General features: G+C 52.2%; 51 protein-coding genes (2 of these 51 only partly in view). 31 read left to right on the top strand and 20 right to left on the bottom strand.

From position 1 onward, the window contains the following. A protein-coding gene (locus C7820_RS14790) for a DUF5711 family protein (RefSeq protein ID WP_116231514.1) crosses the window boundary here: on the top strand, positions 1-912 show its 3' portion. The gene continues 1,002 nt to the left of window position 1, outside the view; the window shows 912 of its 1,914 coding nt (coding positions 1,003-1,914); the start codon falls outside the window, past its left edge; the stop codon is at positions 910-912. Positions 913-931: 19 nt separating this feature from the next. After that, positions 932-1,831 (top strand): carbohydrate ABC transporter permease, encoded by a 900-nt coding sequence (locus tag C7820_RS14785; RefSeq protein WP_116231513.1) that lies wholly within the window; start codon positions 932-934, stop codon positions 1,829-1,831. 131 nt (positions 1,832-1,962) lie between these two features. Here the strand turns inward: C7820_RS14785 and C7820_RS14780 are convergent, their stop codons facing one another. The 3 genes from C7820_RS14780 to C7820_RS14770 form a co-directional block, all read right to left on the bottom strand. Further along, positions 1,963-2,439 (bottom strand): MarR family transcriptional regulator, encoded by a 477-nt coding sequence (locus C7820_RS14780; RefSeq protein ID WP_116231512.1) that lies wholly within the window; start codon positions 2,437-2,439, stop codon positions 1,963-1,965. 185 nt (positions 2,440-2,624) lie between these two features. After that, a complete protein-coding gene (locus C7820_RS14775; protein WP_116231511.1) occupies positions 2,625-3,674 on the bottom strand; it encodes a flavin-containing monooxygenase in 1,050 nt (349 codons plus the stop codon). 230 nt (positions 3,675-3,904) lie between these two features. Beyond that, a complete protein-coding gene (locus C7820_RS14770) occupies positions 3,905-6,559 on the bottom strand; it encodes a DUF4855 domain-containing protein (protein WP_181909040.1) in 2,655 nt (884 codons plus the stop codon). Positions 6,560-6,887: 328 nt separating this feature from the next. Between C7820_RS14770 and C7820_RS14765 the strand changes: the two genes are divergently transcribed. After that, a complete protein-coding gene (locus C7820_RS14765) occupies positions 6,888-7,325 on the top strand; it encodes a DUF3888 domain-containing protein (protein ID WP_258875241.1) in 438 nt (145 codons plus the stop codon). A 115-nt stretch (positions 7,326-7,440) separates the two neighbouring features. Beyond that, the gene (locus C7820_RS14760; protein ID WP_116231509.1) at positions 7,441-7,908 is read left to right on the top strand and encodes a DinB family protein; all 468 of its coding nucleotides are present in this window, start codon (positions 7,441-7,443) and stop codon (positions 7,906-7,908) included. A gap of 84 nt (positions 7,909-7,992) precedes the next feature. Here C7820_RS14760 and sigJ read toward each other — a convergent pair whose 3' ends face one another. Together sigJ and C7820_RS14750 are read right to left on the bottom strand one after the other, a co-directional pair. Next, on the bottom strand, positions 7,993-8,856 hold the full coding sequence (gene sigJ, locus C7820_RS14755; RefSeq protein WP_116231508.1) for an RNA polymerase sigma factor SigJ: 864 nt from the start codon (positions 8,854-8,856) through the stop codon (positions 7,993-7,995). Positions 8,857-8,924: 68 nt separating this feature from the next. Continuing rightward, complete coding sequence (locus C7820_RS14750; RefSeq protein WP_116231507.1) at positions 8,925-9,590, bottom strand: NAD(P)H-dependent oxidoreductase; 666 nt, start codon at positions 9,588-9,590, stop codon at positions 8,925-8,927. A gap of 226 nt (positions 9,591-9,816) precedes the next feature. On the opposite strand from C7820_RS14750, the gene C7820_RS14745 reads away from it, so the two are divergent. The 3 genes from C7820_RS14745 to C7820_RS14735 all read left to right on the top strand — a co-directional run bounded on the left by C7820_RS14745 (position 9,817) and on the right by C7820_RS14735 (position 12,461). Then, the gene (locus C7820_RS14745; RefSeq protein WP_116231797.1) at positions 9,817-10,599 is read left to right on the top strand and encodes a class I SAM-dependent methyltransferase; all 783 of its coding nucleotides are present in this window, start codon (positions 9,817-9,819) and stop codon (positions 10,597-10,599) included. 44 nt (positions 10,600-10,643) lie between these two features. Further along, the gene (locus C7820_RS14740; protein ID WP_116231506.1) at positions 10,644-11,597 is read left to right on the top strand and encodes a D-2-hydroxyacid dehydrogenase family protein; all 954 of its coding nucleotides are present in this window, start codon (positions 10,644-10,646) and stop codon (positions 11,595-11,597) included. Between the two features lie 264 nt (positions 11,598-11,861). Beyond that, complete coding sequence (locus C7820_RS14735; protein WP_116231505.1) at positions 11,862-12,461, top strand: short chain dehydrogenase; 600 nt, start codon at positions 11,862-11,864, stop codon at positions 12,459-12,461. A 205-nt stretch (positions 12,462-12,666) separates the two neighbouring features. On the opposite strand, the gene C7820_RS14730 is transcribed toward C7820_RS14735, so the two are convergent. The 4 genes from C7820_RS14730 to C7820_RS14715 all read right to left on the bottom strand — a co-directional run bounded on the left by C7820_RS14730 (position 12,667) and on the right by C7820_RS14715 (position 16,829). Next, the gene (locus C7820_RS14730; RefSeq protein WP_116231504.1) at positions 12,667-13,374 is read right to left on the bottom strand and encodes a DUF421 domain-containing protein; all 708 of its coding nucleotides are present in this window, start codon (positions 13,372-13,374) and stop codon (positions 12,667-12,669) included. Between the two features lie 268 nt (positions 13,375-13,642). Continuing rightward, positions 13,643-14,260: a hypothetical protein gene (locus C7820_RS14725; protein WP_116231503.1), complete on the bottom strand. Its 618-nt coding sequence runs from the start codon at positions 14,258-14,260 to the stop codon at positions 13,643-13,645. A 203-nt stretch (positions 14,261-14,463) separates the two neighbouring features. Continuing rightward, positions 14,464-15,486 carry a cytochrome d ubiquinol oxidase subunit II gene (locus C7820_RS14720; protein WP_089546304.1) on the bottom strand — a complete coding sequence of 341 codons (1,023 nt, stop codon included), beginning with the start codon at positions 15,484-15,486 and terminating at the stop codon, positions 14,464-14,466. Next, positions 15,483-16,829, bottom strand: coding sequence for a cytochrome ubiquinol oxidase subunit I (locus C7820_RS14715; RefSeq protein ID WP_116231502.1), 1,347 nt, complete (start codon positions 16,827-16,829; stop codon positions 15,483-15,485). The genes C7820_RS14720 and C7820_RS14715 overlap by 4 nt, the downstream gene beginning before the upstream one ends. Positions 16,830-17,025: 196 nt before the next feature. Between C7820_RS14715 and C7820_RS14710 the strand changes: the two genes are divergently transcribed. The 4 genes from C7820_RS14710 to C7820_RS14695 all read left to right on the top strand — a co-directional run bounded on the left by C7820_RS14710 (position 17,026) and on the right by C7820_RS14695 (position 22,184). After that, on the top strand, positions 17,026-17,391 hold the full coding sequence (locus C7820_RS14710; RefSeq protein WP_116231501.1) for a MerR family transcriptional regulator: 366 nt from the start codon (positions 17,026-17,028) through the stop codon (positions 17,389-17,391). Between the two features lie 109 nt (positions 17,392-17,500). After that, positions 17,501-18,436, top strand: coding sequence for an NAD(P)-dependent oxidoreductase (locus C7820_RS14705; RefSeq protein WP_116231500.1), 936 nt, complete (start codon positions 17,501-17,503; stop codon positions 18,434-18,436). Positions 18,437-18,642: 206 nt separating this feature from the next. Then, positions 18,643-21,444 carry a glycoside hydrolase family 2 TIM barrel-domain containing protein gene (locus C7820_RS14700; protein ID WP_116231499.1) on the top strand — a complete coding sequence of 934 codons (2,802 nt, stop codon included), beginning with the start codon at positions 18,643-18,645 and terminating at the stop codon, positions 21,442-21,444. A 137-nt stretch (positions 21,445-21,581) separates the two neighbouring features. Beyond that, entirely contained in the window at positions 21,582-22,184 is a 603-nt protein-coding gene (locus tag C7820_RS14695; RefSeq protein ID WP_116231498.1) for a TetR/AcrR family transcriptional regulator, read from the top strand. Between the two features lie 90 nt (positions 22,185-22,274). Here C7820_RS14695 and C7820_RS14690 read toward each other — a convergent pair whose 3' ends face one another. Both C7820_RS14690 and C7820_RS14685 read right to left on the bottom strand, forming a co-directional pair. After that, positions 22,275-23,162, bottom strand: coding sequence for an ergot alkaloid biosynthesis protein (locus C7820_RS14690; RefSeq protein ID WP_116231497.1), 888 nt, complete (start codon positions 23,160-23,162; stop codon positions 22,275-22,277). Between the two features lie 35 nt (positions 23,163-23,197). Continuing rightward, positions 23,198-23,593: a nuclear transport factor 2 family protein gene (locus C7820_RS14685; protein WP_116231496.1), complete on the bottom strand. Its 396-nt coding sequence runs from the start codon at positions 23,591-23,593 to the stop codon at positions 23,198-23,200. 282 nt (positions 23,594-23,875) lie between these two features. Between C7820_RS14685 and C7820_RS14680 the strand changes: the two genes are divergently transcribed. From C7820_RS14680 to C7820_RS14645, 8 genes are all read left to right on the top strand, one after another. Further along, positions 23,876-24,253, top strand: coding sequence for a nuclear transport factor 2 family protein (locus C7820_RS14680; RefSeq protein ID WP_089546311.1), 378 nt, complete (start codon positions 23,876-23,878; stop codon positions 24,251-24,253). A gap of 335 nt (positions 24,254-24,588) precedes the next feature. Next, positions 24,589-27,087 carry a glycosylhydrolase-like jelly roll fold domain-containing protein gene (locus tag C7820_RS14675; RefSeq protein WP_116231495.1) on the top strand — a complete coding sequence of 833 codons (2,499 nt, stop codon included), beginning with the start codon at positions 24,589-24,591 and terminating at the stop codon, positions 27,085-27,087. A 379-nt stretch (positions 27,088-27,466) separates the two neighbouring features. Further along, positions 27,467-28,960 carry a spore germination protein gene (locus tag C7820_RS14670; protein WP_258875240.1) on the top strand — a complete coding sequence of 498 codons (1,494 nt, stop codon included), beginning with the start codon at positions 27,467-27,469 and terminating at the stop codon, positions 28,958-28,960. 10 nt (positions 28,961-28,970) lie between these two features. Next, positions 28,971-30,056, top strand: coding sequence for a GerAB/ArcD/ProY family transporter (locus C7820_RS14665; protein WP_116231494.1), 1,086 nt, complete (start codon positions 28,971-28,973; stop codon positions 30,054-30,056). Beyond that, entirely contained in the window at positions 30,053-31,150 is a 1,098-nt protein-coding gene (locus C7820_RS14660) for a Ger(x)C family spore germination protein (protein ID WP_116231493.1), read from the top strand. The genes C7820_RS14665 and C7820_RS14660 overlap by 4 nt, the downstream gene beginning before the upstream one ends. Positions 31,151-31,300: 150 nt before the next feature. Continuing rightward, positions 31,301-31,735, top strand: a complete 435-nt coding sequence (locus tag C7820_RS14655) for a MarR family winged helix-turn-helix transcriptional regulator (protein ID WP_116231492.1) — start codon at positions 31,301-31,303, stop codon at positions 31,733-31,735. A 42-nt stretch (positions 31,736-31,777) separates the two neighbouring features. Next, positions 31,778-32,716 (top strand): ring-cleaving dioxygenase, encoded by a 939-nt coding sequence (locus tag C7820_RS14650; RefSeq protein ID WP_116231491.1) that lies wholly within the window; start codon positions 31,778-31,780, stop codon positions 32,714-32,716. 21 nt (positions 32,717-32,737) lie between these two features. Next, positions 32,738-33,346, top strand: a complete 609-nt coding sequence (locus C7820_RS14645) for a flavin reductase family protein (RefSeq protein WP_116231490.1) — start codon at positions 32,738-32,740, stop codon at positions 33,344-33,346. 140 nt (positions 33,347-33,486) lie between these two features. On the opposite strand, the gene C7820_RS14640 is transcribed toward C7820_RS14645, so the two are convergent. After that, positions 33,487-34,083, bottom strand: coding sequence for a GyrI-like domain-containing protein (locus tag C7820_RS14640; RefSeq protein WP_181909039.1), 597 nt, complete (start codon positions 34,081-34,083; stop codon positions 33,487-33,489). A gap of 161 nt (positions 34,084-34,244) precedes the next feature. Here C7820_RS14640 and C7820_RS14635 point away from each other — a divergent pair, with 161 nt between their 5' ends. Further along, positions 34,245-35,177, top strand: coding sequence for a helix-turn-helix transcriptional regulator (locus tag C7820_RS14635; protein ID WP_181909038.1), 933 nt, complete (start codon positions 34,245-34,247; stop codon positions 35,175-35,177). Between the two features lie 95 nt (positions 35,178-35,272). Here the strand turns inward: C7820_RS14635 and C7820_RS14630 are convergent, their stop codons facing one another. Together C7820_RS14630 and C7820_RS14625 are read right to left on the bottom strand one after the other, a co-directional pair. Further along, positions 35,273-36,268 carry an acrylyl-CoA reductase family protein gene (locus C7820_RS14630; protein WP_116231487.1) on the bottom strand — a complete coding sequence of 332 codons (996 nt, stop codon included), beginning with the start codon at positions 36,266-36,268 and terminating at the stop codon, positions 35,273-35,275. A gap of 79 nt (positions 36,269-36,347) precedes the next feature. Further along, positions 36,348-37,217, bottom strand: a complete 870-nt coding sequence (locus C7820_RS14625; RefSeq protein WP_181909037.1) for an alpha/beta fold hydrolase — start codon at positions 37,215-37,217, stop codon at positions 36,348-36,350. A 103-nt stretch (positions 37,218-37,320) separates the two neighbouring features. Here C7820_RS14625 and C7820_RS14620 point away from each other — a divergent pair, with 103 nt between their 5' ends. Further along, on the top strand, positions 37,321-38,217 hold the full coding sequence (locus C7820_RS14620) for a LysR family transcriptional regulator (RefSeq protein WP_181909036.1): 897 nt from the start codon (positions 37,321-37,323) through the stop codon (positions 38,215-38,217). A 12-nt stretch (positions 38,218-38,229) separates the two neighbouring features. On the opposite strand, the gene C7820_RS14615 is transcribed toward C7820_RS14620, so the two are convergent. The 3 genes from C7820_RS14615 to C7820_RS14605 are packed head-to-tail and all read right to left on the bottom strand — an operon-like array spanning position 38,230 to position 41,896. Further along, positions 38,230-39,366, bottom strand: coding sequence for a Ger(x)C family spore germination protein (locus C7820_RS14615; RefSeq protein ID WP_181909035.1), 1,137 nt, complete (start codon positions 39,364-39,366; stop codon positions 38,230-38,232). A gap of 8 nt (positions 39,367-39,374) precedes the next feature. Next, entirely contained in the window at positions 39,375-40,814 is a 1,440-nt protein-coding gene (locus C7820_RS14610) for a spore germination protein (RefSeq protein ID WP_116231484.1), read from the bottom strand. Then, entirely contained in the window at positions 40,811-41,896 is a 1,086-nt protein-coding gene (locus C7820_RS14605; protein ID WP_116231483.1) for a GerAB/ArcD/ProY family transporter, read from the bottom strand. Before C7820_RS14605 ends, C7820_RS14610 begins: the two co-directional genes overlap by 4 nt. 120 nt (positions 41,897-42,016) lie before the next feature. Here C7820_RS14605 and C7820_RS14600 point away from each other — a divergent pair, with 120 nt between their 5' ends. Further along, positions 42,017-42,481: a hypothetical protein gene (locus C7820_RS14600; RefSeq protein WP_116231482.1), complete on the top strand. Its 465-nt coding sequence runs from the start codon at positions 42,017-42,019 to the stop codon at positions 42,479-42,481. Between the two features lie 182 nt (positions 42,482-42,663). Here the strand turns inward: C7820_RS14600 and C7820_RS14595 are convergent, their stop codons facing one another. Continuing rightward, positions 42,664-44,949 carry a helix-turn-helix domain-containing protein gene (locus tag C7820_RS14595; RefSeq protein WP_258875265.1) on the bottom strand — a complete coding sequence of 762 codons (2,286 nt, stop codon included), beginning with the start codon at positions 44,947-44,949 and terminating at the stop codon, positions 42,664-42,666. Between the two features lie 356 nt (positions 44,950-45,305). Here C7820_RS14595 and C7820_RS14590 point away from each other — a divergent pair, with 356 nt between their 5' ends. Genes C7820_RS14590 through C7820_RS14580 form a run of 3 tightly spaced genes read left to right on the top strand, consistent with a single transcriptional unit; the run spans position 45,306 to position 48,828 of the window. Continuing rightward, positions 45,306-46,232 (top strand): ABC transporter permease, encoded by a 927-nt coding sequence (locus tag C7820_RS14590; RefSeq protein ID WP_258875264.1) that lies wholly within the window; start codon positions 45,306-45,308, stop codon positions 46,230-46,232. Positions 46,233-46,263: 31 nt separating this feature from the next. After that, positions 46,264-47,145 carry a carbohydrate ABC transporter permease gene (locus tag C7820_RS14585; RefSeq protein ID WP_116231481.1) on the top strand — a complete coding sequence of 294 codons (882 nt, stop codon included), beginning with the start codon at positions 46,264-46,266 and terminating at the stop codon, positions 47,143-47,145. A gap of 39 nt (positions 47,146-47,184) precedes the next feature. Next, a complete protein-coding gene (locus C7820_RS14580) occupies positions 47,185-48,828 on the top strand; it encodes a type 2 periplasmic-binding domain-containing protein (protein WP_258875239.1) in 1,644 nt (547 codons plus the stop codon). Positions 48,829-49,226: 398 nt separating this feature from the next. On the opposite strand, the gene C7820_RS14570 is transcribed toward C7820_RS14580, so the two are convergent. Then, positions 49,227-50,345, bottom strand: coding sequence for a DUF4179 domain-containing protein (locus tag C7820_RS14570; RefSeq protein WP_181909034.1), 1,119 nt, complete (start codon positions 50,343-50,345; stop codon positions 49,227-49,229). Beyond that, on the bottom strand, positions 50,342-50,887 hold the full coding sequence (locus C7820_RS14565; protein ID WP_251674148.1) for a sigma-70 family RNA polymerase sigma factor: 546 nt from the start codon (positions 50,885-50,887) through the stop codon (positions 50,342-50,344). Before C7820_RS14565 ends, C7820_RS14570 begins: the two co-directional genes overlap by 4 nt. 172 nt (positions 50,888-51,059) lie before the next feature. Between C7820_RS14565 and katA the strand changes: the two genes are divergently transcribed. The 6 genes from katA to C7820_RS14535 all read left to right on the top strand — a co-directional run. Continuing rightward, the gene (gene katA, locus C7820_RS14560; RefSeq protein WP_116231479.1) at positions 51,060-52,520 is read left to right on the top strand and encodes a catalase KatA; all 1,461 of its coding nucleotides are present in this window, start codon (positions 51,060-51,062) and stop codon (positions 52,518-52,520) included. 459 nt (positions 52,521-52,979) lie between these two features. Beyond that, positions 52,980-53,678, top strand: coding sequence for a response regulator transcription factor (locus C7820_RS14555; protein ID WP_116231478.1), 699 nt, complete (start codon positions 52,980-52,982; stop codon positions 53,676-53,678). A 2-nt stretch (positions 53,679-53,680) separates the two neighbouring features. Beyond that, positions 53,681-54,715 (top strand): sensor histidine kinase, encoded by a 1,035-nt coding sequence (locus C7820_RS14550; RefSeq protein ID WP_258875238.1) that lies wholly within the window; start codon positions 53,681-53,683, stop codon positions 54,713-54,715. Positions 54,716-54,911: 196 nt separating this feature from the next. Beyond that, positions 54,912-55,697, top strand: coding sequence for an ABC transporter ATP-binding protein (locus C7820_RS14545; protein WP_116231477.1), 786 nt, complete (start codon positions 54,912-54,914; stop codon positions 55,695-55,697). Beyond that, positions 55,684-57,615 (top strand): ABC transporter permease, encoded by a 1,932-nt coding sequence (locus C7820_RS14540; RefSeq protein ID WP_116231476.1) that lies wholly within the window; start codon positions 55,684-55,686, stop codon positions 57,613-57,615. Before C7820_RS14545 ends, C7820_RS14540 begins: the two co-directional genes overlap by 14 nt. A 44-nt stretch (positions 57,616-57,659) precedes the next feature. Continuing rightward, positions 57,660-57,671, top strand: the 5' portion of a protein-coding gene (locus tag C7820_RS14535; RefSeq protein ID WP_116231475.1) for a YxeA family protein. The gene runs 321 nt beyond the window's last position; 12 of the gene's 333 nt are visible here — the first part of the coding sequence; its start codon is at positions 57,660-57,662; the stop codon falls past the right edge of the window.

Below are 57,671 nucleotides of genomic sequence, written 5' to 3'. Positions count from 1 at the left end.
TTGAATTATTTGAAGAAGCGCAACCGGCTGGTTATTTTCCGCCAGATATGGAAAAGCAAATATATTTACCTGGGCTTGGCACCGACCTTTATTCTGGTGTTCGTCTTTCTCTATTACCCGGCTTTTTCGGGCTTGTTCCATTCCTTATATGACTGGCAGCCAGGGGGCAGGACCACCTTTGTCGGCTTGGCCAATTTTGAACGAATGATTCATGATCCTTATGTCATTAAGGGGATGGGCAACCTGGTCATTCTGATCATCACCGGTTTGATCAAAGCGATTATCCCTGCACTCATTACCGCTGAACTCATCTTCCATCTACGCAGTAAACGTCTGCAATACGGCTTTCGGACGGCATTTACCGCATCGATGGTTATTCCGGGTGTGGCCCTATTGTTGATTTGGCAAAACCTGTATGATCCTAACGTGGGTCTGATCAATAACGTATTAGATCTGATCGGGCTTGGTTCCTGGGCGCATGGTTGGCTTGGTGACCCCAATACCGCCTTGTGGGCTATTATTTTTATCGGGTTTCCGTTTATAGGCATCCTGCAGCTGCTGGTGTTTTATGCAGGGCTGCTGTCCATTCCGAACGAGCTGATTGAGTCCGCAAAAATCGATGGGGCCAATCTTTGGCGGATTATCCGTTCCATTCATTTGCCGCTGCTGGGCGGTCAATTCAAGTTTCTGATCATTTTAACCCTCATAGGCATTATTCAGGACTTTAACGGCATCATGATCGTTACGGGCGGCGGTCCCATGGACTCGACTTATGTACCCGCACTGCAGATGTATTATGCCGCCACCAAGTTCAACGATCTCGGATATGCCTCGGCGCTCGGTGTAAGCATGTTCCTGGTGATCCTTGCCATTACGGTTGTGAACATGAAGCTTATTAAAACAGAAGATTAAGGAAGGAGGAGAGGGATCGATGTATACCGAAACGGATACAGCCGCTGAAAGCGTCAGCCCCGTGAAAAAGCTCAGAAAAAACGAAGGCAGTCTCATCAAATATCTCAGTTTCCCCCAAATCACCATCATCGTGCTGCTGTGCGTGCTGGTCATTCTGATGCTGGTGCCCATTCTGTTCATGATCATCAGCTCCTTAAAAAGCAATGCGCAAATTCTCGGCAATTTCTGGGGGCTGCCTTCTCCGGCCAAATGGAATAATTACGGCGCTGCGTTCACCAGTATTTGGCGATATATGGTGAATTCCATCTTGTATGCGGTCGGAGCCAGTGCTTGTGTCATTCTGCTCTCTTCCATTTCAGGATATATATTCGCCAAAAAAAGCTTTCCCGGCAAAGAACTGCTGTTTATGATGATGCTGGCCATGATGATGATTCCGGGTGTGTTAACGCTGATTCCTTCGTACGTCCTGTATAATAATCTGGGACTAACGAATACACCTTGGGTGATCATTATTGCCGGTGCAGCCGGCGGGCAAATCTTCGGAACCTTCTTGTGCAGGAGTTTTATGTCCGGCATCCCCAGCGAGCTGTTTGAAGCGGCCCGGATCGATGGGGCGTCGGAGATTCGCGTGTTTTTTCAAATCGTCATCCCGTTGTCGCTGCCTATCCTGGCCACCTTGTTCATTATGCAGGCTGTTGGCGTGTACAATGATTACATTTGGCCGCTGCTTACGATCAGGGATAGCAGTCTTCAGGTGGTTGCTGTTGGCCTTACCGTCTTTACGAAACAGTTCGGCATCACCGATATGGGAACGCAGTTTTCGGCATACGCCATTTCCTCGATTCCGTTAATTTTAATTTTCTCTTTCGGCATGAAATATTACATTCAGGGCATGACGCAGGGGGCTTTGAAAATGTAGCTTGTGAGATGAATCGTTTGATCAATGCAGCGCTCTCGGTGCTGTGCTCACTTCATCGAGTTACAAAAAAAGCAGCCGGTCGGCTACCGGTTGCTTTTGACTATTTGGGGTTCGTTTGCGGGTGATACGTGTCAGCGATAGAAGTCAACCATGTCTGCAAACAGGCGCTTGATCAATTCAAGCTCGGCATCGCTGTACCTTCCCAAAAACTCGTACATTCTCTGCTTTTCCAACGCATGGAGCTCACCATGCGCAGCAAACAGCTTTTTGCCGGCAGGAGTTAACCGAAAGTACACTTCCTTTTTGTTATCGTTGAGCTGGGCTTTCCGTACCCAACCGGCTTTAAGTAACTTGCTCGCGATCTTGGAGGTGTTCCCTTTGCTCAAATTCATCTTTTCCGCGATGGAAGTGACATTGATCGGCTCCTGCTCCCCGATGCACGCAATGGTGTGCAGTTCTGTCATGTTCAAACTGAATTCGGCACCGATATGCTTCCGGATATCTTCGAGATAGGTTGCGGAGATTCGGGATTCGTATTCTTCTTTTTGCTGAAGAAACTGAATAAAAAAATCATGAATGGCGGCTTTGCTTTTATCTGCAGTATCCATGGTTCATGCTGGCTCCTTGACTCATTTTTTTCAGTATATCATAAATAGTTTCCTGAGAAATAATTACGCATACTTCTAGGCAAGGTTGACACGTCGAGGGTGGACGGTACACGGGAAGCTGATTTCAGACTCTTGTTTGCGAGCGAAAAAAAGTAGCGTTAGACCTAGAAAAGTCCCGGCGAGAATTACATTGTCTTTAAATCGTTATTTATGTATTCGGCGATACGTCTGGCATCATGCTGTACCCAACCCAAAAGAGCAGATCCTCTGCAGGACAGCCACGGAAGACCGATAAAATATAGGCCAGGAATATTAGAAATACCATTGAACTGGGTAATTTCTTGATGTTCATTAAAGAGATGATTGATTTGGATCCAGGAGAAATCCGGACGGAACCCGGTTGCCCAAATGATATTGTCAGCCTCAATATATTGATCGTCCGCAAAAAATACAGTACGTGACTCCGCGCTGGCTGCCCTCGGGAATAGCTTGATTTTCCCTTCTTTTAATCGTTGTTTTAATTGGAATCCATAGATTTGCTCAGGTTGTTGGCGTAACCATTTCCCGCGTTTGGTGTGATTTCCGGCCTGTAAGAAACCCAATTTGTCGTAATACCAAAAAATGCTCTTTCTCAATATGTACAGAGGTTTAAAATGGAGCTGGTTTGATGCGGATAAATGGACATCAAAGTCATTTGACAGTTCTACTGCAATTTGTGCACCTGAATTTCCTGCTCCCACGACCAACACGCTTCCAGGTGTAAGCTGGCCGGGATTCCGGTATGCGGAAGAATGAAGCTGAGTCGTATCATTGGAAATGGACTGGCTTATGGCTGGAACATACGGTTTATGAAAAGGCCCTGTAGCCACGATTACATTTTTGGATTGAATCGTTCCTCTGCTAGTCTCCACCTCAAATCCCCTTGGGATGGAGGTTAACGATTTGACTTCCGTATCCAACTGAATCGGAAAATCAAAGGTTAAAGCGTATTCCGATAAGTATGCGGCAACCTCATCTTTTGTAGGGAGACCATTCGGATCCCCAGGCAAATCAAGACCAGGTAAACGGCTGTAATTCCTGGGTGTGAATAATTGTAAGGAGTCGTATCTGTTGCGCCAGGAATCGCCTAAGGCTTTGGCTTTATCGATTAGCATAAATGGTATTCCTTTTTTCTTTAAGAAGTAGGCAGCAGCAAGACCTGCCTGTCCGGTACCGATGATCAAAACATCCAGCATTGAAACTCCTCCCAGTAAAATGAATGTTGATTATATAATACATGATCATTTGTTCATATGTAAATGAAATGATTGGAATCTTCGCTTAAAGCCAAGTCCAGATAAATGGAAAAGGGTGGGATTATCCCGATGCGAGGCAAGCAAGAAAGAAGACTGCCGATTCAACGGCAGTCTTTTTCTCACAAGGACTATATGGATGAAAAGAGGAGATTTATCTTATTCCAAAGTTCTTACTCCCTTGACCGCGAGAGGTTATAGATCCCAAACTCATAAAAGGAATATCCATAATCGGTGGCTCTTTCAACCCCTTGAAATTTAACGTACCTGGCTGTAACGGGGGCAAAATGGACCGTTTCTTTGCCATCATGGGCCGTAATGATGCCATCATTGTCCTGGATCACGCTGCTCCAGTTCTGCTGGTCGTTGGAGACAAGGATTTTGTAAGTTTTGGCGCGGGCTAATTCCCACTCGATCCGGACCGTATCGAATGCTTTAGCTTCGCCTAGATCGACCTGGAACCAGCTGTCATTCACGTAGTTGCTCGCCCATCTTGTCGAAGAAAACCCATCGACGGCATATTTCGGCGCCAAGGTCGAAACGGAGCCTTCGACGGAAGAGGCGGTTACGGTTTTATTTTCCGCCAGGTTACCGGCAAGATCATACACCTCTTCTTTCAGCGAAGCATAAGCCGTATCCGAAACAATACGATCCGCGTACAGTTGATCCAGCTGTGCATTGAAACCTTTGAGGAATTGATCAAACTGCGCAGCATTCTTTCCTTCAAAACGCTTCATCTGGTCCAGCTGCGCGTGCAACGAGCGGGGAGCTCCGGGCGTCGTGAACTGCTTTTGCTCCGCGAAGAGGTTCACATGAGCTTTCATGGTGTCAGCGGTAGATGCCGCCCGGATCGTGTAAGCCGTCGTTTTGGATTTGGCAGCCGCCACGGTAATGGCCAGTTGATGCTTACCAGGCATTCCCTTCAGATCAATCGGCGTTCCCGGGGCGTAGGGTTTGCCGTTGAAAGTGGCCGTAACCCTGGTCAAACCGCTGTCATCGTCTTGGACTTCCCATGTGAATGCAACTGTTTCAGTATTGGGAACAACCACATCGCCATTTAACTTTAGTCCGTTGATAAATACGTCTGCTTCAGGTGGTGTACTGTTATGAATATCGTATGTTCCGTTCAGGTATTGATACAGCCAGTCATACATGAGACGCAAGCCGGGATCTTTGCTAACCGCCAAATTATAAACCGCATTATTTCCCTGGTAATAAGCTCTGAATCCCTTTTGCATCAAGCCGGTTGCGGCGCCGCTGTTCAAGTAATCGATATAACGCTCACGGAATACGCCGTCCTGCAGCATCCGATCGTCAAATTCGACTTCGTTCGACATTCCGTACCGCTTTGCAGTATCTGCGGCATCTTCCAACCGGTCTTGATCCATGCCGCCAAAGAAATAGTTCGGTTGAAGCGCCGCGGCATCAAATCCTACGTCTTTCCACATATAGCTTTTATAAGCCAAAGAGTGGGGGATCCAGAAAAATTTCAGATTCATGTCATGGACTTTGCCGCTCACGGCTTTAATCAAGCCAGGTCCTGTTTCGCTTGTGCTGATTTGTTCTTCCAGCCAGTACATGCCGACAAGCTCCAGATTGGAATAATTCGCGGCCTGCCATCTTTGACGGACCTGATCCAGCCACCACTGAACCGCTTTTTTCCTGTTTTCGAGGGCTTTCTCTTGACCCACGACAGAGTCATTGAAGCTTAACGATTCTCCAGAGCCATCTACATCGCCAAAATCGTTTAAAGACTCCCCGGGATTCGGAATCATGAGCACAACCTTCTCTTTATAATCAGGTTGGTTCAGCTTGGCCCCGACTTCCTTGGTCGCCTCATTCAACTGCTGCATATCTCCCGCAGCTGCGAAGGTTTTGTCCAAATACCAGGTCCAGTCCCCCAGATTTGTTTGCCCAAGACCGAAATCCCGGCCGGCAGGGGAAGCAAGCCCGAGATATAATACACCGTCAAAAAGCCAGTCGGCAGGTTCCCCGTTCTGATCCACGTAACTGATGTTCGGGATGATCCGTTCCTTGGTCCAGTCCCCCAAACCATCCGCATACTGTCCGTTATACAGCAAATTCAGATTCCGGATCCCGCCCGTAGCGTCGCCCGGCTCCAAAAAATGAGGCTGCTCAGCAGGAACCTTTACCGCTCCGTCAATCTTTCCGTCCATGCCCATAATTTCAATTTCGTCAATGTATTCCCATAGGGTAGGATGCATCGTGAAAATGACTTTTACATAGCGGGCATAAGCCAGCTTGCCGTCCGCGCTTCCGCCTTGGATTCCGTCCCGGCTGCCGTCCCACGCAAACGTTTCCTGCCTTGGCGGTCCTTCTCCCCAGAGCAGTTGAGTGGCGTTATGGGAGAGAAGGCCCCAATTCTCCTTGTCGTCCGAGACATACATCGATACCGTCAAAGGTACGAGGATGGAGTTGGCAGGGTAATCCTGAAAAAAATGGGCGGTTATTTTTCCGATTGACTTTTCCTCACCCAAATCGAACACGACTTCGCGCGCTTTGCCGCGAACATGTCCCACCCAAGCCGGGTCATTCATATCCAATTGTCCATATTTCCCATCTGTAAGCTTATTTCCAGTATCAGGATGCGACGGATCCGGGGCTTCAGACCATTCATAAGGCAGTCCCAGAGCAAGATTATGGAACTTCGGCTGCATCTCATCCGGTGGTGACGCTGGATCTTCCGCCGGGGAAATTCCTTTTGCCTGTATCGTCGGAACCAGCTCGCTCGCTTGGACCGCCGGAACCAGCGACACCATCATGACCGCAGTCATTGCAACCGCAGCCCATCTTTTATACCAACTCATTAAGTCCAGCTCCTTTTCCATGGTTGAGTAGAGAAACCGCTTTCAATTTTTAATTAGCATCTTCTTCGAATCAAACTTTTTCATCACCCCCTCACTGCGAATCGATCTGTTAAACCTGGTGACACCCTTCCGCATGATTGATGGTAAATGGGGCCTTATAGGCAAGGCAAGCAACATTTTTTGATGCGTTCGCAATATTTTCATAACCCTGGAGGGAAGGGGATTTAAAGACTCGTGTATACGGTTCTGAGTTCATCGGCCGAAGTGAATAAACGGCTTTTTAGCTATAGAGAATAATCGATAACGAATCATACGAGGGGATGAAGGTTTGAAGCGAAAATTTTTAATTGTATGGATATTGCTCCTTCCGCTGGCTTTTAGTTCAGGGACAACTTGTCTTGCGAGTGCCGATTACCCGAATCAGGATTCTAGAGAGTTACAGTATCAAGACATGCTGATGTTGTTTCTATTACCATACATAGAAGAACGCCTGCCGGATATTTACGAGCCTTTATTGACGGTAACTCCAATGTTATATCCTTATATGGCGGAAGTGGTTGAGGTAAGACGCGCAAATGGATTCCGAGGGTACTCTTTCATATGCACGATAGAGGTTGTCCCTACTGTTGGTCCACACATCCCTGTAGGCAAGGACCGCTTTACCTTTGAAATATCCGTTAAAAATGTGAAGGTTATTGGAATCCAGCATTTAAAAGATCCTGACAAAGATCACTTTCCGCCAAATTATGCGGATGTATTGAGATAATCATCGCTATGTCATGCGAACTGAGCATAGAAGGAAATGGGTCCAGGCTGGCGAACTCCTCAGATAACCTGAATTTTGATAAGGAAAATTATGGTGTGAAGGGGCGTTTAAGGAAATGAAAACGATTCGCAGCATGTTCGAACAGCTGTATTGGGCCGACAAGCGTATACTGGATGCGCTGGAAGCTGGCAGGGATGGTGAATCCGAAGCCGAAGCGCTCCAGCTGCTAAGTCATACTCTGCGTGCGGAGCAGGTGTGGTTCACCCGGCTGCAGGGACAGGACAGCAACCACCTGCCGCTTTGGCCAAACGACAGTCTCGAAGACTGTAAACGCCTTGCGCAAGAGATGCGTGAAGCCTTCAGCGCATATCTCGCTGAGCTAACTGACGAACGTCTTGACGATGTAATTACCTACACCAACCAGTACGGGAGGTCGTATCGGACATCCGTTCAAGACATTTTGACTCATCTTGCGCTGCATGGCCAGTATCACAGGGGGCAAATCAACATGAAGCTGCGCTCCGCCGGCATGGAGCCGGTCAACGTGGATTATATTACATTTGTGCGCCTGCAGGGACAGTAATTCCCCGTGCTCACTCAAGCAAAAAAGTCATAACCACAGATCGTGGCTATGACTTTTTTGGATGACCGGTGCTAAGTTCGTACTTTAGAAGATATGACCCAGCTTTTCGGGGTTTCGAACAATATAGATGTTGTGGATCTTCCCATCTCCGAAGTGAAAGAGCAGCACTCCATTGACTGCGCTGTCTTCCGAACGCAGCAGTATGGCAGCCTCTCCATTGACTTGCCCTATTTCGATAGTCGTTCCTTCTCCAAACATGGCTGCTTTGCGCATGCCGCCGAGAAGGTAGCGCCCGACCCGTTCCCGGGAGACAACCGGATGGACCGTTGCAACCACTTTGCCGCCACCGTCGGCAACCAGCACGACATCCTGGTCCAGCAGCGATAAAAGCTGATCCATGTTCCCTTTCTTGAGGGCTCCCATAAATCCATGAACCCATTGCTGGCTCTCAGGGTGGATCTGAACGGGCTCGTCGGTTACCCGTCCCATCTTTGCGCTCGCACGGCTGAACAGCTTCCGGCAGCTCACTTCGCTTTTTTCCATAAGCTCGGCGATTTCGTTGTAATTGAAGCCCAGCGCTTCGCGCAGGATGAACACGGCACGCTCGGAGGTCGTCAGATTTTCCAACAGAACAAGCATTCCATAAGAGAGGAGATCATCCCTTTCCAATGCTTCCGTTGAATCGTCGTTTAACATGAGAAAGGGCTCGGGAAGCCATTCCCCATAATATTCCTCCCTTTGTTTTCGTGCCGATTTCATCATATCTTTACAGTGGTTTGTGACCATTTTGCACAAAAAAGCCTTGGGCTGCGTTAAACGTTCCCGTGGTACATCATGTACCTTAACAAAAACATCCTGCACGGCGTCTTCCGCATCGGAAACCGAACCTGTCAATTGATAAGCAAGCTTGAATAACAGCTTCTTGTACTGCTTGTAAAGATCCTGCATCCGACTTGCTCCTTCCGCAGCTGATTTTCTATTTTCACATTAAAGGAATCAGGGCTTTTACACAACCTTTACCGCCACTCGACGATTTCATCGAGTCGCTGCCTTGCTTTTGGACGTTTGGGGTCCTCTTGCCGGTATCCGAAAGCAACCATACAGGATACGCCGAAATCGCCGGCGCCGATGATACCCTCGTTTTGTAAAATAGAGGTCACCTGCTTTTTATCAAATCCTTCGATGGGACTGGAATCAATGCCGATTTGAGCCGCGGCTGTCATCATGTTGGCCAGTGCGATATACGTTTGTCTGCATGCCCATTCAAACAGGAGACGGTCATTATTTTCGAGCTCCGTTTCGATGAAGGTTTTATAGAACCCGGAAACCCGCTGCACTACTTCTTCAGGCATATGCTGGATGTCTTTCAGCATTTTAATGACATGAGCCGAATCATGCCTTAAGCCTTGTCTGGCCAAAATCACAACAAAATGGCTCGCCGTTGGCAGTTGTCCCAGGGCACCGCCCGTGACAGGTTTTAACTTTTCGCGGAGCGCCGCATCCTGAATCACGACAAATTTCCAAGGCTCAAGGCCAACCGAACTCGGAGACAATCTTCCTGCCTCCAAAATAAAGCGAAAGTCTTCATCCGGGATTTTCTGGCTGCTATCAAATACATGGCAAGCATGTCTGAATTGAAAAGCCTTTAAAGTTTCTTCTTTTTTACTCTCCGTTGCGATCATATGGATCAACCTTCTTTCGTGGGTTTACACATATAACGAAGTAAGGCTGGCATTTGTGACCGCTGCTCAAACGCGACTCTTGATTCATTTACAATGCGGAAGTACTGTGTTAAATTTAATCTTGTATCAACAAGTGATATCTAGTTTCATTCTGTGAAACATATTAGTGGCTATTGTATACAAATTGATTTGGATGCTGATCACGATTTAAGGGGGAGAGTCTATGATGGATGAGTCGATGAAAAACCAGGTAAAGCAGCAGTTTTCCCGGAATGCGGATAAGTATGTGACGAGCGCAATCCATGCCAAAGGCGAGGATCTGGCCTGGCTCGTGTCATGCGCCAAAGCCAACGCGAATATGAATGTGCTTGATATCGCAACAGGGGGAGGACATGTGGCCAATGCGCTTGCTCCGCTGGTTCGGCATGTAACGGCCTGCGATTTGACCCGTGAAATGCTGGCGGCAGCAGAACGCTTTATCGGCGGCAATGGACACACGAACGTAAGCTACATAACGGGAGACGCGGAGCAGCTGCCTTTTGAAGATAAGTCCTTCGATCTGGTGACCTGCCGAATCGCCGCGCATCATTTCACAGATGTTCCAGCTTTTGCCGCTGAGGCTCTCCGGGTTGCCAAACCTGGAGGGAAGCTGCTCTTCATAGACAACGTAGCTCCCGAGCAGGACCCTTTGGATCAATTTTATAATGATATCGAAAAGTTACGGGACCCGAGCCATGTGCGGGCATGGAAGAAATCGGAGTGGATTCATTTGCTCGAAAGCACCGGCTTCCGCATCGAGATGGCCGTCTGCTTCCCGAAACCGTTCCGGTTTCAGGATTGGTGCGAGCGGGCAGGGCTTTCGCAAGCGGAGAGAGAGGCTTTGGAGAACAAGATGCTTCAGTCTGCAGAAGATGTACGCCGGTTTTTCTCGATATTTTCTGATGAAAACGGCAGGCTTTCCAGCTTTTCCGGAGAATCCGTCTATATTCAGGCTGTCCGGGTGGAGTAAGCAGAGCTTGGACTAACCAAAATCGGGAAGGGGAAATAACGGATATGAAATGCGCAATTCTGGACGATTATCAACGGGTTGCCTTATCGATGACGGACTGGTCGGCCGTCGCGGAGCGCGTCGAGCTCTGCGTATTCGATCATCATTTCGATGACGAGGAGGAGCTGGCTGCTGCGATCGAAGATTGTGAGATCGTCGTCATTATGAGGGAGCGGACGCCGTTCCGGGAATCGCTGTTCCGGCGTCTGCCGCGCCTGAAGCTGCTGGTCACGACAGGCATGCGCAACGCCTCGGTCGATCTGGCCGCGGCTGCGGAACGAGGCGTCGTCGTATGCGGAACGCAAGGAGGCGGTGAGGGGACGACGGAGCTGACCTGGGCGCTCATTCTCGGGCTCGCAAGAAGGCTGGTACAGGAGAACGAAGCGCTGCGCAGCGGCGGAGCCTGGCAGAGCACGATCGGTGTAGACCTGATCGGCAAGCGGTTAGGGCTGCTCGGCCTCGGCCATATCGGAAGCAACGTCGCGCGCATCGGGCAGGCGTTCGGCATGGAGGTTATGGCCTGGAGCCAGAACTTAACCGCCGACAAAGCCGCCGCCGCGGGGGTGAAGCTTGCATCGTCAATGGACGAGCTGCTGGAGAGCAGCGACTTCGTCTCCATCCATGTCGTGCTCAGTGACCGTACGAGAGGGTTGATCGGCGCGCGGGAGCTTGGACTCATGCGTCCGTCCGCCTACCTCATCAACACCTCGCGGGCACCGATCGTTGACCGCGAGGCGCTGATCGAAGCCTTGCGCACCGGTAAGATCGCGGGTGCCGGCCTGGACGTATTCGAGCAGGAACCGCTGCCCATAGACGACCCGCTCCGGACGATGCCGAACGTGCTGGCCACGCCGCATATCGGTTACGTTACCGAAGCGACCTACCGCGCCTACTTCCGCGGCATCGTCGAGGCGATCGATGCGTACCTGAAAGGCTCGCCTGTGAATGTGATTGGGTAACGAAAGCTACGTCATCACGCCGGACATGTTCAGCTGCTGTCTCGATCTTGGCGCATAGGCCGCCGTCGTAGGCGGTGCCATTATGAGGCCGAAGGAATTACGTTCCGATTCGTACAGGCATTGGTGAGATGATTTTTTAATGGAACGCCAAACCAAATCAGTGCAGCCCAAATTGATGGGAATTCTCCTATTGTGTTAAAATTTCTTGTGTTTGTTCAATGATATGAGCTTGCCGAATAATAGCTGGCACAGGAGGGTTCGAAAATGAAAATATTGATCGTCGGCGCAACGGGTACGCTTGGAACGGCGGTTCGCCGTGAATTGGAGCAGAGCCATGAGATCATTACGGCCGGACGCAAAGGGGCTGACGTCACCGTCGATATGTCGGTACCTGAAAGCATCATCGCCATGTATGATGCCGTTGGCAAGGTGGATGCGGTAATCTGCACCGCCGGACAAGCTTACTTCGGTCCGCTGCAGGAATTAACACCGGAACGTAATGAAATCGCGGTCTTGGGGAAGCTGAAAGGACAAATCAACCTGGTGCTGCTGGGGTTGGATCATGTAAATGATCAAGGAAGCTTCACCCTGACCACCGGTATTATTATGGACAGTCCCATTGTGGGCGGAATCTCGTCAGCGATGGCGGGCGGTGCCATCAAAGCCTTCGTACAGTCGGCAGCCATTGAAATGCCAAGAGGAATCCGAATCAACAATGTCAGCCCGAACGTACTGGAGGAGTCCATGGATACCTATGGACCTTATTTCCCGGGATTTGAGCCTATACCTGCTAGAAGAGCTGCCTTAGCGTTCCGGAAAAGTGTGGAAGGTGCCCAGACCGGACAAACCTATACGGTCTATTGAAGTAAGACGACCGAAGCGAATGTTGTTATCCGTAAAGTCGAAGCTAGTTTAACGAACTTAGCTGTCAGTGGACAAGAGCTTTGGCAGATATGCAGAGCCAGTGGTTGGAGGATATCCAGCGACTGGCTCTTTTTATGCAGTTCCTCGTTCTGCTATCCTCTACATGATCCGAAGGTTGGCAAATCGAATAATGGAACCCCAAGTCCTAACTGCTGCCGCTAGCGTCTTTGTCATAAGTCTGGACGTAAATCCCGTCCCCTTCCTGCCATTCGGCGATCAGAACGTTTTTATAATCGGTTATGTGATACGGTTCCAGCTGTGCTCTCAACCAGGATTCGTCAAATCCGAGATCCTTGATTTCGTCCCACAATACTTTTCCGTCGCGGATGATCGTTACGGGAACGTACACCGGTTTGTCCGGCAGATTCAAGTCCTCCCCGGTCGTTTTCTGATACTTGGATTTTTTTAAAATGCTGAGGGAGCCGTCGGCCTCCAAATAGCAGAAGGCGACCTCCCGAATCGAGAAGGTCTCGCTCTGGCGGAGCAAGCTTTGCAGCTGGTTTATGTTCATCCGGTTTTTCTTCAGCGCCTGAAGATCCAAAACGCCGTTTTTGATCAATGCAGAAGGCTTGCCCTCAAATATCCCCCGGAAAAACAGCGATTTTTGCCCCAGGTATTCGATAATGACAAGCAGCACTCCCCACAGGCAGATGGAATAGACGATATAAGACAACCCGACTTTCGGTTCATACAAGGCGTTTCCGAGCAGCTCTCCAAACACGATGGAGGCGATGAAGGTGAAGGGCGTAATTTGTTTGATGATTTTTCTTCCGGCAAATCTCACGATCACGAACAATAAAAAAAATCCGACGATTAGTTTGAGGGTTACAGGTCCTAAATGTATTTCCGGCATATGATTAACCTCGCAGCGGTTTCTATTTTGGATTACATTCTATGTATGCCCATATTGCGCCCGATATTTACTATCGACGTTTCAAGCAGGACGGTAACAGAAAAGAACCGGCATTTGGCCGGTTCCTGGATTAAGGATAAGTCTGTGCATCAGAGACTTGGCTTTCCGATATCGCAAGGAAAGCTTCCGCTAAGTGCAGCCTGGTTTCCTTGAAGATTCGTCGATCGACGTTTTCTAATGCGGCGAGTGGCGGAATGAAAGACAGATGTTACAGTTTGCTTATCGTCAGCAATCTTTTTCCCATGAACCATATGACAGTGCCGGTACCCCACAGGATCAGGGCGGACCCAAGGCCGACTACGGACATATAAGCATTGATGTGAGCCGCGCCAAAGCTGGCCTCCACAGGCAGGAACAACAGTGTTGCAATCGCGAGCAGACACAGTAACGCCCCGGTTAGATGATAAAACTTGACCCGGAACAGAGAGGCCAGCGGAAAAAAGTGAATTCCGACAATCAGAGCGGTGACGATGGGGATCAACGCCGTGCGGCCGGCGGCATTGCAGACAGCAACCGCAATGGCGATTGCGGCACCCTCTGCCGCAAAGACGAGATTGAAACGGATGGCGATCCGTTTGCCGGGCCTTGCATCAGCTACTGCGCTTTGATCGTTGATCTTCCGTGACCCGCGGATCAGCGAGGCACCTCCGATGAACAACACAACCCCAATGGCGACAGCTGCGGCTAACCACAAAGGAGCAGCTAACTCCTGCAATCCCATGATGCCGGTATACGCCCACAGCGTACCGAATAAGGCCATAAAAAAAACGCCGCTTGCCGTTCCGCGTATGGCAGAACTATGGATGGTGCCAGATGGTTTTTTCATAATGTTAACTCCTCCGAATGGATATGATCTTCACTGGATTCATCATATCAAACGGACCGAAACTCCCGGTATTCACGGTTGTCATGACTTTGATATGACAGTTGTCATCAATTTCCCTATGCTCAAACGCCGCAATGTTACGGCAGTATACCAGGCAAAAGAAGCCGACCGGCATAAGCGCCGGTCAGCTTCTGCAGGCCGTATTATTTTGTCCGCAAATACCGCTTGTCCTTCAGGAATAACCACCAGAACAAAATAAATACCGGCAGCAGAATGACGGTGCCGAAGCCGTAGCCCCAGAGCAGCGACACGAACATCGAGTGGTTCGTAAAACCGGCCTCCACGGTCAGGTCGGGGTGGACGATGTAGGGCATGTGCGCTCTCCCGTAGGCATAGCTCGCCAGGGCAAACTGCAGAATCACGGCGACGACGGACAGACGCAGCCAGCCTTTTCTGCCGTTTTTCCGGCGGATCCACAGTGCACCGTACCCGATGGCAAAAGCGACGACCGACAGCAAGAACCACATCGACTGCTCTTGCATTCGGGCTACGATCCATAACGCTTCCGGAACCATCGTAAACGTTGCCAGGACGGCCATCGCCAGCGCCAGCGGCCCCAGAACGACCGCGATGGAGCGGTAGTGCTGCGAGACCTGTTCGTCGCCGGCTTCCCGGCCGTAGTCGGACAGGAACAAGGCGGACAGGAACAGCTCGGTCAGAATGCCGAAGCCGACGTGGGCGTACAGCGTGGCGCTGGTCAGCAGCTTCCCGAACTCGAGCTGGGGAAACCCCTGGCTCATGTGAATAAATCCGCCGAGCGAAATCGGCAGCACGCTGACGAGCAGACCGGGGATCAGCAGTCCGGTGACGCCGGACACGATCCGAAGCGCCAGTTCATGCTTCTGGACAGAGTACGAATAGACGATGAACGCGCTCCGAAACAGCAGCAGGACGAGCACCAGGCTCACCGGCACGAGCAGGAGCGTGCCCAGGACATAAGCGGCCCGGGGAAAAAAGCCGACCAGTGCGACTACGAGCAGGACGAGGAAGACGTTGGTGACTTCCCAGGAAGGGGACAGGAAGCGATTTGCGATGTCGGCCGCATGCGGATTCCGTCTGCTGAACACCATGGACCAGAAGCCGGCGCCGAAGTCGATGGAACCGGCGATGGAATAGATGAAAATAAAGCACCAGAGAATGGTGATCGCAAGCTGCGTATCGCTCATAGGCTTCTCCCCTCTCCGTTGACGCCCTCTACCCCGTCGAAGGTAACCGGATGCCGTTTGAAATAGTAGTACATCACCACGGCCGTGACGATGAGCAGAAAAACATACAGGCCAAGGAAAAGGACAAACAGCGAACCGAGATGCTGCGCCTTCGTCGCGGCCGATACCGTCGTCTGCATATGGTAGATCGTCCACGGCTGACGCCCCGTACAGCTGAACACCCAGCCCGTTTCAATGCCGATCATGGACAGCGGGCCGGCCAGCAGCAGGGCGGACAGCAGCCACCTCGGATAGGCGCGCTTGGTCAGCAGCCGCAGACCGATCGTAAAGGCCGATGCGAGGATCAGCAGCGTGCCGATCCCGACCATGACGTTGAACAGCGTATGAATGATCAGCGGAGGCCACTGATCCTCCGGAAAATCATTCAGCCCCTTCACCACCGTGTCGAACCGGTTGCCCGCCAGAAAGCTGAGCGCCCACGGAATTTCGATGGCGCCTTTAATACTGCGGGTTTCTTTATCGGTGACACCGCCGATCGCAAGCGGAGCATAGGCCTGAGTCTCAAAGAGTCCCTCGGCGGCCGCCAGTTTTTCGGGCTGGTGCTCATGCAGCATTTGTGCGGTTTCGTGGCCGCTAAGCGTCGTCATGAGCGAAATGATCCCGCCGATGAGCAGTCCAAGGAACAGGCTCTTCTGGTGATAGGACCGCTCGCGTTCCGACGATCCGCGCTTTAGCAGCTTATAGGCGGCGACCGAAGCGACCGCAAACGCACCGGTCATATAGGCCGAGAGCAGGACATGCATGGCTGTCGTCGGCAGGCTCGGGTTAAAAACGGCCGCCCATGGATGGACGTCAAACACCCGGCCGTTTTCCATCCGGAAGCCGCTGGGCGTATTCATCCATGCGTGGGCGTCGGTAATGAGCACGGCGGACATGCTGGATCCAATCGCAACGAAGATGACGCTCAGAATCCGCAGGGTTGGCGGAAGCCGATCCGCCGCGTAGACATAGATGGACATGAACAGCGCCTCAAGGAAAAAGGCCCAGATCTCAATCTGGAAGGGAAGCGCGATCACTTGGCCGACGATTTCCATAAAGCCGGGCCACAAGAGGGACAGCATCACGCCGACCAGGGTTCCCGACGGAATGGCGACGCCAAGGAGAATGGCGAGGCCTTTGGTCCAGCGTTTGGCGAGCGTGGCGTAGTCCTTGTCCTTTTTCACCTGGTACAAAATTTCCGCGATGACGATCATGAAGGGGATGCCTACCCCGAGTGTCGCAAAGATGATATGAAACGCCATGGACGATCCGAACAGTGACCGTGCCAGCATAACGTTATCCATAAGAAGCCTCCGTTCTGAGCGTAAAGTCGCATCTTATTGTGAACCAAGGTTATCCAAAGTATTCCTGCACAGATAAATAACGCCAAGAGGTAAAGCGGCCGGAACAGAGAGTAAGCGGGCGGGGACAATGGATTGTGGCTGTAGCCACCCTGACTGTATAATGAAGATAAGATGACTAGGAAAGGGGCGACCCGGAGTGAAAATCAGCGAATTGTCGCAATTAACCCATGTCAGTGCCCGCTCGATCCGTCATTACGAAAATCAAGGTCTTCTAATCGCCGACAGACTGGATAACGATTACCGGGATTTCCCTGAATCGGCTGTCGGGCGGGTCAAGGCGATCCAGCTGTACTTGAAGCTGGGGTTGACGGTTGAAGAGATCAAAGCGTTATTCAGAACGGAAGTGGCCGATCCTGACGGTTATGAATATTGCGAGGAGATGCTGGCCACGTATGAGGGAAAGCTGAAGCAGGTAAATGAGCAGATCGAAGCCTTGCACGGGCTGAAAACATTACTGGAAAGGCAAATCGCCTTCACCAACGGGAAAAAGAATATTGTATAGCTATGACAGACTGGAGCGGCAGAAGATGCTCCGGTTTTTTTATGTTGACATTGACACTAGTGTAAACCTTTATGATGGGCTTAATCTCGTGATGAAGGGAGTTTTACCTATGAATACAGGCTTTCCAAAAGATAACCGTCATGCTGGCGATTCGTATGCGGCAGGCAACTCCAAATCAGTCACCCTCATCGGACTCGGCCCGATGGGACAGGCGATGGCGCGCGTACTGCTTGACCGCGGCTATGCCGTGACCTTGTGGAACCGGACCCCCGGCAAGGTGGAAGAGCTTGTCCGGCAAGGTGCCGTCCGGGCCGAGACGGTGGACGGCGCATTGGATGCGAATGAGCTCACGATACTCAGCCTCACCGATTACGACGTCATGTACGCTATTTTCGAACCGGCCATAGAGCGCTTGGCAGGCAAAACGATCGTCAACCTGAGCTCGGACACACCGGCGAACGCCCGTAAGGCGGCGGAGTGGCTAGCGGACCGCGGCGCCCGTCTCGTTACAGGCGGCGTGCAGGTTCCTCCTTCAGGGATCGGCCAATCCGGATCTTACACGTATTACAGCGGGCCAAGGGAGGCGTTTGAGGCTTATCAGGAGACGCTGGAGGTGCTGACCGGCACCGATTACAGGGGAGAAGATCCCGGACTTTCCATGGTGTATTATCAGATCCAAATGGACATGTTTTGGACATCCATGCTCAGCTACCTGCATGCGCTAGCGCTGGCTGACGCAAACGGCATTTCGGCGGAACAGCTTCTGCCGTATGCTTCAGCGACCCTGTCGTCGCTGCCGGGCTTCATCGCGTTCTACACGCCTCGCCTTGACGAAAGGCTGCATCCCGGCGATGTGGACAGACTGGCCATGGGCGTGGCGAGCGTCCAGCATGTCGTGCATACAGCCGAAGATGCGGGGATTGATACTGCTTTACCGGCTGCCGTTCTCCAGATTTTCAGGCAGGGAATGGACCAAGGATATGCCGGGAACAGCTTTACCAGCCTGATTGAAACGTTCAAAGCAGCCAAAGTGCGGAACACATGACCCGCTATGCCGAAGCCTGACTCCATTTGGTGTTCAGGCTTTTTTGTACTGTATCTGAGAAGCCGATTGACCTTCGTCAAGATATAGGGGTATACTTTATTCAATTTTTCAGAATACGTTTTCGTAGCTCGGCAAGAGCCGGAAAATGAGAGTCTGTCTTACATATAACGCTGCATGCAGCGTAACGATCTCAAGGAGGTTATCATTTGCTTACTACATTAAATCTAGCCGGAATTTGGGCACTCCAACTGGATGGGGAGAAGTCCGGATTGCAAACACCGTTCACCGATACGATGGGGCTCCCGGGCACGACATCCCATGCGCGAAAAGGGGAGCGGAACGAAGCCGCAGAGATCGGCTCGCTGACGGATGAGTATCGTTTTGAAGGCTATGCCTGGTTTTCACGGACGTTTGAAGTGGACGCATCACTCGCGGGGTTACCCTGCTTCCTTTACCTGGAGCGTACGCGTGTGACAACCGTTTGGATCGACGGTGAGGAATTGGGCAGCCGTAACAGTCTGAGCACCCCCCATGTGTACGAGCTCTCCGGAGGACTGGCGGCAGGGACGCATACGATCCTTATTCGTGTCGACAACACGAACTACCCCACCAAAGGCGGCCATCTCACATCCCCGGATACGCAGACGAACTGGAACGGCATCACCGGACGGATCGAGCTGCAATTTACGGGCCAGCGTTACCTGCAAAATGTCCAGGTCTATCCGGATGCAGCAAGCCGCTCGGTCACCGTCAAGGCGCGCCGCGTAGGCATCTCCGCAGACAAGCTGGTCGTGTCAGCATCCGGATTCAACGGCGATTCCGAGCACCGGCCGGAGGCGCAAACGTTCAGCCTTTCCGATGATCGCGAGGTCGTTATTACCTACCCGCTCGGTGAAGACGCCAGACTGTGGAGCGAGTTCTATCCCTACCTGTACAAGCTGAACCTTCGTCTGGAGGATGAGGAAGGAACGCTGCTGGACGTGACCGAAATCGTATTCGGACTGCGGGCATTCCAGGCTGACGGCGATAAGTTTACCATTAACGGGGTCCGGACTTTTCTGCGCGGGAAGCATGACGGCCTCATTTTCCCGTTGACAGGCTATGCGCCGACGACCGTTGACGAATGGCTGCGGGTGCTTACCATTGCCAAATCGTATGGCATCAACCATTATCGCTTCCATACCTGCTGTCCGCCGGAAGCCGCTTTTACCGCGGCCGATCTGCTGGGGATCTATATGGAGCCGGAGCTGCCGTTCTGGGGAACCGTCACCGACGAATCCGATCCGAACCATAACGCAGCCGAACAGGAATACCTGATCCAGGAAGGGTTCTCCATGCTGGAGAGCTTTGGCAATCATCCGTCTTTTGTCATGATGTCGCTCGGAAACGAGCTGTGGGGGAGCAAGTCGCGCCTCAGTGAGATCCTTGCCGCTTACAAAGCGTTCGATGACCGCCCATTGTATACGCAAGGCTCGAACAACTTCCAGTTCGTGCCGGACATTCTGCCGGAGGAGGATTTCTTTTGCGGCGTCCGCTTTTCGCGGGATCGTCTCTTCCGTGGTTCCTACGCCATGTGTGACGCGCCGCAGGGCCACGTGCAAACGGACATGCCAAGCACCCGCAAAGATTATGACGAGCAGATCCAGCCGTCCGTCTTCAGTAAAGGACCGGAGGAGGGATCGGGGAACAGCATCCAGATCCAGTACGGCACCGGTACGAAGACCGTGCAGGCGTCGGCCGTAGATGAACAATTAATCCCCCGCATTCCGGTTGTTTCGCACGAGATCGGCCAGTATGCCACCTTCCCGAATTTTGCCGAGATCGAGAAATACACGGGTCCCCTCAAAGCCCGCAATTTTGAAACGTTCCGGAAACGGCTCGAGGATAAGGGGCTTGGCCATTTGGCGGAAGCTTACTTTTGGAACTCCGGGCAGCTGGCGGTAGACTGCTATAAGGAGGAGCTGGAAGCTGCTTTCCGGTCCCGACGGCTGGCAGGGTTCCAGCTGTTGGATCTCCAGGATTTCAGCGGCCAAGGGACGGCGCTTGTGGGTGTGCTGGATGCTTTTATGGACAGCAAGGGCTTGGTGACTCCGGAGGAGTGGCGGACGTTCTGCTCCGACGCCGTGCTGCTGGCGCGTTTTGACAAATATCATTTTACAGCCGGCGAGCGTTTCGACGCACACGTCGAGCTGGCTTATTTCCGCGGCATACCGCTAAACGCAGCTGAGGTGGTCTGGAACGTTACAGAAGGCGGAACCATTCTGGCCGAAGGAACGCTGGCGGCAGAAGCATCCAAAGACGACAACTACGTCGACTTCGGGGATATCTCCTTTGTGATTCCGGAGCCGGCGGGAATGACGCAGGTTACCTTGTCACTCGCCATCACCGGGACGGATATCCGTAAAACCTACCCGCTCTGGCTCTACCCGGCGGGAGTGACTGTCGATGTATCTGCCGAGCAATGGGTAACCGCACTGGACCCAGGCGTCCTGGCGCGTCTTGCGCAGGGAGAGTCTCTGCTGCTTACGCCGGACCCGGCCCGGCTGGAATCGGCTGTAGACGGCACATACTGTACGGATTTCTGGTGTTACCCGATGTTCCGGTCGATATCGGAGAGCATGAACAAGCCTGTGCCTGTCGGTACGATGGGACTCCTGATCGATCACTTGCATCCGGCACTGCGGCATTTTCCAAGCGCGTCGCATTCGACGTATCCTTGGTGGAGCATCGCGACTCACTCGCGTCCGATCATTCTGGATGAACTGTCCCAAGCTTTGTCGCCGATCGTTCAGACGATTGACAATTTTGAGCGCAACCATAAGCTGGGCCTCCTGTTCGAGTGCCGGGTCGGCGCCGGCAAGCTCCTCGTCTGTCCGCTGAATACGGAAGCGGTGATTGATACGCCGGAGGGCAAGCAGTTCCTGCATAGCCTAATCGAATATATACGATCCGAAGACTTTGATCCGCAGGTTGAGCTTGCGCCTTCCGAGCTTCAGGCCATCCTGTAACTCACGATCTTAATGATGACTCCATCCAAACCGGACGATGGTGTAAGCGCACGGGTACGCTCAGTTGAGCCAAGCTGCCGAAACGTTGCAGCTCCCCGTAATATGCCCTATGATGAGAGAGAAAAGGGGAGCTGAACGTGGCAAGAACCAAAGCATTTGATACGAATGAAGTTCTGCATAAAGCGATGAAGGTGTTCGGAAGTCGGGGCTATGAAGGCACTACGCTGCCGGACCTGCTAACCGGACTGGGCATCGCCCGCCAAAGTTTGTATGACACGTACGGTACGAAGCGTGACCTGTTCGTGACGGCCGTCAAATATTATATGGATCGAAAAAATCGCGATTTGCTGGAATTGATGGACCAGCCGGGTGCGGTTATTGATAAAGTGAAGCTGGCATTCTCGACGATGATCAGCGCTCTGGCGGACCCGGAGCTGCGCCGGGAGTGCTTTATCATCAGCAGCGCGATTGAGCAAGCGCCTCATGACGAGGAGCTGGCCGCCTATATCCGCTCCAACACCGAACAGGTGGAGCAGGCTTTCTATAGCATGCTGGAGCGCGGGAAGGAGCGGGGCGAGATCGATCCGGAAACCCATATCCGCGAGCTGGCCCGGTTTCTGGCGCATGAGCGGATATCCTTGGTCGTTGCGGCAGAGATGGGGATGGACGAACAGAACCTGTACGGTATTATGCGGATGGTACTGTCTATCCTCAAGGCAAATGAAAGCGGTAATGAATAACACAGACTGGAAAAAAGGGCTGTCCCGTGTCATCCACCATGACCATGGGGCAGCCTCTTTCTTATGCTTATATTGGTCTTTGATATTGTCTTAGACCATTTCTTCAGCCTTTAAGCTTTGTTCAAACCAGCTCCGGTGGCTCCGGATAAAATCTTCAAGGGAACGCGGATTCCGCCCGGTTACTCGCAGCACCGTGTCCGTAACCTGATCTTCCACGCCTTCCATCCGAATACGGCGATCCAAATCAGCCAGGAATTCGGCATAATCATTCGGAACACCGGCAGCTGTAAGCGACTGCGCCAGCTGCTCTTCCGTAATGCGGCTGTGCTTGACGGCCAGGCCGGTAACCCGGCTGATTACCGCTGCGGCTTCATCATAGCTGAGGGATTCGGGGCCCGTAATGATATGCTCCGTATTGTGCGGTTCCTTATCCGTCAGCGCATGGAAGGCGACGGCCGATATGTCATCCGCATCAACGAAGCCGATTTTGCCGTCTCCGGCTGCGGTGATGATTTCTCCCTGCTGGCGAATCGTATGGCCATGTCCTGCTTCGGTAAAGTTCTGCATGAAATAGGATGGCCGCAGGACAGCCCACTCGGGCGCGTGCTCTTTCAGGTACTGATGGACGGGGCCGAAGACCGGCCCATGCTCCGTTACCGATGCGCTGGACAGCAGGACAAAGCGGCGGACGGAGGCGCCCAGTGCTTTACGGATCAAAGGGATCATGACTTTATCCGGGTGCATGCCCGTCGGGGCGACGAGATAAACCGCACCAATACCTTGCAGGGCTGCGTCGTGGGTGGAATCGTCGTACCAGTCAAAGCGTACATGGTCGGCCAGCGCATTCTCCATGTTGGACGGGCTTCGTCCGGCGCTCCGGACGGGATAGCCTTGGTTGATCAATAGCTGGGCGAGACGGGAGGAAGTTTTTCCTTGTCCTCCCGTGATTAGAATGCGGTTGGATGAATCGGTATGCATAAGAACAGCTCCTTTTTTTATCGTTTGGGTGATGATCAAAGTGCTAACGGGTTCCAGTAGTCCTGAAAGCGGACGATGCTGCCGTCCTTTACCTCTACGACTGAAATATACTTCTGCTCATATGGTTTGCCATCCGCGAAGACGGTCCCGCTTCCTTTGTACTGGGCAATAAATACCGGGGAATCCGCCGAAACATGGATCACCGGTTTGGTAAAGGAGCGAATCTCAATCAGGGTGTCCAGCATATCCAGATGCTGCTTCAGAGCCCTTTTACCCTTCAAAAGTTGAGGTAGCGCTTCAGGCGCGTAAGGGAATTCGAATACGACATCCTCATCAAATAAATCGAGAAAACCTTCATAATCTTTGTTCTTAATACGATCTGTGAACCAATGCATGATCGTTTCTGCCTGTACGGAAGAAATCGTGCCCATTTCAGATGCCTCGCTTTCTGCGGTGGATTGGACCTGTTTAGCAATTCGCCAAAGGTATGGACCTAATATAACAATTCCGGACCAAACAGTCAATAATATTTTGACTAAATAGTCCGAAAAAAGAAAACAAAGTGGAAAGAGAGCGCCTCTTAACAGGAAGCCGATCTCTGCTTTTCATGAATAAGGTGCACTCCATTGGCATACGGACGACGGGAGGTATACAATACCATTTAGGCGAGTATCGCAAATGACCCATGAAAATCTGTTCATAGGAGGGAAACCATGCCGCAGGAAGATGTGATCAAAACCGTGATGAAACAGTACATTGACCGCTTCAATCAGGATGATGTGGAAGGCGTGCTTTCCCTTTTCGGGGAAGAAGCCACCGTGGAAGATCCGGTCGGTTCACCGGCTGTAGAAGGGAAATCCGCAATCGCTGAATTTTACAAAAAGGTGGTTAATGGAAATACCCGAATCCGGCTTGAGGGACCCATACGGGGTTCTCACAGCAATTCGGGAGCCATGGCGCTGCAAATTACGACCTCAGCTGAAGGGAAAACCATTTCCATACCGGTCATTGAAGTGATGACCTTCGACGAACAAGGCAGCATCGCTTCGATGAAGGCATACTGGGGACCGGGGGATATGGTCATCAAGTAATACGGTATTGGCATAGGTGCCGCCGTACTGGAGCATATGCTGCCCGGTGCGGCGGCTTTATTTTTTCTGGGGAGCAGGATGCACGGGGATACTCACGACACCGGATAATCATAAAATTTGATTATTTTCACGTCCGGCAGCGGGTTATATTCTGGGGAGGCGCAGCCCTGAAGTCCATATTATTATATGATTCCGCACTATTTTAATATTGTCCTTTCCACGGCATGACGGTAAGATCGTTGTAGTTTGAATTGAAACCGCTTCCTAAAAAGAATTCCATATGCGTATTTCTACAGGTATGGATTGCTGATCAACGTGAAAATGAGGTGCAGTTCATGACGGAAATCGAAAATCTTAAACAGCAGTTTGCCGATCCGCCTGCTGAATTCAGCCCTATTCCTTTTTGGTTCTGGAACGATGCCCTGACCGAGGAGGAAATCATCCGCCAAATCCATGATTTTTATGCCAAAGAGGTGGCAGGCTTCGTCATTCACCCGCGGATGGGCATGCCCAGAGAGATCCCTTATTTGTCGGAGAAATACATGGACTTGGTTGAAACCGCCGTATCGGAAGCCGCCGATCTGGGGATGCGGGTCATTCTGTATGATGAAGGGATGTATCCTTCCGGCTCCGCCTGCGGACTCGTCGTGCAGCAGAATCCCGGGTTTGCCAGCCGGGGGTTGCGGCTTCAGGAGATCCCATGCGATAAGGGATCAGGCCCCGTGAGGGTCCCCATCGCGCTGTCCCCAGGGGAGACGCTGGTGTCGGCCCAAGCCGTCATCAAGCCGTCTGCAGGCGAGGCCCAGGTTGGAACGGCAATCGTGCTCGAATGTGAGAACGACGGCGTGTCGTTCACACCGCCGGCCGAAGGAAATTGGGCGGTCTTATTGTTTATCGAGACTCCGTCGCAGGGAACGATCCGCGGCGTTCATCCCGGACAGGACGATGGCGAGCCGGACGCTCCATTAGCGGCCGATTTGCTGAATCCGGATGCGGTGAAAAGCTTTATTGCGATAACGCATGAAAGGTACTACCAAAGGCTGCACCGCTATTTTGGAACGACCGTATTCGCCTTTTTCACCGACGAGCCGGATTTGCTCGGCCGCGGCCATATCAGGGAGCTGAAGCCATGGACGAACGGCTTCCTGAATGAGCTTATCGAAGGCGGCTTTCGGGAGCAGGACTTGACGGCGCTGTGGTTCGAGACGGGGGACTCGGCCGCTTCGGTCCGCGAAGCCTACGAAACGGCGGTCCGGAACCGGCTGGGCCGCACGTATTATAAGCAGATCGCCGATTGGTGCGAAGCGCACGGCATCAGCCTTACCGGTCATCCGGCGGGAAGCGACGACATCGGGCTGCTGGAGCATTTTCATATTCCCGGGCAGGATGTCGTCTGGAGGTACATTGCTCCCGAAGACGGCAAGTCGCTCACCGGCGTGCACAGTACTATGGGCAAGTGCTCATCGGATGCCGCCCGTCACCGGAGAAGACGGAGAAACCTGAACGAATGCTTCGGCGTCTGCGGAATCGAAGGCGGCTGGTCGCTGAGCGCCGACAATATGAAATGGTACCTGGACTGGCTGTTCGTCCGGGGTGTCAATCTGATCAGCCCCCATGCCTTTTATTACTCCATCCGCGGGGAGCGGAGGGACGAGCGCCCGCCGGATGTCGGACCTCATAACATTTGGTGGCCGGAATACGGCCGGTTCGCAAGGTACATCAAGCGGATGAGCTGGATGATGACAGGCGGCGTGAACGGAGCGGAGGTCGCCGTACTGGCGGGGGCCAAGCACCTGCCTTGGCAAATCGTCAAGCCGCTGTATGAGCAGCAGATCGAGTTCAATTACTTGGAGGAATCGCTGCTGAACACCTCCTGCGAGTTAGAGGACGGGACGATTGCGATTGCCGGTTACTGCTATAAAGCGGTCCTGATCGAGAATTCCCTAAGGCTTGCACCGTCCAGCCTGCAGTTCCTAAGGGCGTTTGCCGATCAGGGTGGTGTGATCATCGAATGGAGTCCTGAAGGCAACGATAGCGCAAACATCGGCCAGATCGCGGTAAACCGTACCGAAGAGGTTCCGGAAGCGCTGGAGCGCAGGCTGGGCTGGAAGCATAAGCTCGAACCCGCCGCGGAAGCGATTCGGATCAGCCGGGTGATGAAGGACGATATTTGTTTCTATGTCATCGTCAATGAGGGCGAAGAAGGATACGAAGGTGCCTTGCGGATCAACCACACCGGTACGGCGGAATACTGGCGGCCCTGGACGGGGGAATGCGAAGCGGCGGGGACGCTTCGAACAGAGGATGGACAGGTCGTTGACTTACATATAGAGCGCAGGGAATGCATCATCCTTGCCGTGGATCCGGCCTCGGATGAACAGGGGGCGAGCTTCAGAACGGAGCCGGCGAAGAGCAAGAGGGATGGGGACATATCAGTGGAGGACCTGTCGGAGGGCTGGCAGGTGGTGGATGGTCCATGGACCGGGGAGCTCCCTTCGCTGTCGTCATGGACTCATTGGGAAGGGATGGACCACTTCTCGGGAACCGTTGTTTACGAGCGGAGCCTCGAGCTCGCAGACCCGTCCGCGTGGTCGGAACTCCTGCTTGATCTCGGCGATGCCCATGAATTCGTTCAGCTCGAAGTGAACGGCAGGAAGGCGGGGGTCCGGATGTGGAAGCCTTACGTTTTTGACCTTGCCGAAACGGCCGTGCATCCCGGAACGAACCGCCTGCGTGTGTCCGTCACGAACAGCCTGGCCAACCGCTACGACGGCAAGTCATTCCCGTCCGGGTTGATTGGCCCGGTACAGCTGATGAAGGTGCCGCATCATTGAGATTTTCATTGGCAGGAAGACCTGAGTTCGTGACGGCAAGTTGTCGAACGACCATATGAAAGGTAACTCTTCGCTGCAGGCTGATCTTAAGGAATAGCGGATGACGTTACCCGTTTGACGGCCAGCTTGACGAAGCGGCACAGCGGTTCGAGTTTGAACCGGGACATAACCTTGATTGAGATTGACTTAAAATAACGGCAGAATCTGCTCCTCTTCCCGCGCTGCACAGCGTCTGTGCAGCCGTCCCGAAGAGGAGTTTTTCGTATTTGGCAATCCTTCGGTCGCATACGATGCACAACGATTCTCAAGTATATGGACTCTGCGAAATGGCGAAAATGATGAGAAAGATTCATAAACCGTGCTGCAAGGGGACCGACAAATGCCATTTTTCAAACAACTATGGAAGGCCATGCTCAAGGATGAATCTAAATCGCAGGAAGCCATTGTCGAGGCATATCCTGAAAACAACGAAAGGCCCTCTCTTCAACATACGCTGGAGCAATTTGACAATTGCGCCGATCTGGTGCACCGAACGTACCCCAAACTTCAAGTGGATATCGTGTACTTTAGTCCCATGATGGATATGGACAAGCTGACTCGCGACGTATTAACCCCGCTGCTGCAAGCTGGTGAAGCTGGATTATCCGACGTGTTGGAGCAAAGCCAATTTTCCAAAAATGAGGACAGTAAGCAAATCGTTAAAGGGATTCTTTCAGGACAGGCAGCCATCTTTTACGGGCAATCCGCCTATTTAGTGGATGTTTTCGGCCCCGAGTCGCGCGCCGTTACCCAATCCGAAACGGAGACGGTCATTACGGGCCCCCATGATGCTTTTACAGAACGTGCGGGAACGAACCTGGCGCTCATTCGCAGCCGAATTCGAAGCTCACATCTGAAAGTGATCCGGTTGTCTGTGGGGGAAGTCACCAAAACGGATGTGTTTATCCTTTATATAGATGGAATTGCAAACATGGATTATGTCCATGAGGCGATTAGCAGAATTAAAGCCATTGAAATGGACGCCGTGTATGACACCTCGATGCTCATCCAATGCATAGAGGACAGCCCGAAATCCGTGTTTCCCCAATTCATTACGTCGGAACGTCCGGACGCGATTGCATCCAAGCTGGTATCCGGGCGGGTGGTCGGGCTCTGCGACGGGAGTCCTTCAGCATTTAGCGCCCCTACATCCGTGTTCGAATTTTTTTCTTCCTCGGACGATTACTATCAACGATGGATGGTCGGTACAGGAATCCGCCTGCTTAGATTCGTTGCCTTTATCATTACGGTCGCCTTCACGGCCCTTTACGTGTCCGTCACGACATATCATTATGAGATGATTCCTGAAAATCTGCTGATCCCGTTAACGGAATCCAGAAGCAGGGTTCCCTTTCCGCCTTTATATGAAGCTCTGCTGATGGAAACCACGATCGAGCTGCTAAGGGAAGCCGGCGCCCGGCTTCCTACTAAAATCGGACAAACCATCGGTATCGTCGGGGGTATTGTCATCGGGCAGGCAGCCGTTCAGGCCGGTCTGACAAGTAATATTTTAATTATCGCCGTGGCGATCTCTGCGATCTCCTCCTTTGTTATTCCCAGTTATGCCATGAGCGGCTCGATTCGAATCATCCGTTTCGGAATCATCGTATTGGCAGGAATTTGGGGGAACTTCGGGATTGCGATCGGTTTCACCGCGATCATTATTCATCTTGGGGGAGTGCTCAGCCTCGGTACGTCATATTTAACTCCCGTTGCCCCGTTTAAGTTTAGGGATTGGAAAGATACGTTTATCCGGGCTCCATTTTTTATCCTGGATGAAAGACCTACGCAAACCAAGACTCCAAACCGGATAAGACAAAAACCCAGAAGGTAGGTGACGGCTCATGAAGGAGAAGTTATCTGCGTTTCACGCCACCATATTAATCTATATGACCCAAGTCGGCGTATTCAGTTTCAGCCTTCCCCGAATGCTTGCCCAGCATTTTGGAACGAACGGTTGGCTTGCGATATTCATTTTGGCGGCCTTTGTATTTCTGAACACCGCGATCATTGCTGTTGTTTATCGGCTGTCCAAAGGGAAATCCGTCTTTGAAACGCTGGAAAGGTCGATTCCCAAAATCGTTCTGTTCCCGATTTACCTTTGTTTATGCTGTTTCTGGGTAACGATCGGCTGTTTGGCCGCGAAAGAGTACATATTTATCTTTCAAATTATCGCTTTTCCTTCGACCCATCCGATGATCTTTATGTTTATTTTTTGTATGCTCGCCTATTTATTGATTAATAAGGGGATTTACAATATTGCCAAAGTTTCGACCGTTTTTTATATCATCACGGTGTGGATCCTTTTTTTGTTCTTTTTTTACTATCATGACTTTAAGTGGACCCGGCTTACGCCTTTCATTTTTCAAGGTGGAAATCCGGACAAAATCAAAGGTTTTTTCGATGTGTATCCAGCTTTTCTCGGATACGAGCTGACCCTACTGCTTTTTCCATATGCGGACAAAAAAACGCATCTCATGCGGTCGGCATTTATAAGCAGCGGGCTGGCGACCATCGTGTATGCGTTCATTGCCTTCGTCTCTTTTGGCTTTTTCGGTTTGGGCTATCTGAAGGTCCTGCAATACCCGATTCTGGTCTTGTTTGCTTATGTTCACCTTCCGCTCATTGAACGTATTGAGAATCTGCTTTACGGTTTTCTTTTGTTTACGACCATGATCACGACGGTGATGAACAGCTGGGCTGCCGTTGAGGTCGGGAAAAGGATGTTCCCCAAATTAAAAACTGCCGTATTAAGCTTTTTGATAATATTGTTCGGTTATGTGATCTCCTTTATCCCGGAAGGGCTGATGGAGGCTCAAAGGTGGCTGCATTACGCGGCTTACATCGAAATCGGTCTTGCTTTCGGCTTCACGATTGCTTTGATCTTGTTGTTGCTTATTCAACGGAGCAGAGGTGAATTACAACGATGAACAAAAGGTGGCCCGGATTATTGTTGACCCTTGCCATGCTTACGGGATGCGACGATCAGCACATATTGGAGAGAACCGGATTTTGTCACACGATCAGCTACGATCTTTTGCCGGACCATAATTTTAAAATCGGACTGAGCGTACCCAAGGCAGACCCGAACTCCAAGACGGACCGGGAAGTGCTGCAAGCCATCGCCCACAGCAGTAAGGACTCACAACCGAAATTGGTCAGACAAACCAGTCTGCTGCTGGTTAACGGACAACTGCGGAACCTTCTCTTCAGCCTGCCTTTAGCCGAGGGCGGTCTTTTGGACCAGATGGATACGCTGAGCCGAGATCCATCGATTCCGCCTAAAGTCAAGATTACTCTGGCTGATGGCGATGCCTATGATTTGCTTAAAAAAAATTACAAGGAGCACCCCCGAACCGACCGGTACATTTATACTTTGCTGGAAAAGGAAGCGGCGTATCAGACGGTGCCTGAGGCTACCCTGTACGAATTCATTCGGGATTATTACGATGACGGAATTGATCCGATCGCTCCGATCATCAAAGACGCGGGAGATACGATTACGGTCTCCGGCGTAGGACTGTTTAGAGGGGACAGATATATTACCAGAATCAAACCGGATGATTTGCACATATTGGCTTTGTTACGACATAATCTGCGGCATGCGGATATGACGATCCATCTGGCTTCGGAAGGACAGCACAAAGAGCTGATCACCTTCAACTATTTGAAGAGTGACCGGAAGATCGATGTTCTTCGCGACAAGAGCGGTAAACCCATGGTGATGATTCATATCAAGGCGTCCGGATCGGTGCTCGAGTATATCGGAAAATTGAAGCTGCACAGTGATGCGGACCGAAATACATTATTGCAGCAGGCAGCCAGGCATCTGGAGAGCAGAGCCGAAGAGATGATCAAGTTTATGCAGGATAACAAGGTCGACAGCATCGGGATTGGTGCTTATGTGCGCAACAGTATGAGTTATGCGTCCTGGAAGAAACTTGACTGGTATGAAGAGTATGCTCATCTTACCGTGAAATGCAAGGTCGATTTAAACATCGTCAACTCTGGTCAAACCCTCTAGAAGCGGCTAACTGAGGCAGGGAAGGGGTTATTCAGAAAGACGAAAAAAAGGGGGTTGACACCAACCGCATTTAAGCATAGAATTGTCTCATAATCAAATATCTCAAATTAAAGACAAATGAATTTAAGGTTTTTGAAGGGTGGGAATCGGATGCAATCAACATGCAAAAATAAAGCGTACCTGGCGTTAATGCAGACCTCTAAAGAAATCCAGGAATGCATTAGAGCCGAGCTGGCGAAAACCGACCTTCACGTTACGGAATTTTCAGTATTGGAAGTCCTCTACTTCCATGGTAAGCAGACGATCCACGAAGTGGCGCAGCGCATTTTGGTGTCAAGCGGATCCATGACGTATGTGATCGATAAGCTGGAGCGCAAGAACATGCTCAAACGGGTACCGTGTCCTGACGACCGCCGGGTGATCCATCTGGTTCTTACCCGCGAAGGGGAAGCGTTCATGCAGTCCATCATGCCAAGACATCAGGAGCGGGTGGAGCATCTGTTCGGATCACTGTCTGAAGAGGAGTCGGGAACCTTCGTACAGCTGCTCGGAAAAATCAAGCATCAGCTTCATGTACAGGTTTAATCATTCGATCTAAAATAATGAAGATCACGGGAGGAATTTAAAATGAGTAAAAAAACGATGGGAATTCACCATATTACAGCCATTGTGGGTCATCCGCAGGAAAACGTCGATTTTTATGCCGGCGTATTGGGGCTTCGCCTGGTCAAGAAAACGGTCAACTTCGACGATCCGGGTACCTATCATTTGTACTTTGGCAATGAAGGCGGCAAACCGGGGACGATCATTACGTTCTTTCCTTGGGCAAACGCGTATCAGGGCAAAATCGGCGACGGCCAGGTTGGAGTAACCTCTTATGTTGTGCCTGCCGGTGCGATGTCCTTCTGGGAAAAACGGCTGGAGCAGTTTCAGGTTCCTTTTACAAAAACGCAGCGCTTTGGCGAAACGTACTTGACGTTTGACGATCCGCACGGACTCCATTTGGAAATCGTTGAGCGGGAGGAAGGGGAGCCTAATGCCTGGAGCTTTGGCGGCGTAACTGCGGACGTTGCGATCAAAGGATTCGGAGGCGCGACCCTGTATTCTGCGCATCCGGAGCAGACGGCCGAATTGCTGGAGAACGTGATGGGTCTGGAACTCATCGGCAAAGAAGGGGATCTGGCCCGGTATCGCTCTACGGCGGATATCGGCAACGTCATCGATCTGAAGCTGGCCTCGGCAGGCCGCGGCCAGATGGGGGTCGGAACGGTTCACCATATTGCCTGGCGGGCCAAAGACGATCAGGATCAGCTGGACTGGCAGAGCTATGTTGCTGACAACGGCTATCACGTGACGCATGTCCGCGACCGCAACTATTTCAATGCCGTCTACTTTAAAGAGCATGGCGAAATCTTGTTTGAAATTGCCACCGATCCTCCAGGATTTGCCCATGACGAGTCTTTGGAAACGATGGGACAGCAGCTGATGCTGCCGGCGCAATACGAACCTCATCGCACTGAGCTTGAACGGGTTCTGCTTCCGTTTGAAGTCAGAACACTGGACTAATTGAAGGGAGGGGCAGCCCGCATGATATCCATCGATCCTGGGGCCCAGAGCGAAAGGGATAACTACAAGCTGCTGATTGGCAGCATCATTCCCAGGCCGATCGCGTTTGTGACGACGAAATCACAGGATGGCGTATTGAACGGAGCGCCGTTCAGCTACTTTAACATCGTGTCCAGTAACCCTCCGATGATTTCCTTGTCCATTCAGCGGTCAGGCGGCGAACTAAAGGATACGGCCAGAAACATTCGCGACCTCCAGGAGTTTGTCGTTCATATCGTGGATGAGCAGAATGTCCGGCAAGTGAATGAAACGGCAGCCAAGCTGCCTCCGGACCACAGCGAAATCGAAATAGCCGGATTGACGCCCGTCGAAAGCATCAAAGTCTCCGTTCCGGGCGTCGCCGAAGCCAAGATCCGGATGGAGTGCGTGCTCGAACAAGCGCTTGAGCTGGGTGGAACGGATTCTGACGGATGCGACTTCATCATCGGCCGAATCGTTCAGTTTCATATCCAGGAGGATTTGTATGAGAACGGTAGGATCGACGCCCGGCGTCTGGCTGCGGTAAGCCGGCTGGCCGGCAACCATTACGCGCGGATCGGGGACATATTCACGATTGAGCGCCCGCAGTAAGTCTTCTCGAATGGAACTGATAAAATGGCGGTGCAGAGGGTTATCCCTGCGCCGCCATTTTTGTCTTCCCGTCGATTGCCGCCTCCTTTGGCAAATTACGGGCAAGCGAAGTGATCCGACCTCAAGGCTCACCTTCTGGTTTATGTTGTGCCTTTTCTTACCGGGTGTCGTAAAATGGTCCTTGCCTTCTCCGGAGGGGTGCTCATGATATCGGAAATATAAATTTCATGATGAAGCCCGTTTTGTACCAGGTTATGGTCCTTCATAAATGCCTCAATCAAATCCACGGTTTCCTGCTCCCGATCATAGGGTCCGTTATGCATCATTTGCACGCATTTACCCTCATTGATCGTTTCTAAAGCGATAGATTGAATGAGCGGATTGTCCATGATCGCATTTATTTTGGTCCTCTCCCAATGGCAATCTGTCACGTAGTCGGGAACTCGTATGAGCAGTTTCCAATACCATTGCTCCATTGGCACTTCCCGAACAGGCTTATTGCCGTCCACCCACCAGAGCCCCTCCAGAACCGGCACGATAAAATCTTTGCCTTCCTTCATCATCAGTGATTTGACTCCGTATGCAGAGGTGTGAAGTGCTTGTACAGCAGCCAGGTGGGCAGATCTGCCAGGGGCCCCTTGATCGGAAATTGTAAGATAAAGGTTGCTTTCAAGCTCAATGAGTTCGGGGTGATCCGGAGCGTGATAATACTTGTTGTCTGTAATCATTAGATTCATCAAGGTTTGCCTCTCCTTTCGTTTAAGGTGCAGTGACATTGTACTATACCGTTTACGACATCATTATGTCATTAACTGTTCGGGTTTTTTAGGCCAACGTTTTGTGCTTTAATGAGTGTGTATTGAACTATAGTGTGAAGCGGAAATGGAGGACAAGAGCCTTGAAAATCGACAGGCTTCTTGCTATCGTGACGCTGCTGTTGGGGCGCGATAGAATAAGCGGCAAGGAACTCGCCGAACGTTTTGAGGTATCGGTCCGAACGATCTGCCGAGATATCGACGCAATTAATAAGGCGGGTATCCCTATCGTATCCTATACGGGGATCGCTGGGGGTTACGGACTGATCGATCATTATAAACTAGACCGTCAGCTGCTGACTTTTGAAGAACTGTTTGTGATTGAGACGGCTCTGAACGGGATGCTCTCCTCACTGGATGATCAGAAGATCCAACTGTTAATGGATAAAGTACAAGCTCTTATCGTAAAAGCGGAACGTGATCAAATGCAGGAGCATAAGCAGAAAATGATCGTAGACTTTAATCCGTGGGGGCATGGACGATCGGAACAAGACATTATAGAACAGTTGCACGGAGCCATTAAGGACAACTTGATGGTTGAATTTGATTACCCAGACACACTTGGCGAATATCATGCTCGTAAAATAGAACCGATGACGATAGCATTAAAAGGTTATCATTGGTATGTGTACGGGTATTGTACGACTCGGAACAATTATCGAATCTTTCGATTATCCCGAATAAACAACCTGCGGATTGCCTCAGAGAGCTTTATTCGCCGAGATAAAACGATCGAGGACTTAGAAGCTTTATGGAACGATCGCGGTCCGGTTACTCATTTGGAGCTGCATTTTCAGCCGCAGGTAAGAACGAGAGTACAGGACTACTTCAAAGCGGAATTGATCACCCCTTTACCTGACGGTTCACTTCGAGTTAAAGGGGAGTTTCTGGAGGATAGTTGGCTATATGATACGATTCTAAGTTTTGGGCCGAATGTCCTCGTATTGGGACCTGAACACATAAGGGCAGAGATCGCTGATCGAGTACGCAGAACTGCTCAATTATATGATAAATGATTTAACTCCTGACAATTGAAAAGACGTGACCGGATGGGTCGTTAACAGCAACCAGCGTTCCAGTGCACGTCTCATGCTTTACCATGACATGCTGCTCAAGTGAGGTTCACGATAGCCCGGCCCCGCATGCGGCCTTGAAGAATTTGAGTCAACGCGTCCGGCAGATCGGATAGCGCAATCTCGCGAACGACGGAATCGAGCATTTCTTCTTCCGGCAGCCACTCGGCCGCGATCCGTCCCCATACTTTGCGCCGGAGCTCCATAGGGCACTGCACCGAGTCAATGCCGAGCAGATTAACGTCGCGTAAAATAAACGGAAGCACCGATGAGGCGAAGTCCATTCCCCCGGTAAAACCGCTGACAGCGACAGAGCCTCCGTAACGGACCGATCTTAGGACATGAGGCAGAAGAGCCCCGCCTACCGGATCGACCGCACCGGCCCACCGCTCCTGATGAAGAGAGCGTCCTTCAGGCAATTCCAGCTCCTGGGGCGAAATGCATTCGGCTGCGCCTAGTTTTTTCAAATACTCGGCTTCAGCGCTTTTGCGGGAGCTGGCCGTCACGTCATAACCCGACCGCGCCAGCATGGCGACGGCCCAGCTTCCCACGCCTCCAGTGGCGCCGGTCACGAGCACAGGGCCTTGGCCGGGAGCCAGTCCGTTCTCCTCCATCCGGTGAATGGATAACGCAGCGGTGAACCCGGCGGTGCCGACCGCCATCGCTGCCTTCGCCGACATACCCGGCGGCAGGGGGACGACCCAAGCAGCGGGCACCCGCGTCATTTGGCTGAAGCCGCCCGGATGGGATACCCCCAATCCGTATCCCGTAACGAGGACCTCGTCTCCCTCACGGAATGCCGGGTCAGACGAAGCGACGACGGTTCCGGCTAAGTCAATTCCCGGAATATGCGGGTAACTGTTCACGATATGGCCTCCAGGGATGCTGGCCAGCCCGTCTTTATAGTTCACGCCTGAGTATGCAATGCGGATCGTTACGTCCCCTTCCGGCAGTTCGTCCAGCGAATAGCCCCGTACCTCCGGCTTCAGCTGTTCCCCTTTCCAATCTACCGTTAATGCTTGATAAGTGTTCATTTTTGATGCCGCCTCTCTTAAATAATGATGGATGATTTGCAGAAAATTAAGCATTGAGCATGGATGCAGCATTTCGGATTCAGCTCGGTCCGATCGAATCAACAAACTCTTTGAGTTCCCGATTAAAGCGCTCCGGCTGATCCCAAAAGACCGCATGCCCGGCTTCTTCATACAGGGACAGCTTGGAATGGGTGATGATTTCGGCGGTTCGCCGGCCGGCTTCAAGCTTCACGGTGCGATCCTGGGCTCCGTGCGTGATCCGAACGGGCTTCGTTATCGATGACAAAACATCGTCGTTCGTGATCTGTCTGTTAAAGATTCCTTGATGTACGAATGCCGGAACGACCACATTGGATCCGAGAAAGAGATAGTGTTCCTCGCGGGTCAAGGTGTGATAAAACACGCTTTGCTCCAGCCACTGGTCCAGCGTGTTGATCCGAACCATCGGTTCGTCGGAGAAGAGGCCCGCCGACATGTTCAGCGTGTCGCTTCCCATATCGGCTATTAAGGCTTCCCTGCCCAGCCGGGTTAAGGCACCCGCAAACAGGAAACCTCCAATTTCGTTCTCCCCGTACTCCCGGATATAGTCGAGAAGGGGGATTCCCGCGAATGACCAGCCGACCAATACCGGTTGAATCAATCCCAGCTCCCGAATGACGGCACGAATGTCCTCAGCCCACAGCCGTCCGTCGGCATACCCTTGCGCCGGTTTATCCGATTGCCCGTGTCCGCGAAAATCCATCGTTACCAGGCGGTAATCCAGGGCAAGCTCCGAATGAATCTGCTTCTTCCAACACAAGCTGCACTGCGATCCGCCGTGCAGGAACAGCAGCGGGCGGCCATGGACATTGCCCGATTCCTCGACATGGAGCTTAACGCCGCCGCCCCCAGTTACCGTAAAAGACACGGGCTGCCGCAAGTGGTTTAGCATCTGCTTATCGAACGTCATCGGCGATCCCTCCTTATAGTTAGAATCGTATCCTTGTTCGTTCATTTCGTCTAATTTATAATTCGTATATAAATCATGCATAAATGTAATGGATGAGGAGGGGATGAAAATCGAGTGGCAGCAGATAGAGTATTTTATTGCGGTGGCGAAGCTGCAGCATATGACGAAGGCGGCACAGCAGTTATCCCTGTCCCAGCCTGCCTTGAGCCGTTCCATTGCAGGCTTGGAGAAGGAGCTGGGCGTGGCTTTGTTCGAACGGAGCGGACGTAATTTGGTCCTGAACCGGTTCGGGCGCCTTTTTCTGGAACGGGCCGAACAAGCCTTTCGTGAAATTGAGCAAGCCAAACAGGAGATCGCGAACCAAATCAATCCGGAGGCAGGTGTGATTTCCCTTAGCTTCCTGCATACGCTCGGAGCTCAGCTGATCCCGAGCCTGCTCGGTTCCTTCCGGGAGCGTTATACCGACATCCGTTTTGAGCTTCATGAGAGCTCCAATCAGCAATTGCTCACGCTCATCTCCAATCACGAATGCGATTTCGGACTTTCCACGCCCGAGCTGCTGGATGACAAGTTCAACTGGCATTTGCTCGGCATGCCCGAATTATTTCTGGCCCTTCCGCAGCATCATCGGTGGAGCATCAAAAGCCAAATCAGTCTGGAGGAGCTGCAGGATGAGCCTTTTGTCGGTTTAAAGACGTCCTGCGGGTTAAATTTCACCATCAACCAATTGTTCGAAAAAAAACAGATTCGCCCGAACACCGTATTTGAAGCGGACGAATTGGATACGGTGGCCGGGCTCGTTTCTGCGGGTTTTGGAGTTGCCTTGCTGCCGAAGACGATAGGTGTTCAAAATCATCAATTGCACTGGGTGAAGGTCGATGACCCGGCATGCAAGCTTCCGATCGGCGTAGTATGGAAAAAAGACAGGCCGCTTACCCCGGTATCGGAAACTTTCCTTGACTTCATCCGCGAAAAATATCCCTTGGTTCATCAGGAGTAGTGCTGTTTCATTTCATCGCATTTTGGAAATACCGCCGCTGATCAAATTAACTTTGACGGTAATGATACCAATGCTTCCTTGATCCAGCTTTAATTGTCTTTTGTTGCTTAGTTCCTGCCATTCCTTGGGCATGCTGCGGTACAGCTTTGCCGACAGGCCGTACACGTCGATATCTTTGGCGAGTCCCGTTAAATACGTGTCCATGATCTGGCTTTTGATTTCCTTGGCAGCCTGCATTTCGAGCTGTTGGCGATGGAGGCTTGTACTCAGCTGCGGAAGCGTCCCCTGCATGGAAACTTTGAAATCGAAGACAGGTTTCCCATTGACGAGGCGCGGACGGATCGACGATTTGATATTATTCATGACCATCATGGCCTTGATTTTCTTTTCTCCTTTGACGACAAGGGACGTTCTTATCGTTTTCTTTTCCAGCCAGCGGAGTCCCAGGATATCTTGTGTCGGAAGGCAGCTCCGGAACTTCTGATGGTCCAGAAAGCATACGCCGGCCATGCTGATGTTGGGGGATGGCTTCTTGTTGTCGGTCCACCCTCCAATGATTACCAGGTAGGGCAGATGGACCGTCTCGCCTTTTTCTTTCCATTTCCATATGAGTTTGTACATGTACAGCGGAGCGATCACCGAACTTTGTTCATATGAACGCATCGGGCTGTTCAGCTGCGAGTAAATTGCGGACAGCTCACTGGTTGATGAAGTATTGAGCACTTGCTCTAAGGGCTCCTTGGTGGCCATCGCCCACACGGTATAACGATACTCGTAGTACCGGTCCCATACGTCCAGAACCTGGTCGATCAGTCCGTGCTTTAATGCGTCTTCGGTAAATACGACCGTTTTGATGTTGCTCCAAACAATCCGCTGCGGGCTCGATGCGTACAGATTGAATATGGCAGTGTCGAATGCATCGCCTTCACCTTTCCCGATAAAGGTTTTCTGCTGTTGGGATTGTCCCGGTTCTTTTTTCGCAATCCCCCCAAAGTTGACCATTTGGATGTACACGACAACTTTGTCCTTGACGTAATCTACGCCCAGCGTATTAACGTAAATCATATGCTCGATTTCCCTGGTCCCCCAGCAGCCGGTCAGCAGCGTAGAGAGCAGGATAACGATAGCGATGCAGCGGATCGTTTTCATGCCGTAATTCATCCTTTGTTTCCGGAATGGTCGCTGAATTTCCCCTTGCCCCAAGGCATGCGGAAAAGAACCTTAAACCATTCCTTAAATTGAGGTGGAGACAGAGGGGCCAAAAAAGGGGTCCCGAAGGATCGAAGATTGACCAGGAACAGAACGAGAGCCAGCAGACTCGTCAGCGTTCCGAACAGTCCGAGAAATCCGCTGATCAGCAGAATCACCAGCCTTAGCAGGCTGACTACCGTGACTAAGGACTGGTTCACCAGCGTAAAGGTGGAGACGACCGATATTGCCGTAACGACGATGGTCCCCGGTGCCGCAATCCCCGCGCTGATGGCAGCCTGGCCGATAATCAACCCGCCGACGACCGACAGAGTCTGTCCGAAGGATGAGGGCAATCTCATTCCCGCCTCCCTGAAAATCTCGAAGAGCAGCAGGCTCACCACGGCCTCCAACGGCACCGGGAGCGGTACGCCTTGCCTGGAGTTGACGATGGTCGCCAGCAGGGTGAAGGGGATTTGATCCTGATGGTATGCCGTAATCGCCGTCCAAAATCCAGGTAAAAAAAGCGACAGCATGACCCCGATGATCCTTAATAACCTTGTGAAGGCAACGAAAGTATTGACGTAATGAGCGTCTTCCGACGTGTTAAGCAGAAGATTAAAGGTCACGGGGCCGAAAACCACTGTCGGCGAGCCGTTCATCACGAGCGCGAATTTGCCGTGAAGCAGAGCGTTGACCGTGTAGTCCGGCCGGCCTGTATAGGTCATCAGCGGAAAAAGCGAAAAGCCCGTTAACGTTTCTTCCAGCTGCGTATTGCTGATCAGACCTTTGGTACGTACGCGTGCGAGCCTGGAGCGGATTTCATCGAGCACATGCTTCTGGATTTCATCCTTATGGTACAGAAGAAATACCTCGGTCGACGTTTCCGAGCCGATCGTGAATGCTTCGACCGCCAGCAATTCGGTTTTGAGCCTTCTTCGAATCAAGGCCAGATTGGTGTATGCATCTTCGACAAATCCGTCCCGCGGCCCGCGGCTAGACACCTCCGTATTAGGCTCCTCAGGCTGCCGAATGGGCGGATTGGCCAGAGTTACCGAGTAAATCTGGTACGTAGGTTTGAATAGGAGCAGAAGATTTCCGTTCAGCACAGTTTCCTTTATGGCTTCTTCACGGCCTTTTTCAGGCAGGTTTTTCATGTGAAACGGAACCTTCTGCTGCAGGTTCATCTGGTCCGATCGAAAAATATCTTCAGAAATGTCCTTCAGCGCAGGAATGATATCCTGCTCCACTTTGTTGACGTCACACAACCCTTGGCAGTACAGCAGCTGAACGCTGTAATCTGCATTGGATAGCTGGAGGGTTATGTTCTTAATATCCGCGCTCGAATCGAATAAGCGGGAGACCAAAGCATCGATCGCTGAACCGTTCCGGCTGCTTTTTCTCATCATGACGCCGCTTTCCCCCTTCGCTGAGCCAGCAGGAGGAGTCCTGCCATAATAACCGAAAACGCCAGTACCCCCCACATCGATATAGGGAGTAAGTAGTGAGACATCATTTTTAAAAAGGCCTGATCGCTGATCGGCATGGTCGAAATGAAGAGGATGACCGCGTAAAGGCAGCCCAGCATCCATGCCTTTCCCTTAATGCTCTGAATCCGGAATACATCCAGAATGAGGAACATGGTGAGCGATATCCGGATGAACGCGCCGCTGAACCATTGGTACACGCTGAAAAAGTCCAAGTGTTCGATGTAGCGGCCGATCGTGAGCAGTCTCCATTCCTCGTAAGCCGGAAACCTCAGCTTGGCCGCCTCGTCCGTTCCGAATTCGACAATTGAGCCTATGAGTGGACCTATGGTCAGACCTGCCAAGAGGAGGACCACTGTCAAGAAATGCAAGTACGTCAGGCGAGACTGGATGTGATGCTGCATGAAGAACAGCATGATCAACTCCGCGAAGCCTGCCCCCACATAGACCGCGCCGCTCCAGACCGGCTGCATGCCATGGGCGAGAAGCGGCTTAAGCAGGGAGTAATCTTTATGTGGAGTATTCGAAAACATGACGAAAAAGCCGAGCAGGACGACAACGGGCAGCAGGACGCTCGCTGTATTGGCAATGGATTGGATGCCAAGGTGCGCGTTGACCACCGAAATGAAAAGAAAGATCAGGGCAAACACCAGAATCGGTGTTTCCGGAGAAAAGGTCTGATGGATCCAGTAGACGGTGTCCCGGGTCGTAATCGTACATATTGCAAAGAGGTAGATCGCTGCCGATCCGGCCAGCAGGCGTCCTACAATAGGGGAGTAAGCTTTGGAGAAGATGTCAAATATCGGACGCTTGGCGGTTCTGCTGATTCCAATGTGCAGAATCACAATCCATACCAGCGAGCATGCCCCCGCAAGAATTATAGACATCCAGGCGTCGCGTCCGGCCGCATCCAGCAAAATCGGGATGATGATGACATGGTTCAGCAGCCCCGTGCTCAGCATCATGATCATGACGGATTGAACAAACGAGATAGGGGATTTCATGGCCATCTTCCTCCTGTCTTGGCAATCTTTCCTTCTTATAGTGGGATATTTTAGATGGATTATACGGAGTGCTATGCTTTAGGATATAATTAGCACAATGAACCTAAGGCGGATCTTATCATGTTATGGATACTCGAATTGCTGAGCATGGCGGCAAACCTGATGTTGGCCTGCTTTACAGGTTCTGCCCTGATCATAGGCACCGTCTTTTTTTTGATCGGATTTCAGGGAGCGCGGCTCTCCACGCTTGCGAAAGGGAAGCAGACCCGAACCGATGTGCTTAAGATATGTTCCACCCTCGGCATCGTTTTTGTCATCTTCCTGATTTCGTTTGAAAGTTTCCGGATGACGGGCCAGTTAGCCTTTTCGTCCGGAATGGCACCGGAAACGGCCAGGCGGCTCGGGATGAGGCTCGTCGTGCTTGGCGTGATTCAAGCGGCCTGGTTGTTCATCTCCCTGAAGTGGCTGCTGCCGCTGGTTTTTGACCCGATCGACCTCAGCCCCAGGCGGAAAATGGTTGTTGTCAGCGCAACCGTGCTTAACCTGCTGCCGGGCCTGCTGGTCGTTCAGGGTATCGGGGTCTAGCGTTTAGTCGCAGAAACATCAGTGTACACAGGATATTTGATTTGAGCAGATTTATATTCAGGTTTTCCGCGATATGTAAAATCAAGAAAAAAACAGCCATTCGCCTGTATATAACCGGCAATTGGCTGTTTTTTGTGTTGGGGCAACATGCGAAAAGAGCGGAGCGCCGCATCCAGGTTCCGCTAACCGCTTTGGCTGGTGCTCTGAAGCCAATGCCTTTTGCGGTAGGCACCCGGCGTGATGCCGGTCACCTTTTTAAAGGTCCGGTTGAAAGAGGTGATATTGAGGTACCCGACCTGCTGGCTGATTTCATTGACGGTCAGGCTGGTGCAGGCGAGCAGCTCGCGCGCCTTTTCCATCCGGATGCCCTGCATATGGTCGCTGAAATTCAAGCCGGTCTTGTCTTTGATATAGGCAGATAAATAGGTGCTCGTCAGATTGAATTTTGCCGACAGGTAATCCAGGGATAAATCCTCTGCGTACTGGGTCTGCATGACCTTCAGCAGCCTGGAGATCAGCGGCTCTTCCCGCGCATCCCACTTGGAACGCAGCAGGGAGCAGGACGCTTCGAGCAGCTGGCGGAAGACTTGTCGGTAATCGTTCACGCACTGGCATTCCTGCAGCCCGCGGGTCCACTGCTTCAGCGACTGAATCTTCGTTGGTTCCACCTGGGCGGCTTCCACGAAGTAGATCACCCGCGAGGCGATGGAATCGGCGAAGAAGCGGAATTGGCCGATGCCGGCTTCCTTCCGCAGCATGAAGTCCAGCGCCTGGTCGATCAGCTGCAGGCAGCGGGCGTCCTGGCCCGATTGCAGGGAAGCGGTGAATTCGCGCTCCTGAGCCGGGCTTAGGGATACGGAAGCGGGAAGGGAGCGGCTGCCGGTAATCAGCTGGGCCTCCTCGACCAATTTGGCCTGGGCCGTCCACGACCGCAGCTCATGGTAAGCCCGGCTGAACTCCGATACCTGGTGGATATCGCCGCTGACGGCAATGCTGACCAGAATCTGGTCCTTCTCCGCCTCCAGCATACTGCGGATCTCTTCCAGAAAGGGATAAGTTGAGCTTGAGGATGCTCCCTTAATAATAGATATAATTTCATTTTTCTCCAGCTGGAACGTATGGGAGCCTTCGAATCGCCCGGTCGTCAGGATATGAATATGGTCCAGCAGGTGCCTGACGGCTGTATCGGCGTGCACAGGCAGATCTGCCGTATGCGACAAGCGGAACCGGATGTGATACAGCACCACGACATAGCGTTCGTCCGCCGTCAGGAAGTCCTTCCATTCGTTGATATCCGTGTTGATGTTTTTAAGGCGGCTGATATAGGAATAGCTGGTCAGTACAGACCGCTGTTGTTGGAGCTTGGCCCGGATTTCGTTTTTGTCCCGCTGCAGCTCGTGGATCCTCTCCGCGATCAGATCATATTCCACCGCGCCCTTCCGCAAGGGTGCAGGGGCTGCATCAAAGGGTTTATTGTCCAGCATGGCGGACAGCATGCGCTTGACGGGCGTATGCAGCTTGCGGCTGAGGAGGATGGAAACGCCTACAGAAACAGCGAGCGTCAGCATGAAGATGACCAGTACGGTCCCTGTCACCCGGCTGAACTGCGAGGAGACATGCTTGTAGGGGACCGCCGTAATATAGGTCAGCCCTTGGTCCGACGATGTTTTGAAGTAGTAGGTATCGTCAATGAGCATCTGCAGCTGTCCCGGCTTGAATTCAGGCAGCGTATCCATGCTGATTTTCCCATGCTGATACAGCAGTTTTCCCTCCGGGTCCATGATACCTACCGTCCGGTTCTGGGTGTTGCCGAAAAACGAACTTGCCGCTTTCTCAATATTAATCAGTGCGATCACCTGATATCGTCCGCCAGGCGGCTGGTACACATAAGGCAGGAGCTGCTTGGCATCCGGCACCGTGACATTGACGTGAAACGGCGAAGCCGGCAGCAGCCGGAACGTCTGCGGATCAGACGGATCGGAGGCGGCCTGCCAGAAATGCTGCGGGTACGCGGAGCTGGCATACAGATGGCTGAACAGGTAGGAAGCGCTGCTGCTTCCGGATTTGCTGAGGGCAAAATCTTTTCCGTCAAAATAAATAATGACGTCTTCCAGGTAAAAGAGGGGGTTGTATACATCCCTTCTCATTTGGAGAATCACGCTTCGGGCTTTGAGATAATCGATGTTTTGGCTCTCGGCGCTGTGAAGCTGGCTGTTAAAGCCGATCAAGTCCTCCTGGTTGTACAGATCGTACAGCAGCACCTGCAGACGCTGGAGCTGATTGGTGAAGCGGCCCGCCGCGTCGCGCAGATCACTTTGGTTCGACTGGATGATTTCTTCCTGAAGCGTTCCTTTAAACATATGGTAAATGGCCGTATAAACCCCGCCAAACAGCAGGATCAGCGCAAGAAAACTAACGAAAATCTGGACGAACAGCGAGCGCCTGCGTTCCTTGATCCAGCTAATCATCACCGCTTAAGCTCCTTTCAAACCATTTTGGCATCGATACCTATCCCATTAATGTAACGGCTCACTATTAAGCCGATTGGACGCGGATGTTAAGAGAACGTAAAAATTGTATATGCAAATTTTATGATTTAGTTTGATTATTCATGATTTCCGGACTGCAAGTTAGAAGAGTTGAGAGATGGGTAAGCATCTTGAAAATTGTCCATAGCGGCGCGCGGCAAAGCTGTGTCATGATGCATTCGTGTCAGATGGCGTCCAGCATGGGGCATGAATCTTGCACAGAAGATCAAGGGGGAGGGAAATTCGTTGTGGACAGCCAAACGGCGGTGAACAAGATGGCCGGCAAGGGCCGCAGCATGTACGAGAAAAACGGACGAGGGAGCAGCCGGGCGGCGGCATGGCTCCGGAATTGGCAGCTGTATTTGTTGATTGCCCCGGTTCTGGGTTACTTTATCGTCTTCCACTATATTCCCATGTACGGCGTGCAGATCGCATTCAAGGATTACATCGCCTCGAAAGGCATCACGGGGAGTCCTTGGGTCGGGCTCAAGCATATCGAACGCTTTTTTGACAGCTTTTATTTTGCGCGCATTCTGTGGAACACGCTCGGCATCGGGGTGTATGAGTTGATTGCGGGTTTTCCGGTTCCGATCGTGCTGGCGCTCCTGCTGCATGAGGTGCGTTCATCCAAGTTCCGGCGATTCGTCCAGACGGTGACTTATGCCCCGCATTTTTTATCGACTGTGGTTGTGGTCGGCATGCTGATGATGTTTCTGTCTCCAGTCAGCGGGCTCGTCAATGCGGTTATCGTATGGCTTGGCGGACAGCCGGTTGCTTTTCTGACCGAGCCGTCATGGTTCAAGAGCATCTATGTCTGGTCAGGCGTGTGGCAGAGCATGGGCTGGAGCTCGATCATTTATTTGGCCGCCTTGTCCGGGATTGACCCTCAGCTTCATGAAGCGGCCAAGGTGGATGGTGCCGGCCGGCTCAAACGGATGTGGCACATCAATTTGCCGGGCATCGCGCCGACGATCGTCGTTCTGCTCATTTTGAACATCGGATCGATCTTGGGCGTCGGTTTTGAAAAGGTGTTCCTGATGCAAAATTCGCTCAATATGGAAGCGTCAGACGTCATTGCCACCAACGTATACCGCAGCGGCATTTTGGGGGCGCAGTACAGCTATTCCGCCGCCGTGGGGCTGTTCAATGCCGTCGTCAATTTCGTGCTGCTCCTGACCGTAAACCGGATCGCGTGCAAAATGGGCGGAAGCAGCCTATGGTAATCTTGACTAGACAACGGAAGGAGGGTCATCCATGCTGGAGACCAGGTCCGAACGGATTACGGGAATAGGCATCTATGTTCTGTTAGGGGTTGTCACCCTGATCGTTCTGTATCCGCTGTTCTTCGTGCTGATCGCATCGGTCAGCAATCCCGGGTCGGTGATACGGGGAGAAGTATGGCTGTGGCCCAAAGGGTTCTCGCTCATTGGTTATGAACGCCTGTTTGGGAACAAGGAGCTGCTTCGTGGCTTTATGAACACGGTCATGTATACGGTTGTCGGAACCGCGCTCAATGTGGTGATGACCGTGGCCGGGGCGTATCCGCTGTCCCGCGCGGACTTTAAAGGCAGGCACTTCTTTACGTTCCTGATCGTGTTTACGATGTTTTTTGGCGGCGGCATGATTCCGACATACCTGCTGATCAAAAGCCTCGGGCTGCTCAATACGTTCTGGGCCATGATTATTCCGTCCGCCGTCTCGGTATGGAACATTCTGATCATGCGCACGTTTTTTCAATCCTCCATCCCCAAGGAAGTTCAAGAAGCGGCTTTCATGGATGGATGCTCCAATATTAAAATTTTGCTCAAAGTCGTACTGCCCCTGTCGGGACCCGTACTCGCTGTCATGGTGCTGTTCTACGCGGTCGGACATTGGAATGCTTACTTCAGCGCGCTGCTCTATTTGTCGGACCGGGATTTGTATCCGATGCAGCTGTTTCTGCGCGAGATTCTGGTACAGAACCAGATGCAGGAGATGGTCGATATCAGCGATGATACGCTGGCCCGCAGTCTGATGGATGCCGAGGCGATCAAATATGCGGCGGTCATTGTCACGAATCTGCCGATGCTCATTCTTTACCCTTTTCTGCAAAAGTATTTCGTCAAAGGTGTCATGGTTGGTGCGATTAAGGGCTGATCAGGTTCAAATCTTAAATGTTAACGGAGGAGATGGAGTATGGGAAAGCAAAAACGGCTTCGTAAGATGAGGGGCAAATGGGGACCGCTCACGCTGTCGCTCGTGATGGCTGCGGGTTTGCTGAGCGGATGCAGCGGCAGTGCGTCGGAAGGGGAAGCGGAGAACAAGACCGACAAGCTGGCGAATCTGAACGAAACGGGCATGCCGATCGTGAAGGAACCGATTGAGCTGACCTTTTTCACAGGCAAGTCGCCGACTAACGGCAGCAAATTTGAAGATACGCTGATTTGGAAAACGTACAGCCAAATGTCGAATGTCCAGGTGAAGTTCAATCTGGTGCCGTTTGAAACGCTGACCGAGAAAAGGAACCTGGCGCTGGCGGGAGGCGACTATCCGGACGTCTTTTATTCGGCGCGCGTCGGATCGGCTGAGCTCGCCCGGTATGGGCAGCAGGGCGTCTTCATCCCGTTAAACGACCTGATCGATAAATATGCGCCCAATTTCAAAAAGCTGATGGAGAAATATCCGGACATCCGCAAAGGGCTGACGATGCCGGACGGCAACATTTATTCGCTTCCGTCCTTCTATGACCCGGATCTTCTCTCCATGCTGATCGGCACGCCGCTGTGGATCAACCAGGATTGGCTGAAGAAGCTGGGGATGGAGGAACCGCAGACGAACGAGGAATTTTACAAGTACCTGCAGGCGGTCAAGGCGACGGACCTGAACGGGAACGGCAAGCATGACGAGATTCCGTTCAGCGCGGGCGGCGTCACGTCACTGATCGATCATATGAAAGGGGCCTGGGGGCTCGGTACAAGCGGCCTTGGGCATAAGCTGGTGGATGTGGACCCCGATACAGGTAAGCTTCGCTTTATCAAAACCCTGCCGCAGTACAAAGAGGTGCTGCAGTTTATAAGCAAGCTCTATAAGGAGGGGCTGATCGATCCCGAAATATTTACAATCGAGGGCAGCGCCTTGAACGCCAAGGGTCAAGCCGGTCTGCTTGGTTCAACAGTGGTGCCGAATCCTGAAACCGTGATGGGGCGTAAGGAATTTACGGGACTCGGGGCCTTGAAAGGGCCGCATGGTGACCAGCTGTATGCCCATGTCAAAGTTCCGATGGTGCATGTCGGCGCTTTTGCCATTACCAATAAAGATCCGTATCCGGAAGCTACGATCCGCTGGATGGATTACTTCTACAGCGATGAAGGCGCCAAGCTGTATTTCATGGGCAAGGAGGGGGAGACGTATACCAGTGACGCGAGCGGCAATTTGAAATACGTGGACGAAATCACGAACAATCCGGACGGGCTGACGCAGGACCAGGCATTGGCCAAATACTTCACCTGGCTGGGTGGAAGCTATCCGGGCTTCGTGACGGAGAAGTATTTCAAAGGGTCGGAGACGCTCCCGAATTCCATGGCCGCGGCCGAAAAAGCCAAGCCTTACGCGGTGAAGAACATCCTGTATAACTTTAACTATACGCCGGAGGAGACGGAGGTCATGTCTTCCATCGGCAAGGACATCGAGGATTACACCGCGGAAATGGAAGCAAAATTCATTAACGGCTCCGCGTCTTTCGATCAGTGGGACGGGTACGTTAATAACTTGAAGAAAATGGGACTGGACCAGTACATGTCCGTGTATCAGGCGGCTTATGATCGGTATCAGGCGGAATAAATCAATCATACTGAGTTTGGAATTCTTCCGGGAACAATGATGACAGGTACACAAGAAAAAATAGTTCCATCCTCATCGGGGAAGAACCGGCCAACGGCCGGTTCTTTCTTCTGACTATCGGCGGATTGTCAATGATCAGGGCCGGTGCGCTGCCTGCAGCAAATGGCTGTCTACGCTGCGGGCGGGCCGAGTTTCTACAGTCTCTCGGATGCTTCGCAGGATCATTATTTAGACATGCTCATACAGCAGGCGATTCAGTCTGGAGAAACCGTCGTTTCTTCACGTCAAGTTTGGTCAGGCGATGAGTAGATGAAGATCCCGATGGCCGAGCCGGATCATAAAGCTTAAGGCAAAAAAACCGCGATATAATCGCGGTTTTTTCCTTTTCATTACAGCGCTCATTTGATTTTCAGTTCAACGACGGGCAGATCCTTTAGCGGTTTGGGGGCACCTGTGTCCGAATCGATGTACATCTTCAGCACAAGCGAGCGGGGTTTGTCGAGCATGCTGCTGCTGAATATTTGCTGGAAGCCCTCGTCGGTCCCGTTTCCGGCAACCGGATTCAGCTGCACGGCCCTTCCATTTCTGTTAGTGGAGACGATGGTCATGTAACGGAGTTTATCCCAGATGGATTGCTTGGTTTTGAAATCCAATTCGCTGCCGTTATCGATCACGAAGGTGGCACGCGTCAACAACGGAGACATTTCCACCTTGGAGAGAACAACCTTATGGCCATCGATGCTGATAGAACGATCGGGCTGCATAACAAAGGTCGGCGCCTTTTCAAATTTTGGTTCTAAATCAACTTCAATTTTCATACGGTCGGAATAACGGAAATCCGCAGCGACCGTCCCGGTTTTCGGGTCGCCCAGTTTTCCGGAATTTACGGAGGCCACCTGAAAATCGACCTCAACGCGGCTCGGAAAAGGCTGGCTGCGGTCAAGCATCACCGTGCTTTGACCGGACCAGCTGCGACCGTCGCCGTTGCCGATCTGAAATTTGGAATTCAGGAGCTTGCCGGAATTTGAGTCGGTCACTTTTGCGCTGTTTACCTTGTAGATCTCCTGACCGGACTCTGCTGTGGCGGTGTACAACAGCATGATCTTGTTTTCATCAGCCGTGACGGCGTCCAGGGTAATTTGGTAAGGACCGGAGGAAACCGACTTGTTGACGATTTGGATGTAATCGTTGCGTACTGCGGATTCGAGTGTCACATGGTCCACGTCTTTGGTGGATAGGGCCCTGTACCTTTCCAATGCGCCCCAACTCATATCCTTCGCCGTATGCGGTGCAGGAATGCCGATCGGGCCGCCTTGCCACCATCCGGCACCCAGCAGCACGGCCATCACCACTGCAGCGACGGCATAGGGCAGAAAACGCCGCTTCCGCGAAGCTGATCTATTCGCGAACCCGCGCCGGATCGCCTCGGTAGCTTCCGGGTCGCCGATTTGCATCCTTTCCCGCCGGAGCTGCGCCGCGTCGGTAAGCAGGGCTTGTTCTTCAGGGTTCGTGTTCATTCCCAATCCCTCCGATTCTTCATCCATTTGCGGAGCTGGCCAAGCCCCTTATGCTGCCACGTTTTGACTGTGCCTTCCGGTTTGCCGAGAACCGCGGCGATTTCCGTGAGCGTCAGGTCGTTGTAGTATTTCAGGATCAGCACATGGCGGTATTTCGGCTTCACCTTTTCCAGCAGGGGACCCATGGCGACCTTATCGTGGTTGAATACTTTGAATGCATCATGAGGCTGGCTAATCTCCTCAAGCTGCTCATCCACGGTAGGAACGGCCCGCTTCCTGCGCCGCTGCTCATCGATGCATACATAAATGAGAATGCGGATGAGCCAAGCCTTCAGCGCCCTGCCGTCTTTCAGCGTCGAGCGTTTGACCCATGCCCTGCACGTCATTTCCTGCAGCGCCTCCAGGGCATCATGACGATTGCGCAAATAGCTGTAAGCGATGTTCAGCAGCGTTTCCCGGTGCTCCATGATGGCGTCATAAACATCGGTTTCTAATCCGGCTTGTCCCATGCTAACCTTTTTCATTTCTGCGTGAGAGCCCAAGCGGGCAGCCCTCCTTTCTTTGTCTCTGTGGTACAGACGGACCAACACTTCAAACGGTTTTAAAAATATTATTTATAATTATTCTAAATAAATATTGACTTTAAATTGATAAGTGTTATCATTTGTTTATGAGGTTTTTTGATGATCATTTTACGAAAAAGGTGGAGAGCTAATGAGTACAAATCATTCCGATTCCAATAAACTGACAACGAGCTGGGGAGCCCCGGTTGGGGACAACCAAAATTCCATTACGGCCGGACATCGCGGTCCTACCCTGATTCAAGATGTTCACCTGCTGGAGAAATTAGCCCACTTTAATCGCGAGAGAGTTCCTGAGCGTGTCGTTCATGCGAAAGGTGCCGGAGCGCACGGTTATTTCGAAGTGACCAACGACATGTCTAAATACACCAAAGCGAAGCTGTTCCATGACAAGGGCAAACGAACCGACCTCTTTATCCGGTTTTCGACCGTTGCTGGAGAACTGGGCTCCGCAGACACCGTCCGCGACCCGCGCGGATTTGCTGTAAAGTTCTACACTGAAGAAGGCAACTACGATATCGTAGGCAACAATACGCCGATCTTTTTCATCCGCGACGCGATCAAATTCCCGGACTTTATCCATACTCAAAAGCGCGATCCGAGAACGCACCTGAAAAATCCGAACGCCGTATGGGATTTCTGGTCCTTATCCCCTGAATCGCTGCACCAGGTTACTTACCTGATGGGCGACCGCGGCATTCCGGCGACGCTGCGTCATATGCACGGTTTCGGCAGCCATACATTCAAATGGGTCAACGAGCAGGGTGAAGCCGTGTGGATCAAGTACCATTTTAAAACAGACCAAGGCGTGAAGAACCTGGATCCGGATCTGGCGGCAAAGCTCGCAGGTGAAAATCCCGACTACCATATTCAGGACCTGCAGCAGGCGATCGAAGCAGGGGACTATCCGTCCTGGACGCTGTATGTTCAGATCATGCCGCTGGAGGACGCAAACACGTACCGGTTCGATCCGTTTGACGTGACGAAGACGTGGTCCCAGAAGGATTATCCGTTAATCGAGGTTGGGAAAATGGTGCTCGACCGGAATCCGGAAAACTATTTTGCCGAAGTGGAGCAGGCCACGTTCTCTCCGGGCAACCTCGTTCCGGGCGTTGAACCGTCCCCGGACAAAATGCTGCAGGGCCGCCTGTTCGCCTATGCGGATGCGCACCGTTACCGTGTAGGGGCGAACCACAACCAGCTGCCGATCAACCGTCCGAAGGTACCGGTCAACAACTATCAGCGCGACGGATACATGAATTCGGGTACGAACGGCGGCGGATCGGTCTATTACGAACCTAACAGCTTCAACGGACCGAAGGAAGATCCGCATGCCCGGATCACTCCGTTCGAGGTTGACGGCTATGCTGCACAAACGGCGTACGATCACGATGATCACTATACGCAAGCCGGGGACCTGTACCGCTTGATGAGCGAAGAAGAGAAGGCCCGCCTCATCCGGACCATCGTGGAAGCGATGAAGCCGGTAGAGCTGGAGGAAATTAAGCTGCGCCAGATCTCCCATTTCTACAAAGCTGATCCGGATTACGGAACCCGCGTTGCCGAAGGTTTGGGCTTAACCGTCCAAGCGTAAAGCGGCAGCAGCGGTTTTGCCCCTTAAGGGCGGCAGCCGCATGGATCGAGGCGTGCGAACAAATGAAAGGGAGGGTGATCCGGCATGATGCTTCAGCCAAGTGTATGCCCCATGTGCCACCAGCCGATCAAAAATTTGAAGCATACGATCATTTGCGGCTGCGGGAGCAAAATCAAAACCAAAATCAAATTCAAGTAACATGAAGAAGCTTACCCTTCGCGTCAAGGGTGAGCTTCTTTTTTTGATATAATAGACGCGGTCTTCTTGCTCTCGCAGGAAATACCCCCGCCGAATTGCTGTCCGGCTTCCTTGATTCCTTGATGCGGCAAGGACTGATAAACGGCTGGTTGCAAAAAAGAGGCTGTATGTTTATATTAAAACACACCACTTTATGATCGAAATGATAAGGTAAGGTCTACACGTAATTCTGAAGGGTTTGTGATGCGGAGTGTTGATCGTATGGAAATGAACATTTTTATTGTGGAGGACGACGCCTCCATATTTGAAGCATTAAGGCAGAGGCTGGAGAAATGGTCGCTGCGGGTCACCGGTCCCCGTGATTTCGGCGACGTCATGGGAGACTTTTTGAAGCAGCAGCCCCACCTGGTCATTCTTGACATTCAGCTTCCCCGTTATGACGGTTTTTACTGGTGCAGAGAGATTCGGGCGGTCTCCAAGGTGCCGATCCTGTTTCTTTCTTCCAGGGATCATCCGATGGATATGGTGATGGCTATGAACATGGGAGCGGACGATTATGTCCAGAAGCCGTTTCATATGGACGTGCTGCTGGCCAAAATCCAGGCCGTTCTGCGCCGTACTTATGCCTACGGAGAAGAGGCAATGGATGTCATCGAGTGGAATGGGGCGCTCCTCGATTTGAAACGCGGGGTGATCCGCAGGGACGGCCGGGAGGCGGAGCTGACAAAGAACGAATTTTACATCCTAACGGTTCTTGTTGAAGCCAAAGATGAAATCGTTACCCGCCAAGACCTGATCCGGAAGCTCTGGGAGGACGAGCATTTCGTCAATGACAATACACTGACGGCCAATATTACCCGGCTGCGTCAGAAGCTGGCCCTTCTTGAACTGGATGGAGCGATCATCACGAAAAAGGGGATCGGGTATATGGCGGTAACGCTGGAAGGAGGCGGGACTTAGGCGTGTTTATCCGTTATGTCCGGAGCATGCTCAGCTGGATTTTTTTCATTGTGATGCTGCTGGGAGTGACCGACCTGCTGATATTCCTGGATCGGGGAATTTCCATACAGGGAAGCTCGTTCGTGTATTTGAACCTGCTGTTCCTGCTGGCATTTATCGGGTTCTTCATTTGGCGCTACTTGAGAGAAACGAAATATACCTCGCAGCTTGACGCGCTTGCCCGCGATATGCAGGATGATTGGCTGGAGGCGCTGCCCAGGCCTGAATATGTACGGGACGAGACCGTCGACGACGTGCTGCGTGCGGCGGATCTGCATTATAAACGAAAAATCTCCGATCTGAAAAAAACATGGCTCGTCCAAAACGATATGACGGCTTCATGGATCCACGAAGTGAAAGCACCCCTGACGGCCATGAAGCTGGCCATCGATGCGCATCCCCGGGATCCGGTCATGCGTACCTTAGAAGCTGAATGGCTGCGCCTGCACCTCCTTGTTGACCGGCAGCTGTATATTACGCGCCTGCCTTCTTTGGAATCGGACTACGTTCCGGAAGAAACGGTGATTCAGCGGCTGGCGGCTAAAGAGGTACGTGAACTGGCCTCGTGGTGCATGGCCAAGAACCTGGCAGTCGAGTTCGAGGGGGACGAAGCGCAGGTAACCACCGACAGCAAGTGGTGCAGGTTTATGATCCGCCAAATCCTGATTAACGCCGTAAAATACAGCCCGGAAGGGGGCACCATTTGGATTGCTTCGGAGAGAATGCCAGCAGGCAACGTCGTGCTGGTCATAAAAGATGAGGGACCCGGCATTCCGGCACACGATCTGCCCCGGATTTTTGACAAAGGCTTTACCGGAGGCAATGGCAGGCTCCACAACGCCGCAACGGGCCTTGGATTATATTTGGCGCGGGTCGTGGGAGACCGGATCGGAGTAACCCTTGAGGCGGAATCCGCTCCCGGAAAAGGAACCGCGATGCGCCTGATTTTTACGGCAGCTAATGCGTATGAGAAGGTCCAGAAGGAAAGGTACAGGTAAATAGTTTGGTGGCCGGCCGGGGAAAACCCGGCCTTTTTGTTCGTAAATGGATGCGCATAAGCAATGCCGCAAAGGAACGAAGGGGTTTCAATGTGACGAAATTGTCATGCCGGGGGCGCTCCTTGTCACCTAAAACGTGCGACAACCCGGTCAAGGGACGGGTACAATAAGGCCATAGCCGAAGTGGAGGTTCAATATGAATACAACTTTTTCGCCAAAAACGATGCTGCACGCCCAGGATTTGCGCAAGTCATACGGGAGCAAGGGCAGTGCGCAGCAAGTGTTGAAAGGAATCGACCTACGCGTGTGCGAGGGCGAATTCGTCGGCATCATGGGGCCGTCCGGATCAGGGAAAACGACCCTGCTCAACGTTCTGGCGACCATCGACCGTCCCACCGAAGGAACGGTACGCATCGAGGACGCCGACGTGTCCGGCATGAAAGACGCCGAACTGTCTTCCTTTCGCCGCAACAAGCTGGGGTTCATCTTCCAGGATTACAACCTGCTCGATACGCTGACCGTGAAGGAGAACATCCTGCTGCCGGTTTCCCTCGGCAAACGGAAGTTCAAGGACGCGGAAGCCGAATATCAGGCCATCGCCGGCATTCTCGGCATCCGGGACCTGGCCGGTAAGTACCCGCATGAGATCTCCGGCGGGCAGAAGCAGCGGACATCGGCCGCCCGCGCTTTGATCCACCGCCCTGCGATGGTCTTTGCCGATGAACCGACCGGAGCGCTCGACTCGAAGTCTGCTTCTGCGCTGCTTGAAACCATTGCGGATCTCAACCGGGAACGTCAGGTCACGATCGTCATGGTTACCCACGATCCGGTAGCTTCAAGCTATTGCAGCCGCGTCGTGTTCCTCAAGGACGGCCGGATTTACTCCGAGCTGTACCGCGGAGATAAATCAAGACAGGCTTTTTTTAAGGACATCATGGATGTGCAGGCTGTTCTCGGGGGTGACACGGTTGACGTTGTTTGAGCTGGTCATTCGCAGCATGCGTAAAAACGTTAAGCAGGACTATCTGTATTTCTTTGCGCTCATTTTCAGCACAAGCTTGTATTTCGTGTTTGCAACGCTGCAGCATGACCCGTCCATTGCGGGAATGTCGGGAACGGATGTTCATTTTGCCACGGCCTTCAAGGTTGCCGGGATTCTGCTGCTCGCCATCGTCGCGGTCTTTACGGTCTATGCGAACAGCATTTTCCTGAAACGCCGCAGTAAAGAGATCGGGTTGTACCAATTGATCGGTTTAACCCGTAAGGGAGTGGTGCGCTTCCTCATGACTGAGAACGTGCTGCTTGGCGTCGGTGCGCTGCTGCTCGGCATCCTCTGCGGAGCCGCCTTATCCCGGATTTTCCTGCTGATCCTGCTGAAAATTCTGGGGTTTGACGGCATGGTTGCACTGAAGTTCTCCATGACTGCGGTCGTGCAGACCATCGTCGTATTTGCCGCACTCGTGCTGCTCACCTCAGTCCAGATGGTGCGCAGCGTGTACCGCAGCACCTTGCTCGAGCTGTTTCACGCCCGGAATCAAGCGGAGCATCCCCGGAAGCCGAGCGGCTTTCGGACGGGCCTTTTAGCAGTGCTAGGGATTGCCCTCATTGTTTATGGCTACGTTCTGTCAGGACGTATGGTCAACCAAATGCTGTTCTTGAACATGCTGCTGGTGCTGCTGGCGACGATTGTAGGGACCTATCTGCTGTTCAGAATCACGATCGGCTGGTTATTTTACCGGTATCGGAAAGGACGCAACGGCCATCTTGGCTTGACGAACAGTCTGTCGCTGGCGCCGCTGATGCACCGGATGAAGGGTAACGCCAATTCGCTGACCCTGATCACTGTGCTGTCCGCCATGACGCTGACGATGGTCGCCTTGACCTACTCGCTTTATTATTCGGCCGGGAGCGATACGCGGATCTCACTGCCGTACGATGTCGTGTTTGAAAATGATGAACAGGCATCGGCTTCGTTCCGCGGGGATCTGCAGAAAGCGGGAATCTCCTTTGTTCGTACGCCGGTGGAAGCCTTGCGGGTGATCGGCGAAATCCGGGACCCGGCGCATCCGGCGGAAACCGGTGCACAGGGACTCCTCTTTCTGCCGGCGGAGCAGTTGAAGGCAGCCGGAGCGGATATCGCGGTTCCCGGAGCAGGCGAAGCCTGGCTGTTTGACGGACGGGCTCGGCTGAACGCGCTCGGAAGCCAAGACGACTCGAACGAACCAAAGCAAATCGTGCTGGAGACCAATGGAAAGAGTCAAGTCTTACGATTGACGGAAAGCGTGGACAAGTTCGCCATGAATTACAACGTCTACGGCGCTCAAATTGTTACTTCGGCCTCGACCGTCAAAGCGCTTAAGGAGAAGAAGGGCTCATTAACCAAGGGCGAGACGGTTACGTTCGATACGTACAGGTTCCCGGATCATGCCCAGCAGGCCAAAGCTTCGGCACTGTACGCGAAATACGTGGCGAAGGATGACTTTAAGCCCGACTTTTATTCGGAGTATCGGGCTGCGCTTCAGTCGTTCGGATTGTACATTTTCATCTCGGGCTTCCTTGGGCTGGTCTTTCTGGTCTCCACCGGCAGCATCCTGTACTTCAAACAAATCGCGGAAGCGGAAGAGGAGAAGAGAAGCTTCGTGACGCTAAGGCAGCTTGGGTTTGACGTGAAGGATATCATGAGGGGCGTTGCCCGGAAGCAGCTGTTTGTCTTTGCAATTCCTCTTGTCATCGGGCTTATGCATTCCATTTTTGCCGTGAAGGCCGCTTCCGTCCTGGTGCTCTCAAGCATTGCCTTGCCATCGGCCATTGCGATGGGAGCGTACGCCTTGATTTACTTCTCTTTTGGTGCATTGACGATCGGCTATTACCGAAAGCTGGTCAAGTCAGCTATGCATTGAAACCATTTGATAGGGTCCAACAACAACGCAAAGGAGCGATCGATATGAAAAAAGGC

The sequence above is a fragment of the Paenibacillus sp. VMFN-D1 genome (genome assembly GCF_003386155.1).
GTDB lineage: Bacteria > Bacillota > Bacilli > Paenibacillales > Paenibacillaceae > Paenibacillus_AQ > Paenibacillus_AQ favisporus.
Note: the sequence above shows the minus strand (reverse complement) of the source record. Positions and strands in the feature narration are given on the sequence as shown.

Excerpts from the sequence above, each read along its gene's own strand:
- C7820_RS14610 (WP_116231484.1), bottom strand. The coding sequence starts at position 40,814 with ATGATGAGAAAAAGCAGCCGGAACGGTTCAGCGATCGATGCTTTGGTC.
- C7820_RS14690 (WP_116231497.1), bottom strand. The coding sequence starts at position 23,162 with ATGCATACCGATTCATCCAACCGCATTCTAATCACGGGAGGACAAGGA.
- C7820_RS14725 (WP_116231503.1), bottom strand. The coding sequence starts at position 14,260 with ATGAAAAAACCATCTGGCACCATCCATAGTTCTGCCATACGCGGAACG.
- C7820_RS14740 (WP_116231506.1), top strand. The coding sequence starts at position 10,644 with ATGAAATGCGCAATTCTGGACGATTATCAACGGGTTGCCTTATCGATG.
- katA (WP_116231479.1), top strand. The coding sequence starts at position 51,060 with ATGAGTACAAATCATTCCGATTCCAATAAACTGACAACGAGCTGGGGA.
- C7820_RS14685 (WP_116231496.1), bottom strand. The coding sequence starts at position 23,593 with ATGGGCACGATTTCTTCCGTACAGGCAGAAACGATCATGCATTGGTTC.
- C7820_RS14625 (WP_181909037.1), bottom strand. The coding sequence starts at position 37,217 with ATGACGTTCGATAAGCAGATGCTAAACCACTTGCGGCAGCCCGTGTCT.
- C7820_RS14655 (WP_116231492.1), top strand. The coding sequence starts at position 31,301 with ATGCAATCAACATGCAAAAATAAAGCGTACCTGGCGTTAATGCAGACC.
- C7820_RS14595 (WP_258875265.1), bottom strand. The coding sequence starts at position 44,949 with ATGATTAGCTGGATCAAGGAACGCAGGCGCTCGCTGTTCGTCCAGATT.
- C7820_RS14590 (WP_258875264.1), top strand. The coding sequence starts at position 45,306 with ATGTACGAGAAAAACGGACGAGGGAGCAGCCGGGCGGCGGCATGGCTC.
- C7820_RS14780 (WP_116231512.1), bottom strand. The coding sequence starts at position 2,439 with ATGGATACTGCAGATAAAAGCAAAGCCGCCATTCATGATTTTTTTATT.
- C7820_RS14620 (WP_181909036.1), top strand. The coding sequence starts at position 37,321 with ATGAAAATCGAGTGGCAGCAGATAGAGTATTTTATTGCGGTGGCGAAG.
- C7820_RS14580 (WP_258875239.1), top strand. The coding sequence starts at position 47,185 with ATGGGAAAGCAAAAACGGCTTCGTAAGATGAGGGGCAAATGGGGACCG.
- C7820_RS14735 (WP_116231505.1), top strand. The coding sequence starts at position 11,862 with ATGAAAATATTGATCGTCGGCGCAACGGGTACGCTTGGAACGGCGGTT.
- C7820_RS14630 (WP_116231487.1), bottom strand. The coding sequence starts at position 36,268 with ATGAACACTTATCAAGCATTAACGGTAGATTGGAAAGGGGAACAGCTG.
- C7820_RS14645 (WP_116231490.1), top strand. The coding sequence starts at position 32,738 with ATGATATCCATCGATCCTGGGGCCCAGAGCGAAAGGGATAACTACAAG.
- C7820_RS14730 (WP_116231504.1), bottom strand. The coding sequence starts at position 13,374 with ATGCCGGAAATACATTTAGGACCTGTAACCCTCAAACTAATCGTCGGA.
- C7820_RS14600 (WP_116231482.1), top strand. The coding sequence starts at position 42,017 with ATGTTATGGATACTCGAATTGCTGAGCATGGCGGCAAACCTGATGTTG.
- C7820_RS14585 (WP_116231481.1), top strand. The coding sequence starts at position 46,264 with ATGCTGGAGACCAGGTCCGAACGGATTACGGGAATAGGCATCTATGTT.
- C7820_RS14770 (WP_181909040.1), bottom strand. The coding sequence starts at position 6,559 with ATGAGTTGGTATAAAAGATGGGCTGCGGTTGCAATGACTGCGGTCATG.
- C7820_RS14615 (WP_181909035.1), bottom strand. The coding sequence starts at position 39,366 with ATGAAAACGATCCGCTGCATCGCTATCGTTATCCTGCTCTCTACGCTG.
- C7820_RS14605 (WP_116231483.1), bottom strand. The coding sequence starts at position 41,896 with ATGAAATCCCCTATCTCGTTTGTTCAATCCGTCATGATCATGATGCTG.
- sigJ (WP_116231508.1), bottom strand. The coding sequence starts at position 8,856 with ATGCAGGATCTTTACAAGCAGTACAAGAAGCTGTTATTCAAGCTTGCT.
- C7820_RS14775 (WP_116231511.1), bottom strand. The coding sequence starts at position 3,674 with ATGCTGGATGTTTTGATCATCGGTACCGGACAGGCAGGTCTTGCTGCT.
- C7820_RS14640 (WP_181909039.1), bottom strand. The coding sequence starts at position 34,083 with ATGAATCTAATGATTACAGACAACAAGTATTATCACGCTCCGGATCAC.
- C7820_RS14715 (WP_116231502.1), bottom strand. The coding sequence starts at position 16,829 with ATGGATAACGTTATGCTGGCACGGTCACTGTTCGGATCGTCCATGGCG.
- C7820_RS14705 (WP_116231500.1), top strand. The coding sequence starts at position 17,501 with ATGAATACAGGCTTTCCAAAAGATAACCGTCATGCTGGCGATTCGTAT.
- C7820_RS14760 (WP_116231509.1), top strand. The coding sequence starts at position 7,441 with ATGAAAACGATTCGCAGCATGTTCGAACAGCTGTATTGGGCCGACAAG.
- C7820_RS14680 (WP_089546311.1), top strand. The coding sequence starts at position 23,876 with ATGCCGCAGGAAGATGTGATCAAAACCGTGATGAAACAGTACATTGAC.
- C7820_RS14745 (WP_116231797.1), top strand. The coding sequence starts at position 9,817 with ATGGATGAGTCGATGAAAAACCAGGTAAAGCAGCAGTTTTCCCGGAAT.
- C7820_RS14720 (WP_089546304.1), bottom strand. The coding sequence starts at position 15,486 with ATGAGCGATACGCAGCTTGCGATCACCATTCTCTGGTGCTTTATTTTC.
- C7820_RS14665 (WP_116231494.1), top strand. The coding sequence starts at position 28,971 with ATGAAGGAGAAGTTATCTGCGTTTCACGCCACCATATTAATCTATATG.
- C7820_RS14670 (WP_258875240.1), top strand. The coding sequence starts at position 27,467 with ATGCCATTTTTCAAACAACTATGGAAGGCCATGCTCAAGGATGAATCT.
- C7820_RS14785 (WP_116231513.1), top strand. The coding sequence starts at position 932 with ATGTATACCGAAACGGATACAGCCGCTGAAAGCGTCAGCCCCGTGAAA.
- C7820_RS14650 (WP_116231491.1), top strand. The coding sequence starts at position 31,778 with ATGAGTAAAAAAACGATGGGAATTCACCATATTACAGCCATTGTGGGT.
- C7820_RS14660 (WP_116231493.1), top strand. The coding sequence starts at position 30,053 with ATGAACAAAAGGTGGCCCGGATTATTGTTGACCCTTGCCATGCTTACG.
- C7820_RS14750 (WP_116231507.1), bottom strand. The coding sequence starts at position 9,590 with ATGATCGCAACGGAGAGTAAAAAAGAAGAAACTTTAAAGGCTTTTCAA.
- C7820_RS14570 (WP_181909034.1), bottom strand. The coding sequence starts at position 50,345 with ATGAACACGAACCCTGAAGAACAAGCCCTGCTTACCGACGCGGCGCAG.
- C7820_RS14545 (WP_116231477.1), top strand. The coding sequence starts at position 54,912 with ATGAATACAACTTTTTCGCCAAAAACGATGCTGCACGCCCAGGATTTG.
- C7820_RS14675 (WP_116231495.1), top strand. The coding sequence starts at position 24,589 with ATGACGGAAATCGAAAATCTTAAACAGCAGTTTGCCGATCCGCCTGCT.
- C7820_RS14555 (WP_116231478.1), top strand. The coding sequence starts at position 52,980 with ATGGAAATGAACATTTTTATTGTGGAGGACGACGCCTCCATATTTGAA.